The sequence below is a fragment of the Aliikangiella maris genome, assembly GCF_040719265.1.
In the GTDB taxonomy this organism is placed as follows: Bacteria; Pseudomonadota; Gammaproteobacteria; order Enterobacterales; family Kangiellaceae; genus Aliikangiella; species Aliikangiella maris.
Window position 1 is genome coordinate 172030 of the sequence record NZ_JBFDAH010000006.1, and the last position, 57671, is coordinate 229700.

Below are 57671 nucleotides of genomic sequence, written 5' to 3' on the forward strand. Positions count from 1 at the left end.
ACCATTTTCTCGATAGCTCTTCATTGGTCCATTGAGTAGATAATTTTTTGCATCGTCAATGTTGTGGATATTTTTGTCACCAATATTCTCAATCCAAGATGGCTCATTCACCAGTTTAAAAACAAACGGGGCGTCTTCCAGATTAAATTCCCGCACAATTAAACGAGCCGTTTTAAACAATGCCATTGACTCCTCCGAAATTAGTTTTCATTGTAATTCATATAAGATTAGCAAAAATATTAAGATAGTTATGGTTTTACACGTAATCATAACCAAAATTTCACAAAAGAATCTAGATAAAACAATATAAAACAATAGCTTATTAGTAATTCACTATTATATAAAAAATTAATAATCTTTATATTTTTCTAAATGATAGTCACTATTTATTCCGTATTTAGCTGATTTAACCGTTTTTTATCAGCCAAAGTAACCTTATTTGATGTCGCCTTGCCATAAGTTAGATTCTTCACTCTTAACCCCGCTAGATATGGCCGGATTGTCCGAATTTTAAAAGTTTCTAAATTAACGCTTATTTCCTCAACGGTGTGGTGCTATAATCCGCGCCTTTCCGATATTTCATGTAAATGCTTAAACATTCGCTTTTTTAATACAATTTAAACATATCATGACAGACTTTGCCGTAGGCCAGCGTTGGCTCAGTGAAAATGAAACCGAACTTGGATTAGGCATTATTCAGGATGTAGATTACCGCCTTGTCACGGTTTATTTCCCTTCAAATGAAGATCAAAGAACTTATGCCAAAAATAACGCGCCATTATGTCGGGTTACCTTTGAAGCAGGCGACCAAATAGAAACCATTCATGGTGACATACTACAAGTAGACAGTGTTCAACCACTCAATGACATTCTGGTTTATATGAGCAAGCAAACTGGTAACAGTACCGAAATTGTCCCCATTCCAGAAACTCAACTGAGTCACCATATCGAATTAAGTAAAGCCTCTGATCGTTTATTTTCGGGTCAAGTAGATTCGGTTCAATGGTTTGAGCTGCGTTATCAGGCGATGTTAGCTAAAGAGCAACAAGAACGTTGCGAGATTCATGGTTTGCAAGGCCCCAGAGTCGATCTGATTGGTCATCAGCTTCATATTGCTGCGGAAGTCGGTAATCGTCATGCCCCAAGAGTATTGTTGGCGGATGAAGTTGGACTGGGAAAAACTATCGAAGCCGGCATGATTATTCATCAGCAATTACTTAATCATCGGGCTCATCGAGTATTAATCATTGTTCCCCAACATTTGGTTAACCAATGGTTTATCGAGATGATTCGTCGTTTCAATTTACATTTTAGTATTTTTGATCAAGAGCGAGTCGACTCTCTGACCAACCTGGATGATATTGCCTTTGAAGGTGAATATGATTTCGAAGATATCGAAATCGAAAATCCGTTTTTATCGGAACAATTAGTATTGTGTTCAAGTGATTTTTTCGCTCAGTGCGATATGAAATTATTAGGCCAAGGAGAGTGGGACTTACTTGTTATTGATGAAGCCCATCATCTAGAGTGGCATCCCGAATCTCCCGGAGAAGACTATTTACGCGTTGAACAACTTTCCCGTTCAATTCCCGGCTTATTACTGCTTTCTGCAACGCCAGAGCAGCTAGGCCAAGAAAGCCACTTTGCCCGATTAAAATTACTCGACCCAGATCGGTTTCACAACTTACAGTCATTTATTGAAGAGCAACAAGCCTATCAACCAATTGCAGAACTGGTTACGGAACTTAACGATAAAGCCGTTTGGGATGATTCTTTAAAAGCTCAAATCGCGACACACATTGATGATTTAGCTATCAGCGAAGAAAACCGCGAAGACATTCTTAAAGAATTACTTGATCGAAATGGCACCGGGCGGGTGCTCTACCGCAACACACGTAAAAATATAAAAGGCTTTCCTCAACGCAAAGTATTTGCTCATCCGCTTGCTAGCTGTGCGGAATATCAACCAGATAGCAGTGACTCGCAAGAAGCAACCGTTAATCAACTTTTACACCCTGAAACACAAGAGCGCAACGAATCATGGACACAGTTTGACCCTCGAGTTGAGTGGCTTAAAGATTTTTTAAAAAGCAACTTAAACGAAAAAATTCTCATCATTTGCGCGCATAAAGATACCGCCATCGCTCTCGATTTGCACTGCCGATTTAAACTGGGTATTAATTGTTGTACCTTTCATGAAGATATGGACATAATCAGTCGAGACCGAGCTGCTGCGCACTTTGCTGACATGGAAGATGGTGCTCAAGCTTTGTTTTGTTCTGAAATTGGAAGTGAAGGTCGAAACTTTCAATTTAGCCATAAACTGGTATTAATGGATCTGCCAGCAAATCCTGATTTACTCGAACAGCGCATTGGCCGACTTGATCGAATTGGTCAAAAACAAGATATTGAAATTCATGTGCCTTATATGCAGCAATCGGCACAAGAAGTGATTTTTAATTGGTATCACCAAGGAATGAACGCTTTTGAAAAAACTAATGCTGCTGGTAATGCTATATTCAAAAAAACACAATCACAGTTGTTTGCTGCAATTATCGATTTTACTGATCAAACCAAGCAGCAAGCACTCATTGAACAGACTCAAGCAGTGACCAGTGATATTAATAAAGCGCTAGAATCTGGACGTGATAAACTACTTGAACTTGCCTCTTATAATGAAACGACTGCAAATCAATTAATCGAGCGAGTGGCCGAAAGAGATTGTTTAACACCACAAAAGTTTTTAGAATCCTGCTGGGACCGATACGGCATCCAATTTGAGGATCACTCGCTGAAGTCTTATATCATTCAACCGGGTGACCATATGTTTATTGGTATGTTTCCGGGGTTACCAGAAGATGGTATTACCGCAACCTATGATCGACAAATAGCATTATCCCGAGATGATATGCAGTTTCTTTCTTGGGAACACCCCATGGTAACTGGCGCAATTGAACTGGTACTGTCAGAAGAAAAAGGCAATGCCAGTGTCTGTATTTTAAAAAATAAAGCCATCAAAGCTGGCACATTACTCATGGAAGTGCTGTATGATATTGAATGTGTCGCACCGCGTTATTTGCAGGCACAGCGTTTTTTACCTTATAAAATGTTTCGTGTATTAACCGATATTAAAGGCAACAATCTGGCTGATAAAGTATCGCACGAAAACTTAAGTAAACAATGTCATAAAATTCCTAAAAATGCTTCACGACAAGCACTAAAGAGTGAGTCTAAATCGTTCAGAAAAATGCTTGAATTAGCAGAGAAAAAAGCCCAACAGCAAGCCGATAAGACACTCGATTCGGTCGTTGAAAAAATGCAGCACATGCAAGCAGAAGAATTAAATCGACTGATTTCCTTACGTAAAAAGAATCCCAATATTCGGGAAGAAGAAATCAAGTTTGTTAAGTCACAAACTCAAATTTTAGAAAAATATTTGCGCAATACCTATTTAAAACTTCAGGCTATACGAGTGATCGTTGCCGTTTAGTTTTTGTGTTGAATAAACGTATTAGGTATAAACCAACGCTGATAATCTTTTAAAGATAAAATAAGATAAAATATTATCAGCGTTTACTGCCTGTAACATGAATTAATGACAAAAAAACTATAAATAATATTTAACAGCCATACCATAATGTCGGCCAACCGCATAAGTACTTAAATCATCTGCAGAATGATAATATCTTTCATCGAGTAAATTTTCCGCCGAAATTTGTAACTGCCACAAAGGGGAAATTTGATAATTAAACTTCATATCTAACAAGTTTGCGCGGGATAAAGGACGCTCACCGTCGCCAGCCTCATTTTTGGCCAAACGATATATATAACTCAAGTTTAACGACCAATTTTGCGGATGATAAGCCAATGACAAACGATGCCGATCGGGAGGAATATCAGCTAAAGGTAAATTCAATTGATTGTTCCCGCGAATAGATTGCCCCGACAGAGCAATCTGCCAAAAGTCATTTAGCTCGTAGTCCAGTTGATATTGCCATCCGCTAACTTTACCTTGCGTTAAATTACGAAAAGTTCTTCGCTCATCATCAATTGAAACTCTTTCAATCAAGTCATCGACGGTTGTTTTAAACCATATGGCATCAATATTAAATTGCTGATATTTATAATTTACTGCTACATCCAGCGAACGAGATTTTTCCGGTATCAGCAGCGGGTTTCCCAAGTTTTGACCTTGTCCAGTAGAGCCATCAAATAACCTTTCTGACAAGCTTGCAAAGCGAAATCCTGTGCCATAATTTAGCCTCAAATTCCATTTATCAATTTGTTTCTCAGCTCCAAAAAAGTAAGTCGTATAATTATCTGTAATCTTTTCACTTAACTGAGCAGATTGCACAAGATAGTTTGCTCTTAAACCAACATGCCAAAGCCAATCGAAAGCCGATTTATTTACCATAAAAAACATAGCAGACTCATCGGCACGACCATCAATCAGTGACTGAAAACGTGTTTGTTGCTGATCGATCAATGATATTTCAGTTTCAACACTCTCGACATTTCGCCGCGCAAAGTAATCAATTCCGTATTGACCGTTAAACTCAGCCCATTGCCACTGTTTTTCTACACTCAGCCCACTATCTAACGACTGATTTATCACGCGATTCATGCGCTTTTCAGGACGCAAATCTTCCGTTATTAATTGCTGATCGTGAAAATAAATTTGCGCCTGCCAACCCGAAGACTGCGATAAAGTTAACCGTGACAACCAATGTTCTTCGTGGGGATAACGAGTAATTCGACTGGGATAGCGTAAGTTATCTTTACCAATATTATCGGCTTCACTTTGTATCAATAACCAATCAATATCGAACTGTTCGAAATTAAACTGCCGAGTAAAATATACATTATGCTGCGCAAACTGATCATACTTAACCTGGTCATCGGCAGTTCGTCCATTCTGCCTATTGCGATAAGCAATACCGACTGAATAATTGTCACCACCAGCGCCCAAAGCGGTCATCAATTCATGTCCATCACCGTCATAGCCAGAAATTAACCAAGGATGAGACTGGCGTCGTAAATTTAAATGTAGGGTGCCTCCAATCGCACCACTTCCATAATAGGTTGATGCCGGCCCTTGAGTGATTTCAATACCACTGAGTAATCCCGGATCAATAAACGAAGCAGCGATACCAGCGCGTCGTTCCGAAGTAATTTGCATCCCCTCAACAAATACCTGAATGCGTTGTCTGGCCATACCCCGAATGCTTAGTGTCTGAAAAAGTCCAGGCTGTCCATTAACCGCAAGCCCAGGCTCAGCAAGCGCCATTTCAACCATAGATGAAGGTAAGCTGATGGTCTCATCCAAGGTAACTAACTGGGTATTTAATATACTTTGCTGCTGATGGCGCGAGGAAATAATCTGTATGACATTGTCGGGTTTTGAAACTTGATTAGACAGTTGCAAATCAAATTCTGGGGGCTGACTCAGTCTAGACTGACTTTGTTTAGCGTCATTTTGTTCAATTTGGCTTTGTTCAATTTGGCTTTGTTGAATTTGGCTTTGCTTAAATTGATCAGGTAGTGTCTCAATATCCGATGTGCTTAATGCTTGCCCACTCACGAGCAAACTACTAGAAAGAAAAATAACATTGAAGCTAGAACGAATAGAATTTAAACAACATTTACTGGTATGAAATGCGCTTATCAATACACCAGAATTTATCACATTTACCTCGTATGTATGACCACAATCGGCAGCGCTAAATAAAGACACCGACCGATTGACAGGACTAACTAAACTAACTGATGTTTTGTCTAAATTAAACCGGCTCACGCATTTATTTGCAGGTATTATTTACCTATTTTATTAACATTGACTTTAAAATATATACAGTCTATTTCTAAATATACTTCTAACATTTATCTCACAAATCAACTTTTCTCACATTTAACTTAATCATCACCTTGATTCAATCAAACAAAAACTTCGTCGATATATTGTCAAAAACTAAACTACTGGCGGCTAAAAGCAGTTCTGCTATAATCCTGCGTCTAAGAAATCCCCATTTTTACACTGTATAAGAATACAGCAAATTGGGCTCTGGGCAGATTATGCTTGATTTTTTAGACTACCCTTAAAGTTTTACAAATAAAGAGGACAGTTTGATATGAGTCTTGCTGACAAAGTATTGGCCGTTAATAATGATTTACCAATCCGAACTGATGCGCCGATCCACAGTGGTAAAGTTCGCTCTGTATACTGGTTAACAGAAGATAACAGTCGTCGACTAATTGAACAACGAAATTATGATGTCGCACCAGACGCACCACTTGCCATCATGGTGATTAGTGATCGAATTTCTGCATTTGATTGTATCTGGCACGGTGAAGGCGGCTTGAACGGTGTACCTGGAAAAGGTGCAGCGCTAAATGCTATTTCAAATCACTGGTTTAGTTTGTTTAAGCAAAATGGTTTAGCAGACAGCCATATTCTAGAAATTCCGCATCCATTTGTCTGGATTGTACAAAAAGCTAAACCACTTATGATTGAAGCAATCGCAAGACAATACATCACAGGTTCTATGTGGCGAGCTTACGCCAAAGGCGAACGTGAGTTTTGCGGAATAAAAATTGCGAATGATCTGCAAAAAGACCAGAAACTGCCTGAATTACTCATCACCCCCTCCACCAAAGGTATTTTAGAGGGTATTCCGGGTGTTCCCGCCCAGGATGATGTCAATATTACTCGTCAAAATATCGAAGATAATTACCAGGCATTTAATTTCTCTAAGCCTGCTGATATTGATTTATATGAAAAACTATTAAAAGAAGGTTTTGATGTTATCAGCGATGAGTTAGCTAAAATCGATCAAGTATTTGTCGATACCAAATTTGAATTTGGGTATGTTAACGACAAAAACGGTAATGAAAAGTTGATTTATATGGACGAAGTAGGCACGCCTGATTCATCACGAATTTGGGATGGCCCTTCTCAACGTGAAGGAAAAATCGTTGAAAAATCAAAAGAAAACTTCAGACAGTTTTTACTTAATCATTTCCCTGACCCAGATATTTTACTCAATAAAGATCGTATGGCCGAACGCAGTGCTTTAGCCAAAGAAAATGCACTGCCAGAATCAGCGATTATGGATGTTTCTAATACCTATTTAGATATTGCCGAAAAAATTATCGGTAAAAAATTAACCTTATCAGAAAATCCTCGAGCTGAAATTATTCAGATCTTGCGTGACGAATTCGATTTAATCGCCGAATAATCACTCTTTGGCTCCTTAAAGCATTCACTTTAGGGAGCCATACATCATTGTTTATCTTGTCAAACAATAATAGCGACTAGTCTTATTAACATTAATTAAAGTTTTATCATTCCGTCATAAATCTCTATTGACTCTGCATTCAATCCACTCTATTGTCGATTTATTCATTTGATTACCAGAAATAAGGTAGAGAAATGCCTAATCAGCTTGAACAACTTAAAAGCATGACAACTGTTGTTGCAGATACAGGTGACTTTAATGCCATTGCAGATTTCGCCCCAGAAGACGCAACCACTAATCCTTCGTTACTATTAAAAGCCGCCGTTCTACCAGATTATGATGAAACGGTAAACGCAGCTATTCAGTATGCCAAGCAACAGTCTACTGAAAAATCACAGCAAATTATCGAAGCTGCTGATTATTTAAGTGTTTTAATCGGCCAAAAAATTCTTTCACTCATACCGGGAAAAGTTTCCACTGAAGTAGACGCAAGACTCTCTTTTAACACCGAACAAACGGTAGAGAAAGCGCAGAAACTGATCGAACTTTATGACACACTTGGAATTGATAAGTCGAGAATATTAATTAAGATTGCCTCAACCTGGGAAGGAATTCGTGCTGCTGAAATTTTAGAAAAACAAGGTATTCACTGTAACTTAACTTTGCTATTTAGTTTTGCTCAGGCCAGAGCCTGCGCTGAAGCGGGTGTCTATTTAATTTCACCATTTGTTGGACGAATACTTGATTGGTACAAAAAAGCGACCGGCAAATCAGACTATAGTGCAACAGAAGATCCAGGCGTTAAGTCAGTTACACAAATCTACCAATATTATAAGCAAATGAATTACCCAACTATTGTTATGGGTGCCAGTTTTCGTAATATTGGTGAGATATTAGCGTTAGCCGGGTGTGATAGACTTACCATTAGCCCTGCGCTTATGAACGAGTTGACCACCAGTAATGCCGCTGTCGTACGCCAATTAACCCCTAAGACTGAGCATCAAAATAGACCAGCACAACTGTCAGAAAGTGAGTTTCGTTGGTTAATGAATGAAGATGCAATGGCAACAGAAAAAACCGCAGAAGGGATTCGGCAATTTGCAGCAGATCAAATCAAACTAGAAGCATTAATTGCCGAAAAGCTCTAACCGAATAATTAAAAAAATTAATCCAATAATTGACTTATCGATAAATTTTTTTTGAATAGTGAGCATTATTACTCAAAGATGTTCGGCAAACCGTCAATCAGTTAACAGACGAGTTTGCCAACAATTTTCTATTAATAATTTTCTATTAATAATATTTATTCTATTATGCCTGCTCAGTAAAATGAGAGTGGATACACAACCATTGACCATTCTCTTTGACAAAAATGCGGGTTGATTTTCCTCTTGAAGTAAAGCGTTGATTATTCATATACCCTGAGTCACTCCAATAGTAGGTAATCCATGCAGTATCACCACGAATAATTACTTCAGGATGGTGCATCATCGTGCGTACATTTTTGGCTCTTTTCAAATAATCTCCAATATCAACTTTCTCATTACTTTTACCTTTACGCAAATAGGCATCTCCTTCACCAAATAGCGTATAGTCTTTATGAAAATACTTTATATAGTTATCAAGATCTCCTTGTTCGACGGCTTTCCACATCGAAAAAATATTATCAATGATAATTTGCTTATCATTTTCATACTGATTATTTTTAGAAAAAACTGACGATGAAAAAAATAAAAAAAAGAAAACCAAGCCTAAAAATTGCGTTAATTTTGCCACGTTATTATCCCGTTATTTTAAAGTCAATTTAACTATCATATTGCAGAAAGCAACAAAATAACAGACGTAATTATTGTAATTAAATAGCAACGTTTGTGGTTTAAGCAGGAAAAATTGTTGCCTCATCTCCCGTTTTCCAAGGTTGATATTTTGACATAACCGAAGTAAATATTGGTGATTTTAAAATATCAAACAGCCATTGGTTCAATTTTACATATTGACTATCTTTAAACCAATCAATGTTGACATAAGCAAACTGTCTGATAAAAGGCGCTATCATTATATCGGCTAAAGAAAGTTGGTCATCTATAATATATGCATGTTGTGCTAAGCTATTTTCGAGTTTTATCAAGAACACTTCAGCCTGTTGTCGATAAAAGCTTTCGGATGCCTCAGGAAAGCGTACTGCATACTTATATTTATCTAGCCAAGATTTAAACACGGTATCGTTTTGTTCAATCCACTGTTGTATTTTATTTTGTTGTTTTTGAGATTTTGAATAAAACAACGACTCATCTTTGACTTGTTGTAAAGCCCACAGAATAATCTGGTAACTTTCATCGATTACTTCACCACTCCCCAATAGCAAAACAGGAACGGTGCCTTTGGGTGAAACAGCCATCATTTGTGGTGGTTTGTTTTTTAACACAACCTCTCGCAGCTCAACTGGTATGTGGCAATAAAATAAAACCATACGTGTTCGTATTGCATAAGGGCAACGACGAAATGAGTATAAAACAGGGAGTTGCTCCATATAGCGAATCAATTATTTTATTATTGTTGATTAGTTATTATAAATAGTAATTTTCTGTGTTGTCAGATAAAGCCTGAAAATGCAAGGTATACCAGCTTTTAGAATAAAACAATGACAGTTAAGATAATTAATAAAAACACTGCGAGCATTGATTTTAAACAAACCATAAAATCATCAAATTGGTTCATTATGATTCTCCTGATTTAATAGAGAAACACGAGCCCCCCATGCAGCAAAAATCAAACGGTTGTAAAATAATTGAGCGAGTAAAAAAACTCGTTCAATATAATTACTCGTTCAATCAAACTCAAAGCTCATATTGTTAAAGTAAATATAACGCTTGAGTTTTAATACAGCATTACTACAGGACACCCCGCCTGAAAAATAAGTTAGCCAAAGGCCGGTCTCCGGACTTAGAATCGTTCAATAAAAATACATGATGATTTATTAGCAAAAATGCCCTATTCTCTTAAAAAGAGCAATCTAGGGAGGTTAAGCCTTGCAATAATTTACAAGTATTTCCTGTAATCACCTGTTATCTATTGAATAGATTACATCACCGTTGCGGGGACAGTGCTGGATTTAACACCAGCTTCCCGATTATCTGTGTCATTTGAGTAACTGTTTAGCCAAAACAATTTAGCCAATTACCATGCAGCCAAAAACTAACAACTATATATCGCAATTAAAGTATTTGATGACTTTAATACGCACCTTTAATTAGTGTTAGTTAAATCTACGTCTATTAGAATTCAATCTATTTAAAGTTCAACAAATCAAATCCAGCCGCTTGACTTACCTAGCTCAATTTTACCTAGCTTGACTTAATTTTACTTGAGTAAAATCCATCTAATACTCAATGACACTAGCACCTGAGACTGATTCTTATTTTACCATACACTATGTGTCGTAAAAATAACAAAACCCGAAATATTCAACGGTAGTACCAGTAAAAATTACCAAATTTACTTTTAAGTACCGCACAAAATTAGAACTTGTATAAGTTAACCAATCCTCTAAAATGGGTATTTTTACCATACTCAAGTCATAAATATTCAACATTGATTAATACTGGAGTTTGCAATGAAAAACCGACAATATCTGCACTTTCTTTTCATCTGTTTTCTATTGGTAACACCAGAGACTTATGCCGATGATTTACAAAAAGCAAACAAGGCATACGAGCAACAAGAATATGAAACAGCATTTGAACTTTATACATTGCTTGCTGAACAAGGCAATGTGACAGCACAGGCCAAATTGGGCCTAATGTATTATTGGGGTTGGGGAACAAATCCAAGCAATTCGTTAACCTATCAATGGTCTTTAAAGGCAGCCAAGCAAAATGAACCGCTAGCACAGCAAACAATGGGCTTTTTGTACGAAGAAGGAATTTTTGTAAACCAGAATACACGCCGTGCGGCGGAGTGGTATCAACAGTCTGCGGCGCAAAACCACTATCCCGCTATGGCACGTCTAGCAAATATTTATTATCAAGGAAAAGACATCCCTAAAAATCTCAAACTAGCTCTAAAATACGCCAAACAAGCCGCTGAAGCTAACAATGCTTTTGCTCAATATATGTTAGGCGTAATATACCAAAGCGATATGCAGAATTATCAAAAAGCCCAACAATGGTTTTTAAAATCAATAAAAAATGGTTATGCCGACGCGGCTAATGCACTAGGTATTTTATACAACAATGGCCTGGGCCAGGCTAAAGACAGAAAGCGTGCTTATTATTGGTTTAAAATTGCTGACGAAAGAGGCTCGAAAGAAGGTCTAACCAATCGCTTAAATATAAGAGTTGATTTAGAACATGAAGATATATTAAGACTGGAACAGGAAGCTCACGAATGGCTGAAAAAAAATCCAATTGAAAAGACAGCAAAAATTTAAAACTAAAAAAGAGAGAATCAGCAAGCTTTAATTTTGTGATGTAGCTTGATTCAGTGTTTTGATAATATTTTTTTATACCTCTAGTGTTTGACAACTATGCTTTATTTTAGCAACTGAATCGATTAATGCTTTTCGATTCAGTTGTATTTAATTGCTGCAATCCTTCCGATAACTATTGAAAAAGTAAAATAACCGTAAAATTAATTATCGTAACTTCTCAGCGAACTAAAAAATAACCCTGCACCACCAGCCATCAATACAATTAATACAATCATATCAAACGCGCTCATTGGTGCCAGTGTCATACGGATATTAACGATAATGCCAACAATAAGAGCAATCAGACTAAATCCTGATAAAACCCAACCTAATGGATTTTTACTATTCCAAAAAATCATAACAATACCAATAATAAACGGAATAAAAATCATCCCGCCGGTAATACCGTAGCCATTCCCAACAGCGTATAAGTGTGTACCAAACCCAAATCCGTGTGAAAATGCTCCAGTTGTCACAATCACTTTGGATAAAAACAAATAGGTCCCTACACACATCATTAGTAAACCACTTAAATATCGACCAACACCACCAGTTGTTCCGCCTGCCCCTTTTGGTTTTTCCACTTCTTGCTACCTTTGTCGTCTATTGATCTGCTAAATTAATCAGTTTATTTGTTACTGCGGCTTTAATGGCAATTTTATCATCTGGATCGATGCCAAACTCATCACCCAACTTTTGATAATCTTCGTTAGTTAATGTTACTGTTAATCTCGGTCTAACCTTTTTCTGCTTAAAATCCAGACCTAGAATTTTACGAATATAGTCAGATGGTTTGAGTTTATTTTCGGCAGATTCAGTTTGAATAAAATGATAAATTGACTCACTCACATCAAAAGCAACCTGAGTAGCTTTGGCAGCTTCAGCTTGTTTATCCCATTTTTGATTAATTTTCGTCACTTTAAACTTTTCCAAACAATGACTGAATATCGGCAATAGGTCTTGATATACCTAAAAAGACTTCAGTTGTTCCGTCTTCCCATACTTCAATTGAAACAAAAAATTTATCATCTTTAGAGCTTAAAGTAACCCCTTCGAATGGCTCGGCATCTTTTTCTTCATAAGATGGCATAGCGTTTTTTCTAAAATCCCGCCGATAAAAATAACCTTTATACCAACCACCTTGTTGAAAATAACTGGGGGCTATCCAACGTTCATAACCAGCAGTATCTCCAATAACCTCTATCGTTTCTCGACAAACATCTTCATCAAACACCTGACTGAATGTGTCGATATCAAATAAGTGTTCAACTTCATCACGTTCTATGGGTAAAGTAAAATTAATATACTTTTCACCATCATCATCTTCAATTGTCATATGAACGGCAAAACTGTCATCCCCTTTTAGGACAAACTCAGTTTCCCTTTCGCGTTGGTATTCATAGGTATTAATCGCAGAAACCTGAAAAGTCTTACCGCGTACTTGCTCGGGTAAACCAAAAGAGTCTACCATTTCCAGCATATCATCAATTTGTAATTGTGCTGGATCACTCAGTGCTCGTGTCTCAGACTTATCTTTTCCAAACCATTTACTGAACATATTTATTCTCAGATTAAGTGCAGGTGAGTCACCTCACCCGCCAGATAGTAATTACTTGTTTTTAAGTCTTGCTAAAATATCATTCGCTTTTGATTTAGTGTCGCCAATTCCGGCAGCAGCTAATCGATCTTTTAGCGCCTGATCAGTATTTTCAGCATTTAATTCTTCGGAAGCTTTGATTTTATCTTCCATTCTTTGCTGACGATCTTTAATACGATTTAAAGATTCTCTGGCAGCTGTCGATTTAGATACACCAGAAGAAAGCGATGAGTTCACTGAAACTCTAGCTTTTTGTACACTCTCTGTGGTTTTAACAACTGACAGTTCACGACGGTGCTCTTGAATAGATTTCTCAGCCTTTTTAATTTGATCTTTCAAACTAATAACGCTAGCTTTGTAGTTATCTAACACAGGTTGCAGATCGGCAATTTCATTTTCATATTCTGCAATTTTTTCTGCCACTTCCAGCGCTAATGCTTCATCACCTTTTTCGAGCGCTTGAGAAGCAAATCCTTCGTGCTCTGCAACTCGCTCTTTAAGCGCATTAATTTGACGAGCCGTTTTTGACTGGTCGGCCATGACATCAGTTAATGAATCCTTAGCTTTGGCAATAGCATTTTCTTGATCAACAATTTCTTGCTCTAAAATTCTTAACGCATTAGCATCAACAATACTTTCGCCCACTTCTCGAGCACCACCACGAATTGCTGTTACTAGTTTTTTTAAAATACTCATATTTACTCTCCTGGGCTTATTAAACTTTATTACTTTAAAAACTCTTCCAATGCATCCAAGGCTTCAAGTGAATTTTCAGCCTGGGTAACCAGTTCGTGTGCGATATTTTCAACAATGGTATTAACTCCCATCGCACCAAACAAAATATATTGCTCATCAATCATGCCAAAAGAACTCAGTGGAACATTGACTGTTAAACGCAGCAACATTGCATTTAGCTCATTCTCTAATTCAGCTTTGATTTCACTTTTGGTAAACAAATTGGTAACACATAAAATTTGCTCATCCGTTGCGGTTACAAATATTGGCAATTCATCAAACCCTTCAACTGTAACTTGCAAAACAGAGATTTCCCCTGATTCTCCCTTTTGAATTGGAAGTACATCCAATGCAAAACCATCTTGAACTAACCCGCTTAGTTGAGTAGCCAAATCTTTTAAAGACATGGTTGAAAGACCCTCTTTGTTATGACATAAAATGTCTTGTGTGAGTTAACGATAATAAAGCCGACATAAAATGTCAAGCCCAGTTTGTAAATTTTTTTAAATTCTACTCATTATTACCCGGTGCGAAAACACCAATATCACGTTGCCAGGCAGCCGTATGGTAGTCATATATAACACCACTTCCTAAAAAGTTTACCTTGATTACGTCAATATCTTGATAAAACCCCGCAGGCATAGCAAACGCACCAGTCAGTAAATCAGTCGTTACATAATTACTTTTTACAGGCAGCGCTTTGACCTCTGCGATACGCGCCGAAACTGGTCGTCCCGCCTTGCTGGCAATGGTCCAGCCCCATTCACCAAAGGTCGGCACATTTTGTCGATATTGCTCCACATGTAAGAAACCTGCTTGTTTTACGGTTTTTGCAATACTGATATAAGCATTTTTAGCATGAAAAGGTGAAGTCGATTGAACGACCATTATCCCATCCTGGCTCACTAATTGCCTTACCCGTGCATAAAAGTAGTCGGAATAGAGTTTGTTTAAATCAGGATGGCTAGGATCGGGTAAATCAATAATAACGGCATCAAACCGTTGTTGTTTTTCGAGCAACCGTTCAACTTCAATAAAAGCGTCACCAAAAATCACATCAACCCGAGGATCCTCAAATGCTTGTCGATTGAGCGTCATTAATTTAGCCCGTAAAGCGTTGACTTGTTCGGTATGGTGAACCGCATATTTTTGAGAAAACAGTTCAACCAGTCCTTCATCCAAATCAACCAGTGTTACCTGCTCTGGTTGCCAGTTTAAAACATCTCGCAGTGCCAGTCCGTCTCCACCACCGATAATTAAAACCTTTTCATGACGGGCAGATGCCAGCATTGCTGGATAAACCAGCATCGCATGATAAATGGACTCATCCAAACTGCTAAACTGTAGTCGACCATTTAAATATAAATCAACAATCGGTTTTCTATCGGTACCAATATAGCGCTGAGTAAAAGTAATACTTTGAAAACGGGTTTGAGTCTGATAAAGCACTTTATCGCGATAGAGTACATTTGAAAAATCACTCATCCAGCGATTACCACTTTCAATAACCACACCAATAATTAGCAACATCATAATATGGCAAGCAATCAGCAATCGCGCCCATTTAACACTCGACCAATAACGAATGAGAAAAATACTCCCCGCAACTACATTCAACAATGCGGTTGCCGCTGCAGCCATGGTAATATCAATGGTTAATAAATATTTTACCCAAATCACAGCCCCAATTCCGGCACCAATATAGTCAGCACCATAAATTGTACCTACATTATTTTGCAAATGGCGCCCGTAAATTTCTTCTCGAATTTTAGCAATTAACGGGATTTCCATTCCAATGAGCAACCCCAGCAAAAATCCAAACCAGTATGGCAAAGTGCGGCTGAGCATCTTAAGTTGTTCGAACAAGCCACCACTAAAAACCGTATCCGGCGGCATATTATAAATATCGGCGACCAGTCCAGGCAGTCTATCGGTGAGAGCAATAATGGCTGCAATAATCAAGACACTGCACGCCCCTAAAAACGCAACCAGTAGCTCCAGCCAGGCAAAAGCAGAAAAAGGTAATTTGAACCACTTGGCACACCATGCACCGATTCCCATAGCAACGATCATTAAACCAATCATTGCATAAATGGTGCTTTCCATAATACCGAGCACTCGACCTGCGTAATGAGATAACAAATATTCGTAAATTAGCCCACAGGCAGCTAATATCATCATTATGCCAAGCAAAACGATATCGTGACCGAGTAGTCTCCAACGTTTTGCCTGGATAGAAAAGTTCATACTAAATTAATGCGGTTACAACCAGCCCCGTTGCAATAAAGATCGCGCCTTCAACAGCCGCTATACCAATGTTCCCTTGGCGATCGACTTCTTCAGCAACATCGACTCCATTTAGCACAATTTTGCGCATTAGCATAACAATAATGGCGTAAGCTGGTGCAAACAGTAGTGCTAGTCCCGACCATTTAGCGGCTGACAGCCAAGCGTTTTGAAAGTCAAATACCACAACATTCGACGCAGCTGTAACTGCCAATGCAATACCAATAATAAATGCTGCATAACGCAGTGCTAACGCGGTATTTCCTTGTAATATTGCCCCTTGCAAATTAGTACCTTGCTCTCGATTGCGCATTTTAAAAAGCTGCATGCGATACATTGAAGCAATTATCAACACTACTTGTGACAGGAAAAAAGCGGCAACCAAAATAGGAATAATGTTAAATTCAGAGTTAGGTATCCAAATCATTGCGGAGCGGACAACTAAACCAACAGCGAGCATATGACCGACATCTAAAAGCGCACAGGCCAGATTATCTTTTGCCAATTCGCCATGAATATCCACTTGCCGTAATACCAGCTTGTCTTGTAAAAGGCGTCCTGCCAATACCAATGCCAATCCCAGAATGCCAAATACAATCATGGCGGTGACTTCTTCGACAAGCGAATCAGCAAAATCACCTGAGGCAACCCCAGTTAACATTATCCCGACAGCCAGAATACCGCCACCAAGACTTGTACCAAAAGCTGCATTATTTTTATCAACTAATTCCGCCTGAGACTGAACACTTGAGAGGATGCCTTTTAAAAACTTCAAGCTAATCAGCAATCCAACGAACACTAACAGGTCGAGAGAAAATGCCTGTAAGTTCCAAATTTGTAATTGATCTAAGTTCATTTAACTGATCCTTTTATTTTATTTTCCGCGGCTAGGTCCGCGGCTGGTTCTCGACTGCGCTCGACGTCCAGAACTGGATGCCGATCGGCGGAATGTTGAAGCTTTACGAAAACTCCCGGAAGATGGTCTGCTTTGACTGGCTTTACTCAAGCCAACCGCACCAGTTCGCTTTTTAGCATAGGGACTGGAAAAACGTTTCCCCTGCTGGGAAAAAGTCTTTTGAGTACGCGCTTCAATTTGGTTTTGCTTGTTAAAAACAGATGGTTTGGTATATCGATTACGTCCATAGTCATGGTAATAAGAATAGGGTCGATTGCTTCCCCAAGTGGAGTAGTTGTAGCGACGCCCTCCCATTAAATCAGAAATTAATGCATAAGCACCATACCACTCCCAAAAACTCATGCCATTGCTACCAGTTACCCATTGTCCGTATTGCGGATTACCAATCAATTGTGCACCATTGCCCAAATTTGATTGACGGTTACTTGAAGCCTCTTGCTCTCGGCTAATTGATTGCACTCTAGGCAACTTACCGTTTGAAGCATCGGCTAATACATTAATTGGATCAGACAGTGCATCACTGAACATTGCAGGGTTGGCAGCTTCATTGAGTAATTCTAATTCTTGCAGATTTTTTTCAAGTTGCTCAACCGACTCACCCGAATACAGCTTTACCGTATTCAGTCTTTCTACCAAAGACTGGTACATCGGCCCACTAGTTTTGGCATTCTCACCGAGGAGCTTGGCTAGCGGTGCATACTCTGAATTACTTTGACCAAGTTGTGTGGCATATTGATTTAAAATTCCCGCATTAAGCACCGTCTGATTATTTAGTCCCTTCGATAAACGCTCCAATTGCGACTCAACAGCGCCAACTTCCTTTTGAATTTGTTCTTGAAGCCGTTCTGTTTTACTGGTACAAGCCCCCAATAAAAAGAGAAACAGCAGTATTGTCCCAAATTTATACATTGATACTCCTATCACTGGATATGAGTGAATCTGTTTATTGTTATAACCCTAAATTTTACAGGCCTTATTTTTTAACAGATAGACACTAAAATAAAGCCCTGAGAAAAAAATAAAGGCAACAAATATCGAAACTGGTCAAAAAAAGCATGATTTAATTGTTACAAAAAGTGCCTCATGACCGATGGATACTAACAACTTCGCGCTTAAGATAATAGCTTAAGAAAAAACTGATTAAGCCGCTCAGTTAGTCATATTCAGCAAGTTAACGGCAAACAACATTTTATATTTCAGTAAATAATATATTTTACCGAAGTAAAATTAATGAGTTGATAAAAAAGCTGTGTTTATGAAAATCTCCCGCGATTAACTTAAATCATCATAAAATATCGAGTAAACACAGCAACTATCTAGTATTTACTCTTGTCCTAACAGGGCTAAATATTCTCGGGTGGTCGCGACCGGGTCTTCGGCATGGGTAATCGCCGTAATCATAGCGATGCCATCAACCCCTGTATCAGCGACTTGTTTAAAATTAGTCTGATTAATTCCGGCAATTGCCACTAACGGCTTATCAATCACTTTCCGCCAATATTTAAGGCCATCAATACCGTGAGGCTGCCAAGGCATTTTTTTAGTATTGGTAGGAAAAACCGGTCCACAGGCTAAATAAGAAGGATTGAACTGGGCTGCACGTGCCACCTCATAGTGACAGTGAGTACTGAGTCCTAATCTTAATCCTGCCGCCTGAATAGCCTGCAAATCGGCCAAATGTAAATCTTCTTGCCCCAAGTGAACACCATAAGCACCATGTTGAATTGCCAATTGCCAATAGTCATTAATAAATAAACGAGCATTGAAGCGATTAGCAATTTCAACTGCTTCACCGATTTCTTTTTCTAATGCAGCCCCCGTCAAATCTTTTATCCGTAGCTGTATAGTCGTCACACCAGCGGGCAAAAGATGTGTCAACCAGTAAGCTCTATCGACAATCGGATAAAGCCCCAGCGGCTCATTACCACAGTTCGCAAAAGCTGGAAGCTCTTCTACTTCAGGTGAATAATTCAAATAAGGTAAATGCTCAATGGCATCGGGAAAATGGTTAATACACGGCGCACCATCACCAATTCCGGTAGAGTAACCTCGTTGAATTCCCTGATTGATTGTCATTTTACCGATAACAATCGCATCTTCTATGGCGTAATTGAGCGCCAGTGCGCTAGCAATAGCTGATGCAAGAATACATCCAGTACCACGGGTAAAGCGACTTAATCGTCTTTGACTGGATAGCCAAAACTGGGTTTGTTGAGAAGCAAAATAATCTTGTGCCCAAAGGCCAGTGCCATGTCCACCTTTGATGAGAACAGTATCAGCCCCCATTAACAATAATGACTCCGCGGCTAAACTGATTTGCTCAGGTTCAGTTACTGACAAGCCAGTTATTTTAGCGGCTTCATCCAGATTCGGAGTCACCAGAGTACACAATGGCAGCAAGGTATCTGCATAAATAGCCACCTGACTAGGCGCAATAAACGTTGCACCACTCGAGGCAGCGAAAACCGGATCAAGCACAGTGGGTAAACCAGTATCACGCAAAAATTGAGCAATGACTTTAACCTGCTCAACATTGCAAACCATGCCAATTTTAACCACATCAATGGCATAAGGTTTAACAGCCTCTAGCTGAGTACTTAAAATAGCAGCATCAACCGGGTTAATCGATTCAACGTTTTGGCCATTTTGCGCCGTAGTTGCAGTGATGACACTCAAGCTATGAACCCCCAATGCATGTTGGGTTTTCAAATCAGCGGAAATACCTGCCATACCGGCAGAATCATTGGCTGCAATCGTCAGAACAATTGGTTTTGTGGAAAGGCTCAATACCGTTAACTCTTTAATATTTGTGCAAAAAACACCCGAATGGGTATTCCAAAAGCAGGCAATTGTAACCATGTCACTACAGTTTGACTACTCTTTAGTGAATCACGCCCAGGCCAAACAAACATTACAACTCAGATAACCATGCAAATCAGCACTTTGTTATTTACCGGTTAAAAGGCAGCTTTACATGATTTATTGTTGCCAAAAGGGAGTGCCAACAGTGGGCGTGCTAGGTTTTGCCAGGTCTCGTTCAGGGATAACACCAGCCTGATAAGCCAATTGTCCAGCTTTCACCGCTAATGAAAATGCCTGAGCCATTTTTACTGGATCAGTGGCCTGCGCAACGGCAGTGTTGAGCAGTACCCCATCAAATCCCAATTGCATCGCTTCGGCAGCATGAGATGGTGCACCGATCCCCGCATCGACTATTAAAGTGATATGCGGTAAGCGCTCACGTAGCGTTTTTAGTGCATAAGGATTAACCAATCCTTTCCCTGTACCAATGGGAGCCCCCCATGGCATTAATATTCGGCAACCCGCTTCGACCAGCTTTTCGCATAACACCAAGTCATCGGTACAATATGGAAATACTTCAAATCCTTGGGCAATTAATTCTTGAGCGGCTTCAAGCAAAGCAAATGGATCTGGCTGTAAATTGTATTCATCGCCGATAACTTCTAGTTTTATCCAGTGTGTATCAAACAACTCGCGCGCCATTTGCGCAGTGGTAATCGCTTGTGATGCGCTTTGACAACCAGCAGTATTGGGCAATAATGCCACATTCATCGATTGAATTAATTGCCAGAAGTCATGCCCATCCGCATTCCCCGGATTTTGGCGGCGTAATGAAACGGTGACTATTTCACTAGCAGCAGCTTGAATTGAACGACACATGATATCCGGCGAAGGATACAGCGCCGTACCTAAGATAAAACGACTTGTAAATTGTTTGTCAGCCAATTGCCACATGATGATTCTCAAAAATATAGTTAAAGTCTGATGCGTATTCGGAATTGCTCATTATTGAAATATCTATGCCCGCTTCTACCCACCTTGCATAGGAACCACCAACTCAATGGAATCGCCTTCCTGTAACACTTGTTGACTATGCTGACTACGCGGAATAAATTGCTCATTGACAGCCACCGCATAAGAAAGCGTTGCCTCTTTTGAGTGGCTTTTTGTTTGCCAATGCTCAGAGTGAATTTGTGCATTGTATTGTTTAATAAGTTCTTGCAATATCCGGGCATCAGTCTGCCAAGGTTTACCATTTACTTTAACATTAATCATTATATGCCTCATTAGCCATTAGTAGTATTTTGTAACTTACTGCCTAATCAGCTTTTAAGCCGCGACTCAACCAACCCACTTAAACGTGTGAGAATAACCCCGTAAAATTGGTCTCCAGCGCGCCCTGCCAGTCCAACCATTGCAAGACTTCTTGAGCAATCGCCGGGGCTAATAAAAAACCATGACGAAATAAGCCGTTAATTTTAATTAATCCAGGCGAAATCTGCACTTTAGGTAAATTATCAGGTAATGCTGGACGACAATTGCTGCGCATTTTTAATACTCGCGCTTCGGCAAACCCGCCGTGAAGACAATAAACTGCAGACAGTAATTCAAGCGCAGAACGCACGCTGACCGCACCCATATCCTGGCTTTCAATCTGAGTAGCACCAATCAAATAGATATCATCATGCATTCGTGGCACCAGATAAAGTCGGTAACGTGGATGCATTAAGCGCACTAACCTGGAGATTTTGACTTCGGGAGCCTGCAATACAATTACTTCACCACGCACGCCGCGAATTTGTGGCCATTGTGGCTTGGCACCAAGTCCTCGACAATCAATCACCCAGTCAAAATTAAACGACTGCTGCTGGGTGATAATTTGGCGAGCACTTAGTGATTCCACGTTTACACCTGCCAACCAATTGATACCGTTTTCTTGTAAATAATTTGCCAAAGCCAGCATCACATCATCGGGGGAGAGCCACGCTTCGTCGGGTAAAAAAGTGGCTTGTGAAAAATTTTCGGCCAAAGCCGGCTCAAGTTGCGCTAAAGCTTGTTTGTTGAGTGAGGTTTGTGGATTGTTGACAACCAACTGATCAATATCATTCAGTTTACTCTGTAATAACTGATCAAATCGCAGTAGATCAGGCTTATCTTGATGATGCGCTACCACCAGCGAGCCAGACTGATAAAACCCAACATCGGCATTTAATTGGCGGATTATTTGCGGCCAAATAGCCAACGAGCGGACTCCGAGCTGAAACACTTGCTTTTCTGCCGATTCAATTTCAGCAAAAGGGGTAAGCATTCCAGCAGCGGTAAACGCAGCAGCGCTCCCCTGTTCGATAGGATCTTTATCAAACAGGGTTACCTGATAACCACGATTGACTAACGCAAAAGCCATCAGGCGCCCCATAATACCAGCGCCAGCAATACCGACACTCATAGACGGCGCGAACATTTTACACTCCACATATCATGACAATTCAAATAACGTTCTTTGTGTGAAACCATTTTACTTTAGCGCTATTATACTCAAACAGCTTATCATCTTGAGATTGAGTATCTGATAGATGATTGTCTGATATTATTTTTGATACTATTTCTGGTATTACTGTTGCTTAATATAAATTTCGCCACCCGCTTCTCTAAATTCAGCCGACTTTTGCTCCATTCCTTTTTCCGCATACTCACGAACTTCGTGACTGATGCGCATCGAACAAAATTTGGGACCACACATCGAACAAAAGTGAGCAACTTTAGCAGAATCTTGCGGTAAAGTTTCGTCATGAAATTCTCGAGCACGATCAGGATCAAGTCCCAGATTAAACTGATCTTCCCAGCGGAACTCAAAACGCGCTTTTGACACTAAATCATCTCGATAACGCGCGCCAGGATGTCCTTTTGCAATATCCGCAGCATGCGCCGCAATTTTGTAAGTAATAATCCCTTCTTTAACATCGTCTTTATTCGGCAAACCTAAGTGCTCTTTAGGTGTAACATAACAAAGCATTGCACAACCAAACCAACCAATCATTGCTGCACCAATACCACTGGTAAAGTGATCATAGCCAGGCGCAATATCAGTTGTTAATGGGCCTAATGTATAAAATGGTGCTTCATGACAATGCTCTAACTGTTTGTCCATGTTTTCCTTAATGAGGTGCATGGGAACATGTCCAGGCCCTTCAACCATTACCTGCACATCATGTTTCCAGGCAATTTTAGTTAGCTCACCCAAGGTTTCCAGTTCACTAAATTGTGCTGCATCATTTGCATCAGCAGTTGCCCCCGGACGTAAACCATCACCTAATGAAAAGCTCACATCGTAAGCTTTCATAATTTCACAAATTTCTTCAAAGTGAGTGTATAAAAAGTTTTCTTTATGATGCGCAATACACCATTTGGCCATAATAGAACCACCACGCGAAACGATACCTGTCACCCTTTCTGCCGTTAAGTGTACATAACGCAATAAAACGCCCGCATGAATAGTAAAATAATCTACGCCTTGTTCCGCTTGTTCGATCAGGGTGTCACGAAAAACTTCCCAATTGAGATCTTCAGCAATGCCGTTAACTTTCTCCAACGCCTGATAAATTGGTACCGTACCAATGGGTACAGGCGAATTTCTAACAATATAATCACGTGTTGCATGAATATGCTTGCCAGTTGAGAGATCCATAACGGTGTCGCCCCCCCACCGAATTGACCACACCAGCTTTTCAACTTCTTCTTCAATACTGGATGTCACCGCAGAATTACCAATATTGGCATTAATTTTTACTAAAAAATTACGACCAATTATCATGGGTTCCAATTCGGTATGATTAATATTGGCAGGAATAATAGCTCTGCCTTCTGCAACTTCCTGACGCACAAACTCTGGCGTAATGGGTTTGAGGTTGGCTCCCCAGGAATTACCGGCCAGCCTTGCATTACGTTCAGGTGTTGAAAATTCATTGACCAGCGCTTCACGAGCTTGATTTTCACGAACCGCAATATATTCCATTTCGGCGGTAATAATGCCCTTACGCGCATAATGTAACTGAGTCACATTACCACCATCTTTTGCGCGACGAGGTGTTCGTTGTAACTCAGGATTATAAAATTTAAATGCTTTTTCCTGGTTTGTATGTCCGTTATCAATCGGTTTAATTTCACGCCCACTATAAGATTCGGTATCACCGCGAGCCTCAATCCAATGCGAACGCACATCGGGTAATCCACTGTGAACATTAATGTCAATTTGACTATCGGTATAAGGACCCGAGGTATCATAGAGAGTGACATGTGTTCCATCAGTCAAATCAATGCGACGCATTGGCACTTTGACATCAGCATTATTGGGGGACGCTACATAAACCTTACTACTCGCAGGCAGGGGTTCACGCGTGATGAGTTCTTCGCCTTTAGAAAGCGTCGATTGAGTTGTGACATCGGAATTAATCTGGTCGTACATTGGCTTTGCCTCACTGTTAAGATCTGGCGTAGCGAGGTATTACGAGAAATTGCTCCCACTGAATAGTTGAATGACAATTCTTCGAATAATACTCATCCCTACGTCGATGTTAGTCGAATCAGGTTCTACGGGTTTGTTGCCACAAGCAATTATGTCATGTCTGTTTTCACAAACTGCTTGATACAAACTATCTCAGCACAAAGAAATATATCTTAATAATCAACTGGTTAGTTATAAGTCACTTAGTTTTTTCTAGGTAATTTATCCAATCGATTTAAATAGACTTCAGGCACCCCGAGAGTATTTCGGCGAGGATTATAGGCAGGTCTCAATAAAAAAGAAAGTATCAGACAATCAACTTAACGAATTAATTTAATCAATTATATGAATTACAATCCCAAAGAAACACATTTTTACAGTTGCTTTAGCTTTCAAGTACAGTACTATAAAAGCGTTTATCCAAATTAAAATCTAGTTAGTCGTTATTTATGAAAAGCTTTAAAACTACCTTAAGTTTATGCACTATTTTATGTTTGACTTCATTATTGCTTGCTTGTGCCAACAAAGTGGCTGAACAATATGAAGAGAGTTTTTTTACTTATGCCGATAAAAATAACCAAAAACTGTTCTCTTTGGTATTAAAGATAAAAGGCAGCGATCAGTTTACCGTCAAGCATCATACGAGTATTCACCGTACGCCAGGCTCTTCACGAGGTCGTCGTATCGAACAAACAGACGAACCCATACTGATTCCCGAAAACCCGGATGATGCCAGGGTTTCTCTCAAATACCGCATGGAGGAAGCCGCGCATAAAATGCTCAACGAAAAGCTCACTGCAATTAACTATTGTACGAATGGTATTTCTATCTCAGAAGAAAAGTTTCACGAATACGAATACAAAATAAAAGGACAATGTAAAGAGTGATTCTATGAGCGAGCGTTAAACTTATGGGTATTTCTAATTAATATTAATCGTGCAAGTTTTAACTTATATCTTTTAACTCAAATCGAGTATCACCTTTTCGACAATTCAATTTGGCTAATTCATATTGGACTTTACAAAATTTGGCTTTGCAAGCTTAAGTCTGCATATTTTCAATAAATATCTCATCCACAGAAATCAATCATAATTGTATTTGCATTTTTATTAATTCGAACTAATGTCTATTAGTAAACGAAAAAGTCAGGTATTTTCGAATATGCTTAAGCATGGAGTTGTGGCTTTTTATACTTGTCGATGGCTCTTTGAAATTGAATTGAAACTTATTGACATTCGATGTTAATTAATTTTATGCAACGCCTAACTAAAAATTACAATTAATCTCAGCATTTTTATAATTTGAGAATAAAAACCAAGAGGAAATGCCCATGAAAAGTATGCAAGCAGTGATAAGTATTGGTTTATTGTCAGCCTTAAGTATGCCTTTACAAGCACAAGAATTAAATTTGGACGCCTCAGCAACAATCGTTAGCCAATATATTTTTCGCGGATTTGATTTAAACCAGGAAGATCCGGCCATTCAGGGCGATGTCGTGTGGAATCACAGTAGTGGATTATCACTGTCAGTGTGGGGTAGTAACTATGATTTTGGCGGCGATGATGGCCTTGAAATCGATTTAGTTGCGGCCTACTCATTTAAAGTCAACGAAATGGTTTCTATTAATATTGGTCTAACCGAATATACATACAGCGGCGATACAGACTCTAGCACAGAGTTTAATTTGGGCGCCAGTATCAGAGATTTCACTATTACCTATTATTCCGATCAGGATTTAGATGTAGACTATCTTGAATTAAATTATGCCATGCCAATAGACGATGTTTCTAACCTCGACTTTCATGTTGGCCGAAATAGTCCAGATAGTGGCGAAGATAATAATGATTTTGCCATCAGTTATTCATATCGCATAAAGCAAGCGACTTTGTTTGCCACTTATTCTAAGAATGATTTAGATGTTGAAGGGGCTGAAGACTATCTATTTGCGGGTGCCACCTACGCTTTCTAACCATATTATTTTATCCATACGATAGCCAGAAAATGGTTTATTTCTGGTTATCAGCTAAGCGTGAGTCAAAGATAATCGGTCCAATGCTTCGGTGAGTTGCTCAAACCCTTCGACTTGTACCGCATGAAACCCTAACTGCCTGGCAACTTCTATGTTACTAGCATTATCATCAAAATATAAAATTTGTTGCGGCTGTTTATCAAGACTGCGTAAAACCACTTGAAAGATAGCCGGATCGGGTTTAGCTAATTGTAATAAATGCGATGAAAAAACCTGTAAAAAATATTCTTCCAATTTGAATTCTTCAATCAGTCTTGGCCAATGTAGTTCGTTTGTATTCGTTAATGCATAAACTTCAAATTGATTTTTTAGCTGGTGTAATAAAGGTTGAACACCTTCATAAAATCCAACCGGCCAAGCTGTAAATTGCTGAATAATTGAATCAATATCCTCTTCCAGTTTAAGTTCTTTCTGAATACTTTTGGCAAATTCATGGGGCGACAACAATCCTTTTTCAAAAGCCATTGCTGAGCTTAAGTTATGCCATGATTGCGCATTAATCTGTTTTCCAGCGTGTTGAAAAGGCTTTTCTCCCAACTCGATAAGTACGCCACCTAAATCAAATAAAATAATTTCAAAGCTATCACCGCTATCTCTATTCATTCGTTATACTCGCTGATTTATTCATTGCTGTATTGACTTAAAAGATAAAACAATTGAAATACTATTTGATAGATACTTTTCAATTTAGAAAATATCGATAATATTGATAGCCAACTTTTAACAACCAAGTTTTGAAAACCAATAATTGATAATCAGTGATTGGCTCAATTAGACCTTTTTGAATATTCCAAAGCTTTACACGACTATGCTGTTTAACGCTCAGTTATGTTATCTACCGTACGATCAAAATCTTTACCTTTAATTTGGAAAAAATTCAAATTAAACTGAACTTTATATCATATCAACTAACTATACGATATTCATGACATATCCATAACATTGGCTATTAGTCGACAATGACTGGTAACAACATTTTTGATCTGTCTCAGTTTATAATAGGAAAGCCAGCAGAATTAATAAAGCAAAAGGCCCAGGAATAGCCTGGGCCAAAAATACACACATACCAATTATTTACGGCTATTTATCACTAAATTACAAATCCATCGTGACATTTAACACATAAGTGCGACCAATCACATCAACCGTGCCATTTCTTCCCCAGAAAAAATCAGTAACTCTGGGCGGTTCTTCATCAGTAAGGTTACGAATACCGAAGGATAACGAAGTTGAGCTGGATAATGCATAATGGCCATTTAAGTCAAATCGATAAAGCGCATCAACTTTGCCATTTCCCATAGGATAAACTTCATCATAATTGATAGCATTGCCATCATCATCTTCCGTGTTCAAATCTGGATCAGCAACCGATGAGCCTCGAAAGATTGTATTTAAGTTAACGCCCCAATCATCGGCTTCATATTCAATGGTAAATGTACCAGCCCACTCAGGGTTATCATAATCGCCTAGTGAGTCGGTTAAACTACCATCGTCATCAATCAGATTTTCTCCAAGTTTAGTTGTTATTAGTCGCACACCAAACTGACCAGGCAGATCATTAAACAGGTTGGAAGCATCAAGTTTATATTCAACGCCAATATCATAACCCTCCAGATCAACCTGTCCCAGATTAACTTGTCCGCCATTGATACGAATAATCGCATCATCACTACCTCGTCGAGTGATCGCTTGACAGGCATCGTTACTCAATCCAGGCGTATCATAACAATCACTTAAAATTTGGCCCACCAATTTGGTATCAATTTTATTAGTTAATTCAATCCTCCACCAATCAATAGAAATGTTCAATTCAGGAACAGCGGTTGGAGTGATCACAATTCCGGCGGTAAAAGTGTCAGCCTCTTCAGGTTCTAATTCAGGATTTCCGCCAGATAAAGTTGCCCGAGTTACCCCAGTCAATGGATCGGTAAACCCAACCCCGACTTGCGATTCACAATTTTCTCGTCTCACCGGCGGGTTAGGCCCGCTAGTAATGAAATTGACATCACAGGGATCTTGAATACTATTAAAAAAAGTATTTCCGGGATTAAATAAATCATGCACGCTAGGCGCACGAATACTGGTAGACCCCGTCATACGAAAAGCAATATCATCGATAGGACGAAAATCAATGGTTGCTGACCAGGCATCAACACTGCCAACCGTACTATAATCTGACCAACGATAAGCTGCACCAATTTCTAAAGTTTCAATAACCGGCAAATTAATTTCAGTAAAAAACTCAGTCACATCCAGACTAGATTCGGGAATGGGATTATTTTCGCCGGCTAACACAATGTTGCCAGAACGCTCAGAAGGGTCGGGATTAAACTGGATCGTATCTTCACGATACTCTGTACCAAATACAATATTTGCCCCGCCCCCCGGCAAATCAAAAATTTCACCGGTAATATAACCTGAAAAAATTGACTGGGTATTTTTTTGCGTTTGCATGGTGACTGCTCTCACCCAGTCCAGCGCAGCTTGATCCGTATTTTCACCTAAGACTCTTAATGGTAAACATCCTTGGTTAATCATAGTGCGACACTGGGGACCGTCAGTTCCCTGAATCACATCATAAGCTGCCGCAAGTCTATCAATATAAGCAAACCCAGTCCCTGTTGTACTCGATTTAGATTCACCATGTTGGACAGAAACATCCCAATCCCAATTTTCAATGTAACCATTTAATCCAAATACGCCGGTATAAGTGGTACGTTCATTATATTGCTGGCGAGTACCAATATCGCTATTGGTACGAAATACAAAGTGACCATTAGCGGGTGATAATTCCGTAATTCCGCGGTCATCCATAAAAGCATTTACCGAATCGGTATTAAAGGGATTATCGCGTCTGACAGTAACCGCAGAAGTAGTAAAGTTTGGCTGAAAGTCACCATCACTACTACTGGTTGCAATTTGAAAACTGGAATAAAAAGCCATGCTTTCATCAATTTCATAATTCAAATTTAAAAATGAATTCAATACTTCCTGTTTACTACGCAATTGAAATAAATATTTGGCAAAAGAAAATCCTGGCCCACCTTCTCTAAACTCACCAAGTGCGCCAAAACGGGGTAAATCATTAAGTATCAGGTTGCCTGAATCATCCATATAATAAGTTACATAACCACCAACATTGGGATCCCAAGTTGTTACCCCTCCATTTTCAGGATACCAGCTTTGCGTTTGATTTTTAATAATTAAAACATTGGGAATTCCATCAAATGATGAAGTATTTTGCAGATTTGGCACAGTACCAATGTAACCATCACCAGTAGTAAAGTCACGATCTGTTTGCAGTAAACGTTCTGAATTTGAAAAATTCAGACCGCCAGAAATATTCCCTTTACCGCCGCCAAATTCCCCTCCCATAGTTAGCGACCCCGTTTGCGTTTCTGCACCGCCATGCTCAGGTAAAGTACCACCGAAGTTAATACGAAACCCTTGAAAATCTTTTTTTAGCGTCACATTAATTACACCTGCAATCGCATCAGAGCCATACACTGCCGATGCGCCACCGGTAAATATTTCTATTTTTTCAACCAGTGCTACGGGAATATTTGATAAATCTACCGAGGTTTGCGAAAGGCTCGATGGAACCATTCGTTTACCATTCACTAATACGAGCGTTCTTCCTGATCCCATTGAACGTAAGTTTGCAAATGAAGAACCGGTTTCAGTCCCTGAGGTTCCGTTATTGCCTAGATTCGTACCTATACCTAATTGAGGTAACTCATTTAATGCATCTTCAATGTTGGTATATCCGGTCTGTACTAATAACTCCGCATCTACGGTAATTATAGGACTGGCAGAATCAAAATCTTCTCGCTTGATACGCGAGCCAACGATGATAACCTTTTGTCCCTCCTCAGCTTCGGCATCATCATTTTCAGCAGCAATAGCAGTGTTAGGTATTAGCGCTATTGATATCGCCAATACACAGGAAGAAAGAGAAAAACCAGCTAATTTTCTCTTGTCGTAAGAGGTCACAAGGTTAGGCATATTAAATTCCTCGCTTATTTTTTGGTTATCGTTAGTTCTAATTAAATAAAATAAGTTTTTTATTATTCACTTGCTGAACAACATCCAGTCAGAATTAAATTAGTTTTTTTGATTGTAGACGTGTTATTCAAAAACACATTTATTTTTTGAGATCTACCTAACTTTTCAACGAACTTTTATTATTTCAATAAAAAATATTATTAAAAAAATTTTCAACTGCACCTTTAATTTATAAAAAACCAAAATAAACCACCATCAACTTTATTAAAGAAAAGCTTTAACTTTTATCATTAACAAATTGAATTCAATTCAGAAAAACCGTAAGGCTTTTTTTGTCATTCAAAAAGAAGAGTAAAAAACCATTTTTAATAACTTAAAGTTTTTTTGGGGGGGGCGGATAGATCAAAAAAAAAAAAAAAAAAAAATAAAAATAAAAAACACATTTAGTTCGAAGAAAAAAATCAAAAAGAAATTATGAGTTTCATTTAACAAACATTATTTTCGAAAAAATTTATATGCATTTTAAGAATTTGAAAATTTCAGGAAAGAACAGATGGAAATTAAAACCTTTCATTGAAAACGTTTACAACAATTTGTTAGGTACGCAGTTATTTTTAATAACTAGCAATAATTTTTCATCAACCAATCAATATAACTATCAGGATCAACTAACACGCCACCTCGACGTTCAAAATCAATTATATTTTGCAAAGAGGGATATGAAAAATATTTACCCTCTTTGGGTTGCAAATGATTTTCAACAGAGATATTTTTTGAAAACGTTGCTATTGCATCTAATATGAGCAGCACACCAGACTCATAAAGTTTGAGCACATGCCATAAATAAGACCGATTTTTTTCAACCGGGATTTTGTCAATTTGAATAATATCACCACAATCAATTTGATGATTTTGAATATAATGCAGTGTAGTACCAATTTCTTTTTCACCGTTAAGCATTGCTCTAAAGGTTGCCATAACACCACGATAGTCAGGCAAAACACCTGAGTGCAAATTAATGACGCCCAGTCGAGACAATCGAATAACCGGAGATTTGAGAATTGCCCCAAAGCGAATTGACACCATGAGATCAGGTTCAATCGCTTTAATTATTGTTAATGCACTTTCACTATTAATTTGGTCAATATAATGGACCGAGGCAATTGATAATGATTGGTTAACTCGCCTATTTAAACGAGGAAAATCGGTACAATAATTAACCTGATATTTAGGAAGGAGTAATTCAAATGGTAAGGTTTGCTCAAAAAACTGGAGCTGTGCTAATGCAGCAGGTCTATTAGCGGGCCTAACATCAGTACGGCCGACCTGTGATGAATAGACAAGATGAACCTTGGTTTGTTTTAAGTGCGGCAAAATGAGATTAAGCGCATAATTACTGGCAATATCGCGATTAATCAGAAAGATAATATTCATAATAAATAATGCATCTTCTGAAACAGACTATTTACATAATCACTATAGTAACATTTTTTTACCGCAACATTCTTGGTCATAACATCAATCAATAAACAGGAAATATAGCTCCCAATGATGTGTTTAGCAGGTTTAATTAATGGGGAATTGCATAACCGGCCATGCGCAGCTCTTCATAAACATGCTTTAAGGCTACACAACTTTCATTGAAAGCGCTTTCTCGAATGCTCCGTTTCTCAATACCATAACGACTGATATCAATATACAGAACAGCTTTCAAACCGCAAGCTTCAAGACATGCTCGAGTACAAGCAAGACTACATCCATCAATGATGATAATGGGACGCCCTGACTCAGCCATTTGCTTTATGGGTTCAACGTTACCAACTACCCCCGAAATACAGGACATCTCAGCAATACCGTCACTTTCTAGTTGCAACGCGATATCATAGGCAAGTTGTGCCAGATTTGAACAGCCAGAGCAGGAATAAACAATCGGTTTGTTACTATCGCTCATTGTCATCTCAGTGAAAGGTTGAAATAGAATATAGTAAATTGACTTGAAGAAAAGATATTGACTAAGATCAAAACGACAAGTAGAAGGTTAATTAAAAATAAAAAATCCATTTGAAATTTAAGCATTAGCCGTCAGTAAAATCTATCTAAGTACCCCTCAATAAAACAGATATCTTGAATAAGATTTTACTTATTGAAAGTTGAAATATTAATTCACACGCTAACAGTTAATATATTGAGAGTTTATGAAAACGGCGTAGCGGGCAAATAAAAAAATTATCAATCAGAGTATTTATTTGTCAGATAAAATAGAATTATTATTTTCAAATTAGGTTGAGCAACACGAACCGAACCAACCTTCATCAAACCTAAACCTAAACCTAAACCTAAACCTAAGTAGATTACTTTATTTTAGATTAAACCAAGTTAAATTAGATTCGTTTCAGTTCATGTAACGCTCAATTATTGCCAAGAGAAAGTCTTGTTGAATTTGTATTTATCTTGCGATATTTATTTAATATCGCTACCCAAGAAAAATATTTTCTTCAACAAACTGCATTTCTATACCTTCAATTTCCGCTTTAGCAACCAAGCTTTGAATATATTCCTGAACAGCTAAATGAGAAGCGCGATGGACTAAATACCCTCTCACCTTATCAGCAACCATTGCATATTCTAACTGTTTACCTTCGACCTTACGTAAAATATCAACAATATGAAAGCCATAGCGTGACTCAATTGGTTTTAACACAAGCCCCTCGGACATTCCAGATATTTGACGCTCAAACTCAGGAACAGTCTGTCCTTTACTGATTTGACCTAACATTCCACCATCTTTTTTAGAAGGACAAGCAGAAAACTCATGTGCTAATGCCGAAAAATCTTCGGGATTTTTTTGCAGTTTTTTGATCAGTTCTTTTGCTTGCTTTTTAGCAATTGATCGAGTTTCTAAATCTTCTTTTGCCGCGGGAAGTAAAATGTGTTTCACTTCAAGCAATGGCGCAGTTTTAAATTTATGTGAATTATTTTCAAAATATCGCATACAAATTAATTCATCAGGATCGTCATACTTGACATTTTCTTCCAGCAACTTTTGTACTAATTCTTCTTCATTAACCGGAGAAAGTTCTGTATTAGTTAATCCAGCTTCTTGTAACAGCAGCTCTCGCACAACTAAAGCTTGTGCAGCTTGGCGAACGACAATATTAAAATTATTATTCTGATGATACTGGAGTTCATTGGCCAACTCTTTCTCGGTAATCAATCGACCATTAACAGTAATTTCAGGTAATTGTTGAGTAATATTTTTTCCTGCTCCCTCATCGGGAGATACTGGTGAACAAGCGCCCATAAAATTCTCTTCTTCATTTTAGTTAATTAAAAATGGAGCCTTAACTCCTTAACGGATTCAACCTGAAATTCCATTCGGTCTATTAAGGCTCCGGCTTCTTACAACGCAGTAAAAAAATCTAGCTAATCTTTGAAATTCAGCGTTGTCGAACAACCTGATAACGTCGCCCTAAATACCACACAGGTGCACTAATCATATGTACCAGCCGGGTAAATGGAAAAACCAAAATCATGGTAAGTCCGACAAACACATGCAGTTTATAAATAATGTGTACACCAGCAATAAACTGTGCGGCATCAAATGCCTGAAAGGTGACTACGGATTGAGCCCAACTGCTGAGAAGTACCATTACGGTCCCATCCATGTGATCCATAGACACAACAATCGTCATTAGTCCAAGTACTAATTGAATCAGCAATAAAAATAAAATAAAAATATCTGATTTTTTTGATGATGCTCTAACACGCTCGTTAGTTAATCGACGATAAATAAGTATCAATAGACCAATCAAGCACATAACGCCAAAAAAACCACCGCTAACCATCGCTACTAATTGTTTATCAGCGCTGGAGATGACATAATGATAAACGGCCGGAGGCGTTAACAGGCCCAAAAAGTGGCCAAAGAAAATAAAAATCACACCAATATGAAATAGATTGCTACCCAGACGCAGTCCTTTATTACTCAATAACTGGCTTGAATCTGCTTTCCAGGTATAGGGTTCACGATCAAATCGAATCCAACAACCAACCAGACATACAGCAATAGCAATGTAGGGATAAACCCCAAATAATAAAAAATTCAAATTAGACATCATTCTCTCCTTACAACCCACTCATCCGAGTGTTTTGTGTTAATTCCGAAGGTTGAGAGCCGCCAGCGTTATGCCATTTAATAGGTACATCTTGTGACGGAGTAATATCAATTGATGCAAGATCAATCGCAGGTTTTGAACTTGGACACTGATCAGCAACCGGTTCATCAAAACGGATTTCTTTGTCTTCCCAGGCTTTATCGATCATTTCCACGGTATCATCACGCTCTTCTTTACTGATTGCTTTTGCAATTTCCAACCGATCAACAGCAAATCCAGAAAACTCAATTAATGCATCAAACAATATGCAGTAATCACACTCTCGCTCGATTAAACGTTCTGATAGCATCGTCATTATGTGGCAAATATCACCAAGCCACTCCTGAGCAAATTCTTTCGGCTGTTCACTTAAAAACTCTAAATACAATGGAATATAGTCGGGTAGCTGTGACGAATGAATCTCGAACCCATTAGTTCGATAAACATCCAATAAATTCACCATCGCTTGACCACGATCACGAGATTCACCATGCACATGTTCAAACAGCAGTAAAGACAATGAGCGACCACGATCAAATAGCAAGTCATATCGTTCTTGCGCATCATAAATATCTTTAGACACCAAATTGCTAATAAAGTCAGTTAACTGCTGTTTAGTTTGAGGACTAATATCAACACTTTGTTCAACGACAGTAAGTAAATCCACTTTTGCTGTAAACAAATCTTGTGAAGGATAGTCCAATAGTCGAGAAAGCACTTTTAATATCAACATCAACTAATCTCCTACACGAACGGTTTTAATCACGTCGCGGGATTTAACTTTTTTAGCACCAAACATATTCGTTTCGCTTGTGCTTCCGGTACTACATCCATTACCAAAAGTAAATCCGCACCCTCCTTTTTCATCATAAGCAGCAGGTACATTCATCTCACGATGACCGGTAGGTATTACAAAGCGATCTTCATAATTGGCAATCGCTAAATAACGGTACATTTCTTCCGCTTCTTTTTTGCTGATACCAACTTGATTTAATACTTCGAGATCTTCAACACCTTCCACATGTTCCGCCCGTTTATATGCCCGCATGGCAAGCAATCTTTCCAATGCACGAATTACTGGTTCTTCATCACCTGCGGCTAACAGGTTTGCCAAATACTTCATGGGTATACGTAATGAACGGATATCAGGAATAACGCCAGCCATACCAACGGTACCGCTTTCAATCGCATTTTGTATTGGACTTAATGTCGGCACATACCAAACCATCGGCAGTGTTCGGTATTCAGGGTGTAAAGGCAGCGCCAGTTTCCAATCAACTGCCATTTTATAAACCGGAGAACGTTGTGCCGCTTCAATAACATTTTCAGCAATACCATCTTTAATTGCCTGCTCGATTACTGCAGGGTCGTTAGGATCTAAAAAGATTTCTAACTGCTTTTCGTAAAGATCGGTTTCATCCGGAGTTGAAGCAACTTCTTTGATGCGATCTGCATCATATAAAATCACGCCTAAATAACGAATCCGACCAACACAGGTTTCCGAACAAACCGTTGGTAATCCGGCTTCAATACGAGGGAAACAGAAGGTACATTTTTCTGATTTCCCTGACTTCCAGTTGAAGTAAATTTTCTTGTACGGGCAACCACTAATGCACATACGCCAACCACGACATTTATCTTGATCAATTAAAACAATGCCGTCTTCTTCTCGTTTATAAATTGCACCAGAGGGACAAGCTGCTGCACAGGTTGGATTCAAACAGTGCTCACATAAACGTGGTAGGTACATCATGAAAGTATTTTCATACTGTCCATAAATTTCTTTTTGCATATTTTCGAAGTTTTTATCTTTACTTCTCTTTTCAAATTCAGTACCTAAAATTTCTTCCCAGTTAGGTCCCCATTCTATTTTTTCCATTCGTTTACCGGTAATCAGCGAGCGAGGACGGGCAACGGGTTGATGCTTACTTTCGGGTGCGGTATGTAGGTGTTGATAATCAAAATCAAATGGTTCGTAGTAATCATCAATTTCGGGTAAGTCAGGGTTAGCAAAAATACCCGCTAAAATACGAAATTTTCCACCAATTTTGGGTTGAATCTCGCCATTAGCTTTACGCTCCCAACCGCCTTTCCATTTTTCCTGATTTTCCCACTCTTTGGGATAACCAATACCCGGCTTGGTTTCAACATTGTTGAACCATGCATACTCCATCCCCTCACGTGAAGTCCAGACATTTTTACAAGTAACCGAACAGGTATGGCAACCAATACATTTATCAAGATTTAATACCATACCAATTTGTGAACGTATTTTCATTTCGCCTGCTCCTTAAGCTTCGTCAGGATTTGTGGGTAGAGGACGGGGTAAATCATCAGAGTCGGATCCATCCAACCAATCAACTTTATCCATTTTTCTGACAACAACAAATTCATCACGATTACAACCTACCGTTCCGTAATAGTTAAATCCATAAGATTGCTGAGCGTAACCTCCAATCATATGGGTCGGTTTCATGACTACACGCGTTACCGAGTTATGGTGTCCGCCGCGCGTACCAGTCATCTCACTTCCTGGCACATTAACAATTCTTTCCTGCGCGTGATACATCATTACCATACCCTGATTAACGCGTTGCGAGACAACGGCTCGGCAAGAAATCGCACCATTGGCATTAAATACTTCAACCCAATCATTATCTTCAATGCCAGCTTCTTTGGCATCAACTTCACTTAACCAAATAATTGGACCACCACGAGAAAGTGTCAGCATTAGCAAATTATCGGTGTACGTACTATGAATTCCCCATTTTTGATGCGGCGTAATCCAGTTAAGTACAATCTCTTTATTGCCGTTACTTTTGCTATTTTGAATAGCTTCAACCGTTTTGGTATTAATAGGAGGACGATAAGAAACAAACTGCTCACCAAATGCCTGCATCCACAAGTGGTCTTGATAGAACTGTTGTCGCCCAGTTATGGTTCGCCATGGAATGAGTTCATGAACATTGGTGTAACCCGCATTATAGCTGACATGCTCATCTTCCAATCCAGACCAGGTTGGTGATGAGATAATTTTTCTTGGCTGCGCAACTACATCACGAAAACGAATTTTTTCATCGTGTTTTGGTTTGGCCAAGTGAGTATGATCTCGTCCGGTAAACTCACCTAAAGCAGTCCAGGCTTTTACTGCGACATTACCATTAGTTTCAGGCGCCAAAGTCAAAATAGTTTCTGCTGCATCAATTGCGGACTCAATAACAGGACGCCCTTGATTGACACCTTCATCCCAGTGCTTATGGTTTAACTTACCTAAAAACTCGACTTCTTCGTCTGTATTCCAGTTAATACCTTTACCACCATTACCGAGTTTTTCCATCAGTGGCCCAAGTGAAGTAAATTTTTTGTACGTATTTGGATAGTCACGCTCAACAACAACAAAGTTTGGCGCAGTCACTCCAGGAATTAATTCACATTCACCTTTTTTCCAATCTTTTACATCAACCGATTGTGCCAGTTCTCCGGGTGTGTCATGTAACAATGGTACGGTAACAATATCTTTTTCAATGCCAAGTTCACCCTCAGCAACTTCTGAAAACTTTTTAGCAATCCCTTTATAAATATCCCAGTCAGACCGTGATTCCCAAACAGGATCAACAGCAGTCGATAATGGATGAATAAAAGGATGCATATCAGAAGTGTTCAAGTCATCTTTTTCATACCAGCTCGCTGTTGGTAATACGATATCTGAATACATACAGGTTGAAGACATTCTAAAGTCAAGCGTTGTTACCAGATCAAGTTTACCTGTCGCGCCGTCATCAACCCATTCAGCTTCGGTGGGTTTAAAACCTCCAGTTTTACCTAAATCTTCATTCATTACGCCATTTTTTGCACCCAGCAAATACTTGAGCATATACTCATGGCCTTTTCCTGAAGAACCTAATAAATTTGATCGCCAAATAAATATATTACGCGGGAAATTTTCAGGTGAATCAGGTGCTTCACTGGCAAACTGAATACCGCCAGATTTAAGTTGCTCAACTAAATAATCTTTGGGATCCATTCCTGCCGCTTCAGCATCTTTAACAATCTGAAGTGGATTTCGATTTAATTGCGGTGCCGATGGTAACCACCCCATACGCTCTGCTTTAATATTATAATCAAGCATATGCTCAGGAAATTGTGACTTATCAGCCAAAGGCGAAAGCACTTCATGAATACTGACTTTTTCATGTCGCCATTGTGAAGAGTGATTATAGAAAAATGAAGTACCATTCATTTGCCGTGGCGGCCGTGACCAATCAAGACCAAATGCTAATGGTAACCAACCGGTTTGAGGACGCAATTTTTCCTGGCCAACATAATGCGCCCAACCACCACCAGACTGGCCAACACAACCACACATCATCAACATATTGATAAGTCCACGATAGTTCATATCCATGTGATACCAGTGATTCATTGCTGCACCAACAATAATCATGGATTTACCTTTGGTTTTGTGTGCGGTATCGGCAAATTCGCGCGCAACTCGAATTACTTTTTCACGCGAAACACCGGTAATTTTTTCTTGCCAAGCTGGAGTAAATGGTATGTCATCATCAAAGCTAGTGGCAACATTCTCACCGCCCAAGCCACGATCTAAACCATAGTTAGCCATCATCAAGTCATAAACCGTTGCAACTTTAATTGGCTTTCCATTCACGCCTGTTATTGTGCGAGTTGGGACATTACGTAATAAAATATCATCATGTTCACAGGAAACAAAATGTTTGTTGTTGTTATTCGCAGCGTAATGAGGGAATGCAACAGAAGAAATTTCTTCACCAATTAATGACAACTGTAACTTCGTTTCTTTACCTTCCAAGCCTTCACGTTCTTCAATGTTCCACTTTCCTTTTTCTCCCCAACGATAACCAATTGAACCATGCGGAGAAACTAATTGACCGGTCTTTTCATCAAGTGCGATGGTCTTCCATTCAGGATTGTTAGCTTGACCTAAATTATCATTTAAATCTGACGCTCTTAAAAAACGTGCTGATTTATAAGCATTATCGCCATACTCATCTAACACGACCAACATAGGAAAATCGGTGTACTGACGAACATATTGAGTGAAGTATTCACTTGGATTTTCTAAATGATATTCACGTAATATGACATGTCCAAACGCCATTCCCAGTGCCGCGTCGGTGCCTTGCTTAGGATTAAGCCATTCATCAGTTAATTTAGAAACTTCAGAGTAGTCGGGTGTAATTGAAACGGTTTTTGCGCCTTTATAACGAACTTCGGTAAAGAAATGTGCATCAGGTGTGCGTGTTTGTGGTACGTTAGAGCCCCAAGCAATTAAATAATTTGAGTTATACCAGTCAGCAGATTCAGGAACATCCGTTTGTTCTCCCCAAGTCATTGGTGAAGAGGGAGGTAAATCACAGTACCAGTCGTAAAAGCTTAAACAAACACCACCGATTAATGATAAATACCGTGAACCTGCAGCATATGACACCATTGACATAGCCGGAATAGGTGAAAAGCCTATCACCCGATCTGGACCATATGTTTTTGCGGTATATACATTAGCCGCCGCAATCATTTCATTCACTTCGTTCCAACTTGAACGAACAAAGCCACCAAGTCCTCGTTTTGATTTATAAGACAAAGATTTTTCTTTATCTTCAACAATAGATGCCCAAGCAGCAACCGGTTTCATCGTCGCTCGTGCTTCACGCCATAACTTAAGTAAAGGCTTTCTGACTTTAGGATATTTTAGTCGGTTAGCGCTATATAAATACCATGAATAACTCGCGCCTCGAGGACAGCCGCGCGGTTCATGATTGGGTAAGTCAGGACGAGTTCTGGGATAATCGGTATATTGTGTTTCCCAAGTAACCAGACCATTTTTTACATAGATTTTCCACGAACAAGAACCGGTACAGTTAACGCCATGAGTAGAACGGACAACTTTATCATGTTGCCAGCGTTGACGATAACTGTCTTCCCACTCGCGACTTTCATTTGTCGTTTCACCATGACCGTCAGAAAACTCGCCCGTTTTCTTTTTAAAAAACTGCAAGCGATCAAGAAATTGACTCATAATTTTTCTCCGTTGACCTATACAAAAATCCCGTTTAGATTTTTGTCAATTCATCGCGACAGGTTGCTTAGTTTTTTAATCCTGAGCAATGAATAAAATAAAATTAATATAAATAATCTTGCTGTAATCTTTTATTGAGCACTGTTAATACAGTCGATAAGGTGTTGCCAATTTTGGTAACACCTTGGATACATTATTTTCAGTGATTAACCCGCTGATTTATGGATTATGGAATTCAGCCCCCTTACGCAAATAAAACCACCAGTTAATAACAACACAAACTCCATAAAAAACTGCAAATCCAATTAATGCATATTCGGGTGTCGTCGCTTTAATTTGTTCACCAAATACCTTTGGAATATAAAAGGCACCATAGGCAGCAATTGCCGAGGTCCAACCTAACACGGGTCCGGCTTGTTCTTTATTAAACACAATTGCAATCGTTCTAAAAGTTGAACCATTACCTATTCCGGTTGCAGCAAAGAGAATTAAAAATAATACAAAGAAAGGAACAAAGAATTCTTCGGGGGTTGCCGATGCATAAGCCGCCTTCATGTAGTAAGCAACACCAAGAGCACTGGCCACCATCGCAATAGAGCAAATTTGGGTAACTTTTGCACCGCCAACTTTATCAGAAATCCATCCACCTACCGGGCGAATTAATGCACCAATAAATGGTCCCATCCAAGCATACATTAAAGCACTGGGACCATTGGCATTAACCGTATTATGTGTCATCACTCCATCAACCATAATATGCTGATAACCAAAAATAACTTTAATGGCTAATGCAAATGCAGCCGAATATCCGATAAACGAACCAAACGTCATGGTATAAATTACACTCATTACCCAAGTATGTTTATTACCGAAGATCTGATACTGATGTTTTAAACTGGCACCAATTTCGCCCGGTAACATTTTTAAACCATAAACGGTTAACACAACCACAATGACTAAAACGATTTCTTTAGGAATGCCAAAACCGGAACCATTGGCGCTTTCTGGTAACATTAACCACAAGCCAAATACCGCACAGGAAAAACCAATTAACAGCATCATTAATATTTTTAATACGGAACCTACAGGACTGCCAATGTTAGGCGAAACATGAGGAGCTCGAATATTATTCATACCAAACCAGCCGATGATTAACAAAGGTAATAAAAAGATCAACCAGACAAACCCAGCATTTTGGATCCAGGTCTGACTACCTGCTGCTATCTTGCCGATTAAAGTACCACTGGTGTTTTGTAACGTCATGGATTCGCCACCGAAGATACCGAAAGTCATCACTAAAGGAACCAGTATCTGCATGGTAGTTACCCCAAAATTTCCCAGGCCAGCATTTAAACCAAGCGCAAGACCTTGTTGTTTTTTCGGGAAAAAGAAACTGATATTTGACATAGATGAAGCAAAGTTTCCACCACCAAATCCAGATAATAAAGCTAACCCTTGAAATACCCAAAGCGGCGTATTTTTATCTTGTAGTGCTAGACCTGTACCTATCGCGGGTAACATTAATAATGCCGTTGTAAAAACGATGGTATTTCGTCCACCACATAACCGAATAAAAAAGCTACTGGGTATTCGCAAGGTCGCACCGGTTAAACCGGCGATAGCCATTAAGGTAAACAGTTCCGATTTTTCAAATGGAAAACCAAGATTTAACATTTGTACGGTGATAATTCCCCAATATAGCCACACCGCAAAGCCACACAGCAGACTTGGAATCGAAATCCAAAGATTTCGATTGGCAATTTTTCTGCCTTTTGATTCCCAAAACTCAGAATCTTCTACATTCCATTCTTTAATATCTGACATTACTCACTCCAAATAATAAGACGATAATTTTTATTGTTTACTCTTAAAATATTTAAGAGTTTGATTTTATGATTCGAAAATATAAAAAATAATTATAAAATTTCGCTCTCTTTTTTGGCTTTGATAATGGAGTAGTTCATCCATAACATACAAATTGCGACCAAAATAAATAACAACATAAAACAAGAGGAGCGAACGTCAGTATAGTCAGACAAAATTCCAAAGAAGATGGGTAAAGTAAATCCGCCAAGTCCTCCCAAAACGCCGACCATACCACCTACCGAACCCATGTTATTGGGATAATAATCATGTAACAGTTTATAAACACTCGCTTTACCAAATCCTTGCGCAATTCCTACAATAAAAACGAACAAGGTAAATATTTCGACACCCAGTCCAATGTTAAAATTGACCTCTCCTTTAATTCCCTTAATCACGAAACTGGTTTCAGGATAGGAAAGAAAGAATAAACAACCTGCTGAGATCCAAAAAACCCACCAGTTTACAGTTCTCGCACCTAATTTATCAGAAGCATAACCACCAGCTGCTCGAATAACACCTGAAGGCAATGTAAAAATCATAGTAATCAGGGAAGCTGTTTTTATATCAAGCCCAAATTCACCAATATAATATTTTGGTAACCACAAAGCTAAAGCAACAAATCCACCAAAGACAAAATAATAGTAAAGCCCAAATCGCCAAACTCTTAATTCTTTTAAAGGTGCAAGTTGTTCTGCGATAGTTTTATGTTGACCCGAATTTTTTCTTTCCTCTAACCCAGGATCATCATAAGTAAAAAACCAAAAAACAACCGCCATTAATGCCATTGCAACTGAATAAACTTTGGGTACCATTTGCCAACCCGCAGCAACGACAATCATAGGAGCAACCAGATTTGTAATTGCAGCGCCAGCATTACCTGCACCAAAAATACCCATGGCTGTACCTTGTTTTTCTTTTTCAAACCAGGCTGAAGTGTAAGCAATTCCAATAGCAAACGATCCGCCTGCAAGTCCTACAAATAATCCCGCAACAAGATATTGCCAATAGGAATGAGCAAAAGCGAGTGTGTAAGTCGCAATTGCTACAACAATCATTTGAATGAAATAAACAATTCTTCCACCGAAACGATCCGTTAACATCCCCAAAGGTAGACGAGTAATCGATCCGGTTAATATTGGCGTCGCTACTAATACGCCAAACTCAGTATCTGTTAAACCTAACTCTTGTTTAATTTTAAGGCCGATAATGGAAAACATTGTCCACACCGCAAAATTAAACGCAAAAGCAATTGTATTCATGGTTAAAACAGAATACTGCTTTGTAGTATGAGTCGCCATTTTAATACCCCTCATAAGTCTAATTTTGATGTTCCATCAACATCAATTCTACTAGAGACTGCAATGAGAGAATAGCAATCACCCGAATGACAATACTTGATTTGGATCATTCGTCATATTCTTCAATTTGAGTATATTTATTTGCTCTACTACTAAAGTAGTAAATTTGTTATCTCATCAAATGATTGTTTTTAAATTCTTTTTTTGTCATCAATGGTTTGTTATGATGACTTTTTATTTTTTACAACTCTTTAGTAGTAGTTGATGAGTTACATGCTTTTATAAAAGCGTTTTTTCAGGCGCATTGCCAGCAAATTTACTTTCAATAAATTACACAAAGGTGACCAAGTCATTGCCCATTGAAACCGATCCAACAACAACCAGCTCATCGTTAATTGCTCGCGCCGGACAAATAATGGTTGTGATTATTATTTTGGGACTAGTGAGCATGATTTCATCTATGCTGGTCTCAGAAAGTTTAAGCGGTGATGCGGCACAAATTAACATTGCAGGTTCATTAAGAATGCATGCCATGCGAATTTCTCGAGCCCATCTTGCCGACACCTCTCAGCAAAAGTTATTGATAAAAAAAGAAACAACGGCTTTTGAAAACCAACTCAATCAATTACTTATCGGCGGTTTAGTTAGTGCTCGTAAAAATAAAAAAATTGAAGAACAATATCAACTGATTTTAGAAAACTGGCAAAAATTGAACTCAAATAATTCAGATCATTCTGTTCATACATTTGACACATTCGTTAGCACTATTGACCAGATGGTTTTTCTTTTACAAAAAGAATCCGAAAAAAAGCTTAACATGTTAAGGCTTATTCAAGGTATTAGCTTATTGTCGGTTTTAGTTGTTGCCATTGTTGTCCTGTTTCAGTTAAACCGAATTATTGTAGCACCGCTCAAACAACTGGTTGATGTCGCATCTGAAGCGGGTAAAGGCAATTTCGACCTCAAAGCCACTTATCATTCAGACAATGAACTCGGTTTACTGGCCAGAACAATCAATCAGATGTCAGCCGAACTCAAACTAACTTACCAGGATTACGAACAACGCGTAACCCAAAAAACAGAAGAATTACTACAAAGTAATCGTTCACTAGATTTTTTATATAAAACTGCTCGATACTTATCTGCAAACGATTTTAGTCATGGCAGAGATTTAATTATTCAAGAGCTTGAAAATATTTTGGGTGAAGGCAAAATCACTATTGAATTGTTAGCAATCGAAGATAATCAATCTCAAAAAATTGATATTCATCCCCGATTTAATGCTCCATTTTGTTTACTTTCTAAACGCTTCCCTTTAAAAAAGCATGGCAATTTATTTGGTTATATTGTCTGGCAAACGCCAACCCAATTTGTCATTAGTGAGTGGCAAACGTTAATGCTTCAAGCAATTGCAGATATCGTTGGTACTGCACTTCAACTTGAACGCCAACGTAGTGTACAAAACCGATTATTAATAATCGAAGAGCGGGCTGTCATTGCTAGAGAGTTACATGATTCCCTTGCACAATCCTTATCCTATTTAAAGTTTCAAATGAGTCTGCTTAGCCGAAAGATGCAAAAAGAAGTCCCTAAGGAACAACTCACAATGATTATGGATGATATTAAGCAAGGTATTAACAGTGCCTATTTACAGCTCCGCGAATTACTAACCACCTTTCGTCTAAAACTTGAAGACCCCTCTATTGAAAATGCAATTCAAGGAACAGTTGCCGAGTTTTCCACCAAATGTAATCATCCAATTTTTTTAAATTATCAGATTGAGCCAGAAAGCTTATCAGCAAATCAAGAAATTCATTTATTACAAATTATTCGCGAAGCATTATCTAATATTCAGCGACACGCCCACTCCACAGAAGCGGGTATTCATATTCATCGGATGAGTGAAAATATCATCGTTGAAATCTGGGATAACGGACAAGGCATAAAAAATCTGGAGAACAGACAAGGTCATCTTGGTCTAAGCATTATGCGAGAAAGAGCAAAGTCCTTAAATGCAGTGATGGAAATTTTAGCAAGACAGCCTCAAGGAACTCGTATTATAATCAAGCTGCATCCGAAAAGATTTCAACAACAGGACACCAGCCAATGAGCAGTCATAAAATATTATTGGTCGATGATCATCCGATGCTTCGCAAGGGCGTTGCACAATTAATTTCGCTTGAAGATAACTTAGAGGTGATTGCCGAAGCAAATTCGGGTGAAGAAGCGATCACCTCTGCACTCGCCAGTTCTCCTGATCTGATATTGCTCGATTTAAATATGAAAGGACCTAGCGGTATCGATACGCTAATATCTTTGCGGCGCGCAGGCACAAAAAGTAAAATAATTATATTCACTGTTTCAGATAATGAAGCCGACGTTTTACAAGCACTAAAATTTGGTGTCGATGGCTATTTGTTAAAAGACTCAGAACCTGAAGAACTGATCGAAAAAATTAATTTAGCCCTTGATGGTAATTTGGTTTTTAGTGCACCTCTAACTCAAATTATGGCGCGCTCACTTCAATCGGGGGATAAAAAGAAAATCAACCTAATTGATAAATTAACCCAACGTGAACTGGAAATTTTAAAATTCATCGCCGACGGCAAAAGTAATAAAGTGATTGCCAATAACTTAGGTATCACCGAGGCAACGGTAAAAGTTCATGTGAAGAACCTACTAAAAAAACTAGGCTTAAAAACTCGTGTTGAAGCAGCCGTTTGGGCAGTAGAAAATAAACTGGTTACTCATTAACAACTTGAGCATTACAGATAATTGATTGCCTTTAAAAAGACAAATTGAAGTGATATGTGTTGGTTACATTTAACGGCACAGAATCTATTCATTAGTTTTCAATGATATTTTTATAAGCGGTTATTAAAACCTGGTTGCCGTCTGCATTTAAATGAAACCCATCACCCACATGCCAGTTTGCAGCAAGATGGCCGTATTCATCAGTAAAGTGATTAAATAAGTCGACATACGTTACTTGTTCAACAGAGTCACTCCAGTTTTTGATTTGACTATTGAGTGATTGAATACGCTTGTTAGTTAATGTTGCAAAATTCGTTTGTTGTTCGGGAGAAAAATATCTTCGGTCAATTGGTAATAGACCGGTAATTAAAATAGGCGTATGTGCTGGAATATGCTTGATAATTTGTTGGATATTTTCAAAAATTTCTGCTTCATGACGATAAGTAAAATCATTTTTACCAATCATAATAGCCATTAAACTCGCGGATTCAATCGCTTGATTATCCTTTATGCGTAATAATAGCCCACGAGATGTCTCTGTGCCGATACCAAAGTTAAGCGCACCGTCATTAATTGTATTTACAGCTAATCGCTGTATAAAATCATCACCAAAAAATAAAATACTTTGTGGTGGAATATTGCTTTCCATCCGTTGATAGAATGCACTCATTGCAATATAGTGTGGCGTTATTTCCTCATCGATTAATCCTAGCAGGTGCTTTGCCTGCCCTATCATACCTAATTTCAACACGATAAAACTGGCCAGAAAATGTAGTAAAAGTACATATCCAATAATCAGTAAATACTTTTGTTTTTTCATATTACACCAACCAATATTTGGAAAAACAGTTACCGAGAAATTAATCCTCACTAATCAACTCTCGGTGTTTTATTTAATGCTGTGTTAATCAATAAATTTCAACTTAAGCAAGATAATAAATCCAGCATTTTAATAAAGATAACACCTCAACTTTAAATCGAACACCGGTTGAATCGAGGCCCTCAACCATTACAGCGATAAGTCATCATTGCATGCCAATTGCTATTTCAATGACGATAGCCATTACCATAGACAAAATAATAGTTTCCATCAGTTTGATTGAACGGTTATTCATCAATAATCCGAGTATTTCTTTCATAACACACAGTTCAAATTAAAAGCAGTTCAAATTAAAAGCTTCACTAATAGGCTTATTTTTTAAAGTCTGCAATTTGTGTCACTAACTTTTTGGCAATTCCGTTTGGCATAGGAATTGATAAATTGTATTGTGAAATTTTCCAGTTTTTGCCCGATTTTACCAGCACACCAGAACCACGACACTCACCGTAACTTTTGTTATAGAGCAATTCATCAAAAAAAACCACTTGTTCATTAACCACCGAAATATGGCGTTTTGTCGGTGTATAGGCCCAACCTTTTCCCTGACTAAAATAGGGTTGAGTAAACTGATAGAATGCTGATTTAGTCCAACGCTCAGTTGCATCGGTGCCTAAAAATACGGCATCATCAGTTAACAAATTAAAATAGCCATTCAAGTCAGCGTTGGCGGCCGCAAGATGAAAAGCATCAATCACACTGCCTGTCTGCTCAATGATTATCTCATGTTGTTGAGTGAGGTTATTGTTTTTCTCTTGATTATTTCGAGATGTACAATCTGTCGAAAAATAAAACATAACCAAACCGCATAAAATAATTGTAAAGTTTTTTTTCATGATTATTCCTGTAATGATTGACACGCTATTATTGAATTTCTATTTAAATCGATACTCTTTTTAACATAATACACTATAGACCCGCTAATATTTCCTATCTGTTCAATACACTCAAATAACCAGTAAACAGTTCTCGAACAGATCTTTATAACCCATTTTCCGAATGATTATATTGACATAGAGATTTCAACATAGAAATATTAACACAGCGATATCGATACAGATATGTCGATACAGACGCCTAGCAGATACTTATAGCGCATAATCAATAGATCATTTACCAGGAAAATAAAAATCAGTTGCTAAATGGAGGATAACAATACCATCGCAAGTATAGAAAAAAATTCCCGAAATCCATCTCGGGTACGCTCTCATTGACAATAAGCTATGACAAAATAGAAACTACTAGAGGAAAATAGACTAACAAAATAAAATTTAAGTAAACCTAGCTCAATAACAAAACACATTATGCTTCGAACCCCAGGTTAATATTGATATAAAAAGTTCAAAGCAAATACACCACCGATATCGCATCAGTCACAACAATTAAAATCAATCAAGCTGCCAGTTAAAACCTATATAATAAGTTCTTCCTGCATACCCCTGACGGCCAGAAAAACCATTTAGCGATGCACGGACTTTATCAGGATACTCGTCAGTTAAATTACGTATTCCAATATATGTCCGTAAACTTTCCAGCCATTGATAGCCTACTTGAATATCATGGTTGCGGTAAGCTTTTACATACGGCACATCTATTATTTGATCGGCTATTGCTCGTTGTTCGTTAATCACCGGCGATCTGATTAAAACTTGCAGGGTTTAAACTACTGCGGCAAACGATTTGACCATTATCATCAAATACGGCATCCATCGCCGCCATATATCGATCAAACAAGCGATTTTCAGGTGAACGCTCATTTTGCTTTGACTCTCCCCAGTTCAGCGAGAAATCATATTTTAAATCGGAATTAAATTGTCCTGTTGCCCCAGCCAAGATTCGGTAACTGCGTTTATTGGTGCGCAAATCATTAAAACCAGCATCTAAATCCCAGCGATTGAAAAAGATAGGCGGACCATCAGCACCTGCCGCAGCTAAAACGGAGGCAGGTAAAAAAAAGCATTATCACGGGCGACTTGACTACCGACAGTAAGTGAATGTTGGCTGAGGATTCGTGTTGCCACGTCGGAATAATTAACACTGACATAAGGCTCGAATTTTTCAGCGAACTCATAGTGAGCTTTTAGCGTCAGCACATGGCGTTCATTTCCGGGGCGTATTCCGTTAGCAAATAAAATATAATTTGGAATACCATCGCCACCGGTAAAAATATCGACTCGTTCGATCATCGCAAATGGAATTGAATTGGTATCCACTGCAGCCGTTCCACCTGACGAACCGCTAACAAAGCGATGTCTATCGATCAATGTCAATGTCCGATTTGCGCCGAGGTTACGCAAGTTCAGAAAATTTTCGCCATTACTGACTTCATCTTCTCTAGCCGATCCAACTAAAGCGCCAACTTCCGCTACAATTTCCTGAATACTGGTAGCGCCAGTGTATGAAATCGCCCTATCAAGTAAAAAAAGACTAGAGCGTTTTTTTGGTGCGATAAGCTTTAGGCAATACTGAAAATTGCTTTTTAAATGCGGTGGTAAAGTTAGTTGCATATTCATAACCAACCCTTTCTGCAATTTGTGAGATACTCATTGATGATGATTGCAGTAATTCTCTAGCTTTATTCATACGGTAGTTTTGCAAAAACTCATGTACGGTACAGTGATATTGACGCTTAAATTCTCCGCACAAAGTGCTTCGATTTAATCCTACACGGCGAGCTAATTCAATAATCGTAAGCGGACTTTGATAATTTTGCGTGATTAACTGTTTGGCATGAGCTAACTTGTCGATCAACCGCTCATTAATATCAAGGGGTAATGCCGATTGCTGATAAAACTCTTCAATATAGTGAAACAACTGACACAATAAAACTAAAGATTTTGACTCTGTATAAAGACGACGTCGAGTCCCTAGATAAGGCATTTTTAATAGCGTCAAAACATCACTTCTCATGGCGGGCAATAACGGAATATTAAAAAGTTGCTTTTGATTAAATATTTTGTCCAAAAATAACGGTGAAGTTAGCGAACATGAGCTTCCTCCCAAGTTCACATGATGCATGAAATAATCAGGTCGTAAATGTAATGTGACCGAACTCAAGTGATTCCCCTGTTGAATCGATAAATCAAACGTATCATTTTTATGTGTTGACAAAATTGAAACCGTTAACCTAGGGATACCTAAAGGAATGTGATCGGCATAAGTGACTTGATAATTTCCCGACAAAACAAAACGAATTGAAACGATATCTTCAACAGGTTTAATTTTTTGTATAAAATCCTGGTGATAAAAACTGTCAGCCAAACAGATCAATAAATCGCGATGGGGTCGATATAGCTCCCAGTAACCGGTTGCTATACTCTGTTTAAAATCAAGATGCACACCTTGATTGTTGTCACCAAACTGACGGGCAGAAATAAAATATTGATGTCGATAGTCCACGGCCGAGGCTTGATTAAAACCACGATAAATTCGGTTGATATCTTGCTGAGTTGGGGGCTGCATAGCACTTAATATATCGTCAAAGCTGTTTTGAAATCAATCGAAATACCATGCTTTCAATTAAGTGTTATTTTTTAGCACATAACTTTTGCTAGTTATTTTTAACTATTTCGGGAAAAGCTTTTTTAGAACGTACATTAGAAAAAGCCTAGCTCGGCCTGACTGTTTTCCGTACAAAATCTCACTATTTATACATCAACAAGCTCTTATATAAACACAATAGTTTTAAAATTCAAAGAGTTATAAAAAAATCTAAAAATCTTATTTTGAGATTAGCAAAAAACCTATTGGACTTTGAGAAATAGCTTACAAGGTCAAGCGTGTTTGCCTGATGAGAATCAAACGCTAAAGATTTATAGTAGTCCCAAGTCAAACAGATAAGAATACAACCTCAACAAAGGGAGTTGCATCATGTACCAAACCAGAGCTGAAGACGCTAACATTACCGATTTATTTTCACGATCAAACCGATTCGTTAAGCAAGATGGCGAGCTGTTTTATCGTACCAGGGAAGGTGAATTACATGGACCATTTTCAACCGAATCGAGTGCCTTGTTCGATTTAAATATTTTCCTCGAAGTCGTTGAAATTGAAAAACAAATCCATAGCGATTACGGTGTTCAACTAGCTTGGGGTTAAGCAATCCCCTTTGCCTAATACCACATCGGAAAAATATTGATTCGTTTTTGATTTCAAATTGACTCCTTAGCCGATTGACAAGCTATTAATTAATTGGCACCAGTTTTTATTTATTCTGTAGTAAATACTTCGGCAACTGCTGAATAGTAAAAACTGGCTTTTTATTTATCATTACCTTGAACTTAGTATCTCCCCCTAGAATTCGATCATTCGATCTACATCATTTTAAACAGCCGAATTACTTTTCTGACACGTTTTTTTCTAATTGACACCTTATAAAAAAGCATGAACGTTGATAACAAATAATTATGCTTCACATTGAAGCACTCGACTTATAGTAGAACACTATTCACTCAATAAATTTTGACCACATCACATAAATAAAGTATTTACTTTATTTAATAAAAGTCTTAAATTTACTGCATGTCATAAGTTTACTCAGGAACACCTCATGTCACGAATCCAATTCACAAAACAGTTTGGTCAATTCCCTGCCCTAATCTGGTTATATTTAGTTGGTACTTTGATGACACGTGGTTGTTACTATATGGTTTGGCCATTTTTGTCAGTAATTCTGTATCGAGAGTTTTCACTATCAGCAACCAACATTGGTATGATACTCACCTGCTCAGCAGTCGGCTCTTCCCTAGTTGGTTTTTATGTCGGTAGCTTAACTGATCGAATTGGTCGCCGTTCGACAATTTTAATCAGCGGGATTATTGGCTTTATTGCTTTTTGTTTGCTGGCGTTTGCCAATAGTTTATGGCTTTATATTGTAGCAATTACTTTAAGCTCACTCAGCAGAGCACTATGGGACTCTCCAAGCAAAGCATTAATCGGTGACTTATTAAAAAAAGCCGAAACTCGAGAAATGGCATTACAACTTAGTTACTTTATGACAAATGTGGGGGTTGCTATTGGTCCACTTATCGGTATTTTACTCGGATTATCAGCACAAAAAGAAACTTTTTTGTTCACTGCAACTGCCTATTTAATTTTAACTGTCGGTCTTTACATTGGCTTTAATTACAATGCACACTTACTAAAACGACAAAAACTGACAACTTATAACTTTTCGCAAACTATCGGCATTTTACTCAACGATCATTTATTTTTGGTTTTAATTATTGCCAACATCATTGTTATGTTCGTTTATTCCCATTCAGACTCATCGTTAATTCAATATTTAACCCAAGCCAACGCACCAGATTTATTACAACTGATTTCGGCGCTGATTATCACCAACTCTTTAACGATTGTATTATTTCAGTTTCCACTTTTAAGATTGTTGCAGAACTTTTCAATCAATCAGCGGATTCACGTTGGACTAGTGTTGCTTTTTAGTTCACAGGTCCTATACATCTATTCACCTGTGGATAGTTATTGGATGTGGATTGGCGGAATGTTTATTTTAAGTCTAGGCGAAGCTATTTTATTTCCAACAATGAATATTCAAATCGATCGGTTAGCCCCTAAACATTTAAGAGGTAGTTATTTTGGTGCAACTTCATTCTATTCGCTAGGCTATGCCAGTTCGCCCATCATTGGCGGTTATATTATCGATCAGTATGGTGGCTCAGTCTTATATGAATTAACTAGTATTCTCATTTTGTTAACCGTTACTTTATACTTATTTTCTCACCGCTTTAAACGGCCAACATTTATGACGACAGATGCTATCACCGAAGTAACCACTGAATAACATAAGCCATAAATTTTATTAAAAGTAATGTAAAAATCAACCAACCGACAATTTAAGCTATACCTAATCAAACTACCTATTTTTGCTAGAGCTTAAAAGGTAGTTTTTTTCCAATTTCGATTGATTGTGGAGATAAATGACACTGATAAACTAATACTTCCACGCCAAAATTAACGGCTTTTTTTAACAGTTGTGCATAATCGGCATCAATATGTGATGCCGCACTGACCTCGCCAATTCCACTATGTTGCACTAAAAAAAACAAAACTGCTCGATGTCCTTGCTCAACACAAGTCATTAGTTCACGTAAATGCTTTTGCCCCCGAGTGGTAACTGCATCAGGGAAGAAACCAAGATTTTGTGATTCTTTCAACGTAACGCTCTTAATTTCAATAAAGGTCTCACGCCCATCCGATTGCTCAAGCCAAATATCAATTCGACTATTTTCCTGACCATATTTTTTTTCTTTTTTAATTGATAAATATTCAGTTAACTCTTCAATCTGTTTATTTTCAATCGCTTCATAAACGATATCATTTGCTAAATGAGTATTGATACCTATCATTTGACCATCATCAGTTTCAGTTAACACCCAAGTATAGGGATATTTTCTTTTAGGATTTTGACTGTCGGCAATCCAGGCAGACCAACCAGCTTGCCAACAATTTTTCATTGAGCCAGTGTTGGGACAATGTACCGTTATTTCACCTTTTTCTGGATGAATTACATCGGCTAAAAATCGTTTATAACGCTTAATAATTCGAGTTTTTTCGAGTGGCTGGGCAAACTGCATACAATTCCCGCTTAACAGACTGAAATCAGTTAAGCAGAATAGCAAATATTAGTACAGGGTTAAATATAGAAGCGATAATTTCGCAGTTTTGACGATTATTTAACGACTAAAATAAAGTTGTACTGTTTGTAGTTCATCTAACCCAGTTTCCAGCGCCTGATTAGGATGCAACAAATGCAATCGGAGAATTTCACCAGCTAAAGTGGCGCATTTACCTTCCATTAATAAATGTGAATTAACTGTCATAAGGGTGGCCGGAGCTTGTTTGTCAACATACCATAAACGGCCATTACTTTCTTTTAAAATAGTGCCACTGGGCGAATTCACAAAAGCGTCACCAGTACAATTGTCCGTCAAATAATAGCGTTCTTCCATTGGCCAACCAAGCTCACCCTGAGCATTCACTACAAATTGATACCCCGAATCTGTTTTACCTCGAAACAACCCATTTTCCAAATCAACGGGCAATAATTCGGTAATAACACTACCACTTTCATCAACCAGTGAAACACTGTTAAAACCTTGTGGCGAACCTTGCGCAAACGCTTTTGACGTTGACTGTTGGACTTGAGTAAACTGTTCACCAAGTTGCTGAAATTGAGCTTCCATTTTATTACGCCATTGATTTCCTTCTTGATAAGCAGCTTGTAATGCACTGTTTTGTTGGTTAATAGTCCACAATTGCCACAAAATTCCCGTTAATAAAAAAGTTATTACCAGTGCACCAACAACGCCGGCTTTTTTGTAAAAACTTCTCGATATTTCCTCTTTTGCTTCAACAAACTCATCGTGTGACTCCATTCGATGAACCATGGCATGCTCAAAATGTTCCAGAGTTTGGTGAAACTCGCGGGTTAATTTACGTGTTTGAATCCCATTATAACGTTGTAGTTCTTCGAGCTGTTGAGCTTTTTGTCGATTTAAATAGGGTTCAATTTTTTGCAGCCACAGTTTTTGCCAGGTTGAATCTTCCTGAATAGGCTCGGTGACTACCTCATTATTTCGATAGTTCTCAACCGGTAGAGTATGTGTCTGATTTTTGTTATTCGCATGTGTATTTTTAGTTTTTTCAACTTGAGTTTCAGGTTCTCTTTTGACTAATCCCAACTGCTCTAAGGCATTATATAAATAATCTTTCTCTAATCCTTTTGGCAATACATCAACTGCACCTAACGCCCGCGCCTGTCCCACATAGACATCTCCCTGCTTTGCGGTATACATCATTACCGGAACCGTCGCCGTCATCGGATTACTTTTAATCACTTTAATCGTTTCCAAACCATCCATACCAGGCATGGTGTGATCAAGAAAAATAATATCGGGAATATTTTGTTGTAAATAATCGAGCGCTTCTTCTGCCGAATAAACAGCAAAACTTTGAATGCCAAAAGTTTCCAGCATATTAGCCATGACTTTACAGGCCAGCCGTGAATCATCAACGATTAATGCATTCTTTTTCATGAGTATCCCATCAGACGATTTGGTATTAATAATTGTTGCAGTCAAAATATTTTTAGATTAGCGTTTTCGAATAAAGCTCAAACAAAACATATTCAATCAGGTTTACTAAACAAGCCACAATGTTCGAACATTTAATTGTATCTTAACAAAGTTCAAAAATTGAGGATCACATCACATAATCTATCGGTAATATTGCCAATTGGTAATTATACTTTAAGGTCTGCTTTTTATGCGACTAATCACACAACTCTATATCGAATAAACCACTCAAGAAAATCATTCCACTCGAACAGCCCAATAAAGGATGTACATGTATGCGCTTATACGGATTGATTATCAATCGTATAAGACCAGATCATTTCCAGCGTTTTGTGCACGTGCAATTAATCCACCGCAAATTTCTAGTAGTTGACGTAAACCATTTTCCTCAGACAAACACAAGCCAATACTGACAGTCAGATATTTTTTTACATTTTCAATTTCAATAAACGTTTTCTTAATTTGCTCACGAAATTCATTCATTTTTTTATCACACTCATCCAGCGAAATTCCCCATAAAAATACCACTAGCTGACTGCTATTCAATCTAGCCGTAATATAACCAGAAAATTTCTTTTGTAATTGTTCTGCAAATTTAATCAACACCGCATCACCATATTCACTATAAACATTATTAAATGTTTTAAAATTATCAATTTCAATAATAGCCAAAGCATAATTAGTCTGTTGTTGCTGGCATTGAGTAATTTTGCTATCACAAATTTGATAGAAATATTGTCGATTATACAGGCCAGTCAAGTAGTCTCTATTTGCCGAGTCTCGAATAGTTGCGATTGCTTCCAATGATTCTATATTGTGCATAATTCGGCAGTAAAACTCTTCTTGATTAAATGGTTTACGTAAAAAATCGTTGGCACCATTTTTAATGAACTTTGCAGATAAAGATGCATCGCCTTCTCCGGACAAACCAATAATGGTCAAATCCTGCTTGTCATATTTACCACGGATTAATTTAACCAATTCGAACCCATCAACTTCCGGCATATGATAATCAGTAATCACCAGTTTAATATCAGGTTGAGCAATTAACGCTTTAATCGCGCTTTTTGCCCCATCAGCTTCGACGACTTGAAATTGATATTTATTTAATAACAGCGCAGCTTGCTTGCGGGCAACTCTTGAGTCATCTACCACCATTATTTTGATTTGGTGGTTGCGTTGCAGACGATTAATCAGCTTCATGGCATAACCATATGAGTATCGATTTTCCTTTACCACATAATCGACAATTCCTTTTTTAAGCAGTGCTTCTTTTCTTTTTTCATCAAAAGTCGCAGTTAAAACCATTGTTGGAATTTTAGCGCTAAGCGTTAGATCAACTACCTCACCTTTTGGTGCATCGGGTAAATTAAGATCAACAACCGCTGCAAAATATTTTTGTGGATTTTCAGTTAATTTTTGCTCAGCCTGCGCATAACTTTCAACAAAGTCCGCTTCGAAGTCACCAGCTTCCGCGACCAGACGGCGCATGACCTTTAAAACCAAGGTGCTGTCTTCGACAAATAACAGTCGTTCTGCCATACTCAAGCCTTTGAATTTCTTCTAAAATTTAATTAAGTATAGGCTAAAAAATTCAACAAAAAGCAGATTAAGCGAGATAACCAAAGGCTCTTTTTGACGACTAGTCATCAAATTGTGATAATCAGATGGAATATTAGCCGGATATTACACGGAAAAACCGTGAAAATTCGAGTCTTTACGGGTACAATTGCGCACTATTTTCAGGCTTGAAGTGCACTATTCAGCAATGCGCTATCAAGATGAAAATAATCTAAAATTAACTGGCAAATATCGCCAAAACAAATAATCAAAAACATGAGGTTTTTCGCTAATGGCTGAGTACTCTTTATTCACTTCTGAGTCGGTTTCAGAAGGACACCCTGATAAAATAGCCGATCAAATTTCCGATGCAGTATTAGACGAAATTCTAAAGCAAGACAGCAATGCGCGTGTTGCGGTGGAAACTCTGGTTAAAACCG

General features: G+C 38.3%; 48 protein-coding genes and 1 riboswitch (2 of these 49 only partly in view). Of the genes, 11 read left to right on the forward strand and 37 right to left on the reverse strand.

Going from position 1 to position 57671, the window contains the following annotated elements; translation table 11 throughout:
• Positions 1-186 carry the 5' portion of a GNAT family N-acetyltransferase gene (locus ABVT42_RS07535; RefSeq protein ID WP_353874029.1) on the reverse strand. 387 nt of this gene lie to the left of the window's left edge, so the window shows 186 of its 573 coding nt (coding positions 1-186); its start codon is at positions 184-186; its stop codon lies off the left edge, out of view.
• 442 nt (positions 187-628) lie between these two features.
• Here ABVT42_RS07535 and rapA point away from each other — a divergent pair, with 442 nt between their 5' ends.
• Complete coding sequence (rapA, locus tag ABVT42_RS07540; RefSeq protein ID WP_353874028.1) at positions 629-3490, forward strand: RNA polymerase-associated protein RapA; 2862 nt, start codon at positions 629-631, stop codon at positions 3488-3490.
• 117 nt (positions 3491-3607) lie between these two features.
• Here rapA and ABVT42_RS07545 read toward each other — a convergent pair whose 3' ends face one another.
• Positions 3608-5686 carry a TonB-dependent receptor gene (locus ABVT42_RS07545; protein ID WP_367023593.1) on the reverse strand — a complete coding sequence of 693 codons (2079 nt, stop codon included), beginning with the start codon at positions 5684-5686 and terminating at the stop codon, positions 3608-3610.
• Positions 5687-6128: 442 nt separating this feature from the next.
• Between ABVT42_RS07545 and ABVT42_RS07550 the strand changes: the two genes are divergently transcribed.
• Together ABVT42_RS07550 and tal are read left to right on the forward strand one after the other, a co-directional pair.
• A complete protein-coding gene (locus tag ABVT42_RS07550) occupies positions 6129-7235 on the forward strand; it encodes a phosphoribosylaminoimidazolesuccinocarboxamide synthase (RefSeq protein ID WP_353874026.1) in 1107 nt (368 codons plus the stop codon).
• 194 nt (positions 7236-7429) lie between these two features.
• Positions 7430-8383 (forward strand): transaldolase, encoded by a 954-nt coding sequence (gene tal / locus ABVT42_RS07555; RefSeq protein ID WP_353874025.1) that lies wholly within the window; start codon positions 7430-7432, stop codon positions 8381-8383.
• A gap of 163 nt (positions 8384-8546) precedes the next feature.
• Here the strand turns inward: tal and ABVT42_RS07560 are convergent, their stop codons facing one another.
• Positions 8547-9011 (reverse strand): YybH family protein, encoded by a 465-nt coding sequence (locus tag ABVT42_RS07560; protein WP_353874024.1) that lies wholly within the window; start codon positions 9009-9011, stop codon positions 8547-8549.
• A 100-nt stretch (positions 9012-9111) separates the two neighbouring features.
• Positions 9112-9765, reverse strand: a complete 654-nt coding sequence (locus tag ABVT42_RS07565) for a glutathione S-transferase (RefSeq protein ID WP_353874023.1) — start codon at positions 9763-9765, stop codon at positions 9112-9114.
• Positions 9766-10146: 381 nt separating this feature from the next.
• Positions 10147-10407: riboswitch (cobalamin riboswitch) on the reverse strand.
• A gap of 441 nt (positions 10408-10848) precedes the next feature.
• Here ABVT42_RS07565 and ABVT42_RS07570 point away from each other — a divergent pair.
• Positions 10849-11664 carry a tetratricopeptide repeat protein gene (locus ABVT42_RS07570; protein ID WP_353874022.1) on the forward strand — a complete coding sequence of 272 codons (816 nt, stop codon included), beginning with the start codon at positions 10849-10851 and terminating at the stop codon, positions 11662-11664.
• A gap of 200 nt (positions 11665-11864) precedes the next feature.
• On the opposite strand, the gene ABVT42_RS07575 is transcribed toward ABVT42_RS07570, so the two are convergent.
• The 13 genes from ABVT42_RS07575 to thiC all read right to left on the reverse strand — a co-directional run bounded on the left by ABVT42_RS07575 (position 11865) and on the right by thiC (position 24501).
• Complete coding sequence (locus ABVT42_RS07575; RefSeq protein ID WP_353874021.1) at positions 11865-12287, reverse strand: hypothetical protein; 423 nt, start codon at positions 12285-12287, stop codon at positions 11865-11867.
• A gap of 19 nt (positions 12288-12306) precedes the next feature.
• Positions 12307-12621, reverse strand: a complete 315-nt coding sequence (locus ABVT42_RS07580) for a hypothetical protein (protein WP_353874020.1) — start codon at positions 12619-12621, stop codon at positions 12307-12309.
• Position 12622: 1 nt separating this feature from the next.
• Positions 12623-13261 (reverse strand): hypothetical protein, encoded by a 639-nt coding sequence (locus ABVT42_RS07585; RefSeq protein ID WP_353874019.1) that lies wholly within the window; start codon positions 13259-13261, stop codon positions 12623-12625.
• A 51-nt stretch (positions 13262-13312) separates the two neighbouring features.
• On the reverse strand, positions 13313-13996 hold the full coding sequence (locus ABVT42_RS07590) for a PspA/IM30 family protein (RefSeq protein WP_353874018.1): 684 nt from the start codon (positions 13994-13996) through the stop codon (positions 13313-13315).
• 29 nt (positions 13997-14025) lie between these two features.
• Positions 14026-14442 carry a DUF2170 family protein gene (locus ABVT42_RS07595; RefSeq protein WP_353874017.1) on the reverse strand — a complete coding sequence of 139 codons (417 nt, stop codon included), beginning with the start codon at positions 14440-14442 and terminating at the stop codon, positions 14026-14028.
• Positions 14443-14545: 103 nt separating this feature from the next.
• Positions 14546-16282: a polyamine aminopropyltransferase gene (locus tag ABVT42_RS07600; RefSeq protein WP_353874016.1), complete on the reverse strand. Its 1737-nt coding sequence runs from the start codon at positions 16280-16282 to the stop codon at positions 14546-14548.
• Between the two features lies 1 nt (position 16283).
• Complete coding sequence (locus ABVT42_RS07605) at positions 16284-17177, reverse strand: DUF350 domain-containing protein (protein ID WP_353874015.1); 894 nt, start codon at positions 17175-17177, stop codon at positions 16284-16286.
• An 18-nt stretch (positions 17178-17195) separates the two neighbouring features.
• Positions 17196-18146 carry a hypothetical protein gene (locus tag ABVT42_RS07610; RefSeq protein ID WP_353874014.1) on the reverse strand — a complete coding sequence of 317 codons (951 nt, stop codon included), beginning with the start codon at positions 18144-18146 and terminating at the stop codon, positions 17196-17198.
• A 414-nt stretch (positions 18147-18560) separates the two neighbouring features.
• Positions 18561-20024, reverse strand: a complete 1464-nt coding sequence (gene thiE / locus ABVT42_RS07615; RefSeq protein ID WP_353874013.1) for a thiamine phosphate synthase — start codon at positions 20022-20024, stop codon at positions 18561-18563.
• 192 nt (positions 20025-20216) lie between these two features.
• Positions 20217-20993, reverse strand: coding sequence for a thiazole synthase (locus ABVT42_RS07620; RefSeq protein ID WP_353874012.1), 777 nt, complete (start codon positions 20991-20993; stop codon positions 20217-20219).
• A gap of 75 nt (positions 20994-21068) precedes the next feature.
• Complete coding sequence (gene thiS, locus ABVT42_RS07625; RefSeq protein ID WP_353874011.1) at positions 21069-21314, reverse strand: sulfur carrier protein ThiS; 246 nt, start codon at positions 21312-21314, stop codon at positions 21069-21071.
• Between the two features lie 79 nt (positions 21315-21393).
• On the reverse strand, positions 21394-22500 hold the full coding sequence (gene thiO, locus ABVT42_RS07630; protein WP_353874010.1) for a glycine oxidase ThiO: 1107 nt from the start codon (positions 22498-22500) through the stop codon (positions 21394-21396).
• Between the two features lie 150 nt (positions 22501-22650).
• On the reverse strand, positions 22651-24501 hold the full coding sequence (gene thiC, locus ABVT42_RS07635; protein ID WP_353874009.1) for a phosphomethylpyrimidine synthase ThiC: 1851 nt from the start codon (positions 24499-24501) through the stop codon (positions 22651-22653).
• Between the two features lie 488 nt (positions 24502-24989).
• Between thiC and ABVT42_RS07640 the strand changes: the two genes are divergently transcribed.
• Positions 24990-25427 (forward strand): hypothetical protein, encoded by a 438-nt coding sequence (locus tag ABVT42_RS07640; RefSeq protein WP_353874008.1) that lies wholly within the window; start codon positions 24990-24992, stop codon positions 25425-25427.
• Between the two features lie 443 nt (positions 25428-25870).
• On the forward strand, positions 25871-26509 hold the full coding sequence (locus ABVT42_RS07645; RefSeq protein ID WP_353874007.1) for a TorF family putative porin: 639 nt from the start codon (positions 25871-25873) through the stop codon (positions 26507-26509).
• Between the two features lie 54 nt (positions 26510-26563).
• On the opposite strand, the gene ABVT42_RS07650 is transcribed toward ABVT42_RS07645, so the two are convergent.
• The 11 genes from ABVT42_RS07650 to ABVT42_RS07700 form a co-directional block, all read right to left on the reverse strand.
• Positions 26564-27172, reverse strand: a complete 609-nt coding sequence (locus ABVT42_RS07650; protein WP_353874006.1) for an HAD family hydrolase — start codon at positions 27170-27172, stop codon at positions 26564-26566.
• Between the two features lie 492 nt (positions 27173-27664).
• Positions 27665-30574 (reverse strand): TonB-dependent receptor plug domain-containing protein, encoded by a 2910-nt coding sequence (locus ABVT42_RS07655; protein ID WP_353874005.1) that lies wholly within the window; start codon positions 30572-30574, stop codon positions 27665-27667.
• Between the two features lie 621 nt (positions 30575-31195).
• Positions 31196-32008 carry a formyl transferase gene (locus tag ABVT42_RS07660; protein WP_353874004.1) on the reverse strand — a complete coding sequence of 271 codons (813 nt, stop codon included), beginning with the start codon at positions 32006-32008 and terminating at the stop codon, positions 31196-31198.
• A gap of 136 nt (positions 32009-32144) precedes the next feature.
• Positions 32145-32525, reverse strand: a complete 381-nt coding sequence (locus tag ABVT42_RS07665; protein WP_353874003.1) for a putative zinc-binding protein — start codon at positions 32523-32525, stop codon at positions 32145-32147.
• A 522-nt stretch (positions 32526-33047) separates the two neighbouring features.
• On the reverse strand, positions 33048-33875 hold the full coding sequence (locus ABVT42_RS07670; protein WP_353874002.1) for a peptidylprolyl isomerase: 828 nt from the start codon (positions 33873-33875) through the stop codon (positions 33048-33050).
• A gap of 136 nt (positions 33876-34011) precedes the next feature.
• Entirely contained in the window at positions 34012-34689 is a 678-nt protein-coding gene (narI, locus tag ABVT42_RS07675) for a respiratory nitrate reductase subunit gamma (RefSeq protein ID WP_353874001.1), read from the reverse strand.
• A 10-nt stretch (positions 34690-34699) separates the two neighbouring features.
• Positions 34700-35461, reverse strand: coding sequence for a nitrate reductase molybdenum cofactor assembly chaperone (gene narJ / locus ABVT42_RS07680; protein WP_353874000.1), 762 nt, complete (start codon positions 35459-35461; stop codon positions 34700-34702).
• A gap of 3 nt (positions 35462-35464) precedes the next feature.
• Positions 35465-37006, reverse strand: a complete 1542-nt coding sequence (gene narH / locus ABVT42_RS07685) for a nitrate reductase subunit beta (RefSeq protein ID WP_353873999.1) — start codon at positions 37004-37006, stop codon at positions 35465-35467.
• A 12-nt stretch (positions 37007-37018) separates the two neighbouring features.
• Positions 37019-40783: a nitrate reductase subunit alpha gene (locus ABVT42_RS07690; protein WP_353873998.1), complete on the reverse strand. Its 3765-nt coding sequence runs from the start codon at positions 40781-40783 to the stop codon at positions 37019-37021.
• A gap of 219 nt (positions 40784-41002) precedes the next feature.
• Positions 41003-42607: an MFS transporter gene (locus ABVT42_RS07695; RefSeq protein WP_353873997.1), complete on the reverse strand. Its 1605-nt coding sequence runs from the start codon at positions 42605-42607 to the stop codon at positions 41003-41005.
• Positions 42608-42699: 92 nt separating this feature from the next.
• Positions 42700-43947: an MFS transporter gene (locus ABVT42_RS07700; RefSeq protein WP_353873996.1), complete on the reverse strand. Its 1248-nt coding sequence runs from the start codon at positions 43945-43947 to the stop codon at positions 42700-42702.
• A gap of 352 nt (positions 43948-44299) precedes the next feature.
• Here ABVT42_RS07700 and ABVT42_RS07705 point away from each other — a divergent pair, with 352 nt between their 5' ends.
• A complete protein-coding gene (locus ABVT42_RS07705) occupies positions 44300-46057 on the forward strand; it encodes a histidine kinase (protein WP_353873994.1) in 1758 nt (585 codons plus the stop codon).
• A complete protein-coding gene (gene narL / locus ABVT42_RS07710; RefSeq protein WP_353873992.1) occupies positions 46054-46701 on the forward strand; it encodes a two-component system response regulator NarL in 648 nt (215 codons plus the stop codon). Before ABVT42_RS07705 ends, narL begins: the two co-directional genes overlap by 4 nt.
• 91 nt (positions 46702-46792) lie before the next feature.
• On the opposite strand, the gene ABVT42_RS07715 is transcribed toward narL, so the two are convergent.
• From ABVT42_RS07715 to ABVT42_RS07740, 6 genes are all read right to left on the reverse strand, one after another.
• A complete protein-coding gene (locus tag ABVT42_RS07715) occupies positions 46793-47521 on the reverse strand; it encodes a GDSL-type esterase/lipase family protein (RefSeq protein WP_353873991.1) in 729 nt (242 codons plus the stop codon).
• Between the two features lie 371 nt (positions 47522-47892).
• On the reverse strand, positions 47893-48414 hold the full coding sequence (locus ABVT42_RS07720) for a nuclear transport factor 2 family protein (RefSeq protein WP_353873990.1): 522 nt from the start codon (positions 48412-48414) through the stop codon (positions 47893-47895).
• 552 nt (positions 48415-48966) lie between these two features.
• Entirely contained in the window at positions 48967-49209 is a 243-nt protein-coding gene (locus ABVT42_RS07725) for a TonB-dependent receptor (protein WP_353873989.1), read from the reverse strand.
• Positions 49202-49441: a hypothetical protein gene (locus ABVT42_RS07730; RefSeq protein ID WP_353873988.1), complete on the reverse strand. Its 240-nt coding sequence runs from the start codon at positions 49439-49441 to the stop codon at positions 49202-49204. Before ABVT42_RS07730 ends, ABVT42_RS07725 begins: the two co-directional genes overlap by 8 nt.
• A gap of 68 nt (positions 49442-49509) precedes the next feature.
• A complete protein-coding gene (locus ABVT42_RS07735) occupies positions 49510-50085 on the reverse strand; it encodes a Plug domain-containing protein (protein ID WP_367023601.1) in 576 nt (191 codons plus the stop codon).
• Entirely contained in the window at positions 50006-51040 is a 1035-nt protein-coding gene (locus ABVT42_RS07740; RefSeq protein WP_353873986.1) for a helix-turn-helix transcriptional regulator, read from the reverse strand. The genes ABVT42_RS07735 and ABVT42_RS07740 overlap by 80 nt, the downstream gene beginning before the upstream one ends.
• Positions 51041-51448: 408 nt before the next feature.
• On the opposite strand from ABVT42_RS07740, the gene ABVT42_RS07745 reads away from it, so the two are divergent.
• Together ABVT42_RS07745 and ABVT42_RS07750 are read left to right on the forward strand one after the other, a co-directional pair.
• Complete coding sequence (locus tag ABVT42_RS07745; RefSeq protein ID WP_353873985.1) at positions 51449-51676, forward strand: DUF6316 family protein; 228 nt, start codon at positions 51449-51451, stop codon at positions 51674-51676.
• A 451-nt stretch (positions 51677-52127) separates the two neighbouring features.
• Positions 52128-53378: an MDR family MFS transporter gene (locus ABVT42_RS07750; RefSeq protein WP_353873984.1), complete on the forward strand. Its 1251-nt coding sequence runs from the start codon at positions 52128-52130 to the stop codon at positions 53376-53378.
• A gap of 85 nt (positions 53379-53463) precedes the next feature.
• On the opposite strand, the gene sfsA is transcribed toward ABVT42_RS07750, so the two are convergent.
• The 3 genes from sfsA to ABVT42_RS07765 all read right to left on the reverse strand — a co-directional run bounded on the left by sfsA (position 53464) and on the right by ABVT42_RS07765 (position 57213).
• Positions 53464-54171: a DNA/RNA nuclease SfsA gene (sfsA, locus tag ABVT42_RS07755; protein ID WP_353873983.1), complete on the reverse strand. Its 708-nt coding sequence runs from the start codon at positions 54169-54171 to the stop codon at positions 53464-53466.
• A 99-nt stretch (positions 54172-54270) separates the two neighbouring features.
• On the reverse strand, positions 54271-55632 hold the full coding sequence (locus ABVT42_RS07760; protein WP_353873982.1) for a response regulator: 1362 nt from the start codon (positions 55630-55632) through the stop codon (positions 54271-54273).
• A gap of 336 nt (positions 55633-55968) precedes the next feature.
• Positions 55969-57213: a response regulator gene (locus ABVT42_RS07765; RefSeq protein WP_353873981.1), complete on the reverse strand. Its 1245-nt coding sequence runs from the start codon at positions 57211-57213 to the stop codon at positions 55969-55971.
• A gap of 310 nt (positions 57214-57523) precedes the next feature.
• On the opposite strand from ABVT42_RS07765, the gene metK reads away from it, so the two are divergent.
• Positions 57524-57671, forward strand: partial view of a methionine adenosyltransferase gene (metK, locus tag ABVT42_RS07770; RefSeq protein ID WP_353873980.1) — the 5' end (the start) only. The gene runs 1013 nt beyond the window's last position; only the first 148 of its 1161 coding nucleotides appear in the window; the start codon lies at positions 57524-57526; the stop codon falls past the right edge of the window.

Excerpts from the sequence above, each read along its gene's own strand:
- rapA (WP_353874028.1), top strand. The coding sequence starts at position 629 with ATGACAGACTTTGCCGTAGGCCAGCGTTGGCTCAGTGAAAATGAAACC.
- ABVT42_RS07550 (WP_353874026.1), top strand. The coding sequence starts at position 6,129 with ATGAGTCTTGCTGACAAAGTATTGGCCGTTAATAATGATTTACCAATC.
- tal (WP_353874025.1), top strand. The coding sequence starts at position 7,430 with ATGCCTAATCAGCTTGAACAACTTAAAAGCATGACAACTGTTGTTGCA.
- ABVT42_RS07565 (WP_353874023.1), bottom strand. The coding sequence starts at position 9,765 with ATGGAGCAACTCCCTGTTTTATACTCATTTCGTCGTTGCCCTTATGCA.
- ABVT42_RS07570 (WP_353874022.1), top strand. The coding sequence starts at position 10,849 with ATGAAAAACCGACAATATCTGCACTTTCTTTTCATCTGTTTTCTATTG.
- ABVT42_RS07585 (WP_353874019.1), bottom strand. The coding sequence starts at position 13,261 with ATGTTCAGTAAATGGTTTGGAAAAGATAAGTCTGAGACACGAGCACTG.
- ABVT42_RS07590 (WP_353874018.1), bottom strand. The coding sequence starts at position 13,996 with ATGAGTATTTTAAAAAAACTAGTAACAGCAATTCGTGGTGGTGCTCGA.
- ABVT42_RS07595 (WP_353874017.1), bottom strand. The coding sequence starts at position 14,442 with ATGTCTTTAAAAGATTTGGCTACTCAACTAAGCGGGTTAGTTCAAGAT.
- ABVT42_RS07600 (WP_353874016.1), bottom strand. The coding sequence starts at position 16,282 with ATGAACTTTTCTATCCAGGCAAAACGTTGGAGACTACTCGGTCACGAT.
- ABVT42_RS07605 (WP_353874015.1), bottom strand. The coding sequence starts at position 17,177 with ATGAACTTAGATCAATTACAAATTTGGAACTTACAGGCATTTTCTCTC.
- ABVT42_RS07610 (WP_353874014.1), bottom strand. The coding sequence starts at position 18,146 with ATGTATAAATTTGGGACAATACTGCTGTTTCTCTTTTTATTGGGGGCT.
- ABVT42_RS07620 (WP_353874012.1), bottom strand. The coding sequence starts at position 20,993 with ATGTGGCAATTGGCTGACAAACAATTTACAAGTCGTTTTATCTTAGGT.
- thiS (WP_353874011.1), bottom strand. The coding sequence starts at position 21,314 with ATGATTAATGTTAAAGTAAATGGTAAACCTTGGCAGACTGATGCCCGG.
- thiO (WP_353874010.1), bottom strand. The coding sequence starts at position 22,500 with ATGTTCGCGCCGTCTATGAGTGTCGGTATTGCTGGCGCTGGTATTATG.
- thiC (WP_353874009.1), bottom strand. The coding sequence starts at position 24,501 with ATGTACGACCAGATTAATTCCGATGTCACAACTCAATCGACGCTTTCT.
- ABVT42_RS07640 (WP_353874008.1), top strand. The coding sequence starts at position 24,990 with ATGAAAAGCTTTAAAACTACCTTAAGTTTATGCACTATTTTATGTTTG.
- ABVT42_RS07645 (WP_353874007.1), top strand. The coding sequence starts at position 25,871 with ATGAAAAGTATGCAAGCAGTGATAAGTATTGGTTTATTGTCAGCCTTA.
- ABVT42_RS07650 (WP_353874006.1), bottom strand. The coding sequence starts at position 27,172 with ATGAATAGAGATAGCGGTGATAGCTTTGAAATTATTTTATTTGATTTA.
- ABVT42_RS07655 (WP_353874005.1), bottom strand. The coding sequence starts at position 30,574 with ATGCCTAACCTTGTGACCTCTTACGACAAGAGAAAATTAGCTGGTTTT.
- ABVT42_RS07660 (WP_353874004.1), bottom strand. The coding sequence starts at position 32,008 with ATGAATATTATCTTTCTGATTAATCGCGATATTGCCAGTAATTATGCG.
- ABVT42_RS07665 (WP_353874003.1), bottom strand. The coding sequence starts at position 32,525 with ATGAGCGATAGTAACAAACCGATTGTTTATTCCTGCTCTGGCTGTTCA.
- ABVT42_RS07670 (WP_353874002.1), bottom strand. The coding sequence starts at position 33,875 with ATGGGCGCTTGTTCACCAGTATCTCCCGATGAGGGAGCAGGAAAAAAT.
- narI (WP_353874001.1), bottom strand. The coding sequence starts at position 34,689 with ATGTCTAATTTGAATTTTTTATTATTTGGGGTTTATCCCTACATTGCT.
- narJ (WP_353874000.1), bottom strand. The coding sequence starts at position 35,461 with ATGTTGATATTAAAAGTGCTTTCTCGACTATTGGACTATCCTTCACAA.
- narH (WP_353873999.1), bottom strand. The coding sequence starts at position 37,006 with ATGAAAATACGTTCACAAATTGGTATGGTATTAAATCTTGATAAATGT.
- ABVT42_RS07690 (WP_353873998.1), bottom strand. The coding sequence starts at position 40,783 with ATGAGTCAATTTCTTGATCGCTTGCAGTTTTTTAAAAAGAAAACGGGC.
- ABVT42_RS07695 (WP_353873997.1), bottom strand. The coding sequence starts at position 42,607 with ATGTCAGATATTAAAGAATGGAATGTAGAAGATTCTGAGTTTTGGGAA.
- ABVT42_RS07700 (WP_353873996.1), bottom strand. The coding sequence starts at position 43,947 with ATGGCGACTCATACTACAAAGCAGTATTCTGTTTTAACCATGAATACA.
- narL (WP_353873992.1), top strand. The coding sequence starts at position 46,054 with ATGAGCAGTCATAAAATATTATTGGTCGATGATCATCCGATGCTTCGC.
- ABVT42_RS07715 (WP_353873991.1), bottom strand. The coding sequence starts at position 47,521 with ATGAAAAAACAAAAGTATTTACTGATTATTGGATATGTACTTTTACTA.
- ABVT42_RS07720 (WP_353873990.1), bottom strand. The coding sequence starts at position 48,414 with ATGAAAAAAAACTTTACAATTATTTTATGCGGTTTGGTTATGTTTTAT.
- ABVT42_RS07735 (WP_367023601.1), bottom strand. The coding sequence starts at position 50,085 with ATGCAACTAACTTTACCACCGCATTTAAAAAGCAATTTTCAGTATTGC.
- ABVT42_RS07740 (WP_353873986.1), bottom strand. The coding sequence starts at position 51,040 with ATGCAGCCCCCAACTCAGCAAGATATCAACCGAATTTATCGTGGTTTT.
- ABVT42_RS07745 (WP_353873985.1), top strand. The coding sequence starts at position 51,449 with ATGTACCAAACCAGAGCTGAAGACGCTAACATTACCGATTTATTTTCA.
- ABVT42_RS07750 (WP_353873984.1), top strand. The coding sequence starts at position 52,128 with ATGTCACGAATCCAATTCACAAAACAGTTTGGTCAATTCCCTGCCCTA.
- sfsA (WP_353873983.1), bottom strand. The coding sequence starts at position 54,171 with ATGCAGTTTGCCCAGCCACTCGAAAAAACTCGAATTATTAAGCGTTAT.
- ABVT42_RS07760 (WP_353873982.1), bottom strand. The coding sequence starts at position 55,632 with ATGAAAAAGAATGCATTAATCGTTGATGATTCACGGCTGGCCTGTAAA.
- ABVT42_RS07765 (WP_353873981.1), bottom strand. The coding sequence starts at position 57,213 with ATGGCAGAACGACTGTTATTTGTCGAAGACAGCACCTTGGTTTTAAAG.